Source organism: Microtetraspora niveoalba, from assembly GCF_001570405.1.
Classification (GTDB): Bacteria; Actinomycetota; Actinomycetes; order Streptosporangiales; family Streptosporangiaceae; genus Microtetraspora; species Microtetraspora niveoalba.
The window spans coordinates 55,167-112,439 of the sequence record NZ_BBYM01000024.1 but is presented as its reverse complement, the minus strand read 5'-3'; the positions used below and the strand labels follow the sequence as shown (position 1 = coordinate 112,439).

Genomic DNA, 57,273 nt, shown 5'->3' with positions numbered 1-57,273 from the left:
CGGCGCAGACCAGGATCCGGTACGGATCCTCCTGGATCTTCTCGGCGATCTGATTACTCGGGAAATCGTTTAGCGTTGCCTCCGTGACCTTATTCCCACCGTACTCGTGCTCTCCCGAGAAGGCGACGATGGCTCGATAGGGGCTCTTGCGTTCCACGAGGTAGTCGGAGATGGCGTGGTAGTACTCGATTGCACGAGCGATGCTGCTGGTCACGACCATCGATCTTGCGTTCCCGCCAATCTTCTTCAGGGCGATAACGTGTTCGTGGAAGTGGTCAACCATGATCTCGGCCTTGGCCCTGATCGCATACTCATGGTTTTCCACGTACTGTCGGAGCTTCTTCTCGGCCTTCTTACTGTCGAACTCCGGGTCGCCCTCCACGGTCTTCATCAGCTTGTAGAAGCTGGTGATGGGCATGTAGTTCTTTAGCACGTCGAGGATGAAGCCCTCTTCGATGGCCTGCTTCATGCTGTACGTGTGGAAGGCTCGCCGGCGGCCATCTGGCCCTGCCTGGCAGAAGAGCTCTAGCGTCTTGTTCTTCGGGGTGGCCGTGAACGCGAAGTAACTCGCGTTAGAGAGCATCCTCCGTGCTTCAATGATCTTGTTGATCTTGTCCTCAACCGTTTCCTCTTCGGCCTCCTCGCTGGAGGTGGGAGAGAAGGCGGTATTCACTGCTCCAGTGCTTTTACCACCCTGGCTGGAGTGGGCCTCGTCGATCACGATTGCAAAGTTCCGGTCCCGGTGGTTGTCACCGATGCCGTCGAGGATGAAGGGAAACTTCTGGACCGTGGTGATGATGATTTTCTTCCCGGCCTCGATCGCCCGACGCAGGTCCGCAGAGCTGTCCGCATGCGCGAGAATGGACTTCACCTGTGAGAACTGCTTGATCGTAGCGTGGATCTGACCATCCAGGATGCGTCGGTCGGTCACCACGATGATTGAGTCGAAGACCTTGGCGTTCTCCCGCTCAAGCGTCACCAACTGAAGCGCAAGCCAGGCGATGGAGTTGGACTTTCCACTACCCGCGGAGTGCTGGATCAGATACTTCTGCCCGACACCCTTCTTCGCGGCGTCCGCGAGAAGCCCACGGACCACGTCAAGCTGGTGATAGCGGGGGAAGATCTGCTTGTGGCTCTTCCTGTTGGTCCTGGGGTTTTTCTCCTCGATCCGAGAGGCGTAGTTCTCCACGATGTCTGTCAGGCTCGTCGGCGCGAGGATTGTCTGCCACAGGTAGGCAGTCTTGGTTCCTTCCGGATTCGGTGGGTTTCCCGCGCCATCCTTCCAGCCCTTGTCGAAGGGAAGGAACCAGGAGTGCCTGCCCTTCAGGTGGGTGCAGAATCGCACAACCTGGTCGTCTAGCGCGAAGTGAGCGACACAACGGCCGTGCTGAAAGAGGAGTTCTTTCGGGTTCCGGTCGCGCTTGTATTGCTGGATCGCGTCCTCGGCTGTCTGCTTGGTCAGGCTGTTCTTCAGCTCGAAGGTCGCGATCGGTAGCCCATTGATGAAGATAACCAGATCCAGGGCACGCTGCGTCTCGTCGAGGCTGTACCGCACCTGCCTCGCAACGGTGAACCGGTTGTGGGCAAACAGATCGGTGGCCTTCTTGTTGCCTTTCGACGGCGTCCCATAGAACAGGTCGATCTCGTGCTGACCGTCCTTGATTCCGTTGCGGAGGACGTTGACGACGCCGTGGGCCGTGATCTGCCCTTGCAGCCGTGCAAGGAATTTCCGGCGGGTCGGTGAGTCCGCATCGAGATCGAGAGCCTCGATGAGGTGCGGCTGCGTCGCGGCCAAGAAGGCAGACAGCTGAACAAGGTCTACTGCGTAGTCACGGTCGTAGTCGTGGCGGCTACCCTCGGTCCAGCCCCTAGCCACCATGTCACGGACAATGAGGGCCTCAAGCCCTTCCTCATTCAGTTGTGTACTCACTCTTCTGCCTCATCCTCCAGCGCAAGGTCCTCAATATCCTCTAGCGCCTCATCCGCCCCGAAAAGTTCCGCGTCATTTGGCAGTAAGGCTGCTGCTGCGCGCACATCCACCTTTCCCGTCACCACATCAGCGGTCAGACGGGTGCGGTATTCGCGGAGTAGCGCAATCTCGCGCTCCGCACGGCTGATGGCTGCATTGAGAGGCTGAGATGCGCGGTCGATATGCTCTACGATCTCTACCTGCTCCTCCCGAGGGCACCACAGAAGTGGCAGTGACGAGACCTGCCCCAGACGGAGATGCCCGACGGTGCTGCCGTTCGTGGTGAGATTGATGTATGTGCGCGCTACGGGGCCATAGATGCTATGGAGCAGGAAGCCGCTGTCCAAGAGATCACGTCGAGGTCGGAAGTACATCATCCTCTGCCCCATGCACAGGCCCGGAATGTCGGGGACGAGACACGCCTCTCCGGCGGGTGCTTCCCGCGTAAAGAACACGTCTCCGATTTGGGGAGCGCCTCGTCGTGTCCACTCGACATAATTCTTTAAGTCGGTGGGATAAGATCCAATCTTCGAGAACTCCCCGCCACGCACATTCGTGGTCCGGACAACTGTGTAGTCTCCGTCGGGCACCAGGTCGGGCGTCCTGTTCTTGCAGTCCACGATACGCTCGCAAACCTGCTTTACTCGCATAACTTCCCAATGTTGAGGGATGGCATCAACGCCAGGAATGCCGGACTCCTTCAGCGGTACGCTCGGATTCAGGCCGCGAGTGACAGCCTGATGTACGATCGCGCGCTTCTGCTCACGCAATAGATCGATGAAATTCAGTTTCGCGCGGATCGCCGCATTAACCTGGCGACTGACATACCCCAGGTAACTCACAATCGCGTGCTGTTCTTCGATGGGCGGGAGGATGATCGGCATCCGTTTCAGTTCGCCAAATTCGAGGTTCTGACGAAGGCCGGATCCCATTCCATAAAAGATCTTTAGCAGATCGTACGCTCGGAGCAGCTCGTAGGCATATTCGGGGAGTAATGCTGGACGGGCTTGAATACACAGGTAAGCTGAGGTAATTATCCCCCGGTTGCGCACAAGCCCGACCCGAAGGCTGGTCTTGTCATTTTGGAGATCGGTTGGCCGAATAATAATGTTTCCGGGGTCTGCGATCTGATACGTCTCGAATGAATCCGGAATGAGACCTCGAAGCTTCTCTTGAGGCTTGACAATAATTCGACCATAGCTCAGCGAGAGAACAGTTCCCTCTTTGAGCCCGATATTCTTCTCGCGCCTTAGCTGCAACCCGGAGTGTCCGGGAGCGACTGCCCAATGAGCGGGCACCCGCCCAATCCACTCGATACCTGAGTGTCGATAGGATGGGTAAGGGGTTGGCTCAGTGCTCACTACGCACCCCGCCCAGGAGATCTCCGAGAATGCCTTCGGTCTCCTGCTCCAGGGCAAGGATATCCGCACGGATTTCTTCGAGACTCCGGAGTTGCGGTGGCTTGTAGAAGTGCCGGGTGAAGCTGATCTCGTAGCCGATCTTGGTGGCATCCTGCTTGATCCAGGCGTCAGAGGCATAGGGTTGTACCTCGCGCCGAAAGAAGGCTTCGATGCCGCCTTCCTCCAGCAGTGGAACCTGCTCTGCGTCGCGCAGTTCGCCGTCCGGCTCGTACTCCACGATGACAGATTTGCCCTTGATCTGGTCTTCGTAAAGACCGTAGAGCGGGTTGGGTTCCACCGTCCCTGGCCTGTGACGCTTGGCGATTACAGGTGCCGCGCTCTCGTTCCGCCAGCTCAACCCGCGTAGCATGACCTTTCGTTCCGTGGCCGACAGCTTCTTCCCCAGACGACCCATGGCAAGGCCTGCCTGGAGCTCGAACTCGTTGTAGTCCATGAAGACTTCTTCGCCGAGTTCTTTCCAAAGCTCCATAGCGATCTCTGCTAGTCGACCGTCCCGATCCCAGGTCTTGGCGTCGAGCAGCTTCTTACGCGACCGGTCCGACACCTCAGGGGCATCGTCACCTTCTTCTGCTGTAGCCACCCACTCGTCCAGGTGAGCGCGGACTTCCCGCTGCACGCTCGTGAAGTTAGTGAAGAGCACTTCCCCAAACTCGTTGTGCAGCCGGGCCCGAAGCTCCACGTCACCGGAGGCAAACCGGAGCTGTTCGGCGGACTCACGCGTGAGTTGGCTCGCGAGCCGGAGTGGTCGCTCTACGAGAATCTTCCAGTAGCCAAACGCCTTGTTGGGGAAGATCTTCGACTGTTCCGTCTCCTCGAACGCCAGAAGCGTGTCTACGATCCGCTGGATGTCGGCTTCGGAGAGTTCGCAGTTCTTCTTGCCGAGGTTCTTTCGCAGCGGCACATACCAGCTGGTGGCATCGATGAGCTGCACCTTGCCTTTGCGGTGCTCGGGCTTGCGGTTGCTCAGCACCCAGATAAAGGTGGCGATGCCTGTGTTGTAGAACATGTTGAGCGGCAGCGCGACGACGGCTTCGAGCCAGTCGTTCGCGATGATCCAGCGCCGGATGTTGCTCTCGCCTTGGCCAGCGTCTCCGGTGAAGAGTGACGAGCCGTTGTGGACAGAAGCGATTCGGCTGCCCAGCTCGGTGCCCTGCTTCATCTTGGAGACCATGTTTGCCAGGAACAGCAGCTGGCCATCGTCGGAGCGCGTCACCAGGGAGTATTCAGGGTCACCGTCGTAGGAGATCACAAACCGGTGGTCCTGGATCTCCTTCTTTCCGCCCATCCGCTCCATGTCGCTTTTCCAGCTCTTACCGTACGGCGGATTGGAAAGCATGAAGTCGAACTGGAAGGAGGGGAAGGCATCGTTGGCAAGCGTGGAGTATTCGGGCCCCCCCTTGATGTTGTCGGCCTGCCTGCCATCGCCCTGGAGGAGCATGTCCGCCTTGCAGATGGCATACGTCTCGGCGTTGATCTCCTGCCCATATAGGTGAGTGGTCACCTGCTTGCCGTGCTCCTCGCCAAGCTGGCGCAGTGTCTCCTGCCCCACTGTGAGCATGCCTCCGGTGCCGCACGCCCCGTCATAGAGAAGGTACGTGGTGGACGAAACCTTGTCGGCCACGGGCTGAAAGACGAGGTTGGCCATGAGCTTGACTGCATCCCTGGGAGTCCAGTGCTCGCCGGCCTCCTCGTTGTTCTCCTCGTTGAACCGGCGGACCAGCTCCTCGAAGATCGTGCCCATCGTGTGGTTATCCATCCCCGGCTGACGGATCCGCCCGTCCGGGTCACGCACAGGATCAGGAGAGAGGTTGATGTCCGGATCCATGAGCTTCTCGATGAGCGGGCCCAGCGCGTTCGCCTTCGACAGGCGAGGGATTTGATTGCGGAACTCGAAATTGTTCAGGATCACCTGCACGTTGTCCGAGAACCCGTCCAGGTAGGCCTCGAAGTCGGCCTTGAGTTGCTGATGGTTGGAGCGGGAACGAAGGTCGCGTAGCGTGAAGGGCGAGGTGTTGAAGAACGCTTGCTTAGCCGCATCACAGAGGGCGCCCTCGTCCTTGACGATGCCAGCGTCTTCAAGTATCTGCTTCATCTCAAGGACGGCTGCTTTGGTGGGCTCCAGGACGGCATCCAGCCGCCGCAGCACGGTCATCGGGAGGATGACATCGCGATACTTCCCGCGAACGTAGAGATCGCGTAGAACATCGTCAGCGATGTTCCAGATGAAGTTCACGATCCGGCCGTACTGAGCGCTGTCCACCCTCGGATCCGATCCTTTCGATCTTCGTGTTCAATCCGCGTCAGGCCTGTGCCTTCAACAAGGAGCGTAACCGTACTCTTTACCTGAAGGTCATAGAACTTGGATCACGGTTCGAGGTCTGCGGCACGTTGCGTCGTCGAGTGCTTGGCCTCGGGTCCGGGCTCTCCTGCCCAGATGGCGGTCCATCTCGATGCCATGTACCTGGGCTGTATTGAGCGGTAGCGTCGCGGTGTGGCTACCAACGAGGAACAGACGCGCTGGATCGTGCACGGTGAGCGGCTGATCTACGACAACCGGTGGATCCGGTTGGGCCTGGTTGATGTCGAGATCCCTGATGGGGAGCGGTTCGAGCATCACGCGGTGCATCTGGACCGGGCGGCCATCGCGGTGGTGGTTGATGATCAGAACCGGGTGTTGATGATGTGGCGGCATCGGTTCCTGTTCGACCGTTGGGGCTGGGAACTCCCCGGCGGCCTGGTCGATGCCGGTGAGGATCCGATTGCGACGGCCGCTCGCGAGGTGGAAGAAGAGACCGGGTACCGGGTCAAGGAGATCGAGCACCTGGTCACCTATCAGCCCATGGCGGGCATGGTCGACTCCCAGCACGATTTGTTCCTCGCGCGGGGTGCCGAGTTCGTCAAGGAACCCACCGGTGAGATCGAGGCGGACCTGATCGAGTGGATTCCGATGAAGGAGATCCCCGACGTGATCGCCCGCGGTGACATCTGGACCTCGGGGACATTGGTCGGCCTGTATGCGGCGCGGGAGCGACTCAATGGAGAGCGCGCGTAACCAGTCGGGTGAGTTCGTCGATGCGCTTGCGCTGGCGGCGTGAGCCGGTCATGGTGGCGAGGTGCTGGGCGCGTTGGATGTGGGGTTGGGCGGCTTCCGGGTCGCCCAGGGCCAATAGGGCGTGTCCCAGGTCGCAGCGCAGCGCGGATTCCGCGCGGTTATAGGTGCCGTCCATCCCGGCGAGTGCTGAGCGGAGGTCCTCGACGGTGCCGGGGTCGCCGAAACGGACGAGGCAGTTACCGCGCCACCGGGCGAGGTGGTGAGCATCGATCGACAGGTACGGCGTGTCCGGGTCGCCGGGGCCGTCCGGTAGTAGAGCGGTGGCGTAATCGAGTGCGGCCCGGCAGGTGGCCTCGTCTCCGAGGATGGCGGCGGATTCGGCCTCGGCTGCGGACAGCCACGTGCGCAGCCGGTCGGGGATGCGGTCGCCATAGGTGGCGTGAATGTACTGGAGGAGTTCGGTCGCCTGCGCCGGCTGTCCCAAGTCCATGAGTACATAGGCCTGTTCGGCGGAGACATAGGCGAGTACGGCCGGGTCGTCGGCTTCGCGGGCGGCTGCCTTGGCGTTCTCGTAGTGGGTCCATGCGTCGTTTAAGGCGCCGGTGTTGATCGCCTGCCATCCGGCGAGTGATTCGGTTTCGGCGAGTACGTGAGCGAGTTGGGCGCGAATTCCGGGCCGTACGGCGTGGTGATGGGCGCGCTCTATTTGGGATATTTGGGCGCGCATTTTGTCGGCGATGGCTGCGCTGCCGAGTCGGCGATCAAGTAGCCGAAGGTTATTGGTGTCGGCGTTGAGGATCATCACCATTGTGGGGTCGATGGCGGCGGCGGCTGCGATTCGGGCGGTGAGTTCCTCGGTCTGCTCCTGGTGCTCATCGCCGTGGTCGCCGGTGGGTGAGGCGATGTCGCGCGGGGCCAGGCCGAGCAGCATCCGGGCGTGGTCGGGCAGGCTGAGGCCGGCGGCGATGCGCTCGTAGACCTCAAGGTCGGTGACCTGGCGCTGCCCGCGCATGTGCTGGCTGACGCGTCCCTGGGCGATGCCGGTTGCGGCGCTGATCCGGGTCTGGCTGGCTCCGGCGTACTTGACTGCGAGGTTGAACAGTCCGGGTATGTCGCGGTTTTTGAGGATTTCTCGGCTTTCGTCACGGTCCCATACCCGTGCGGGGATCTGGATCGGTTCGAAAGCGTTCCCGTGCATTCCGGCCTCCAGCGTTTCCCCTGGGCTCGTGGTGCATGGCTGTTGCTGGGAACTCTATATCTCCCGGTGATATATCCCGGTGGGATAGGAGCGGAATCTTCCGCGATCCATTCTTTCCGGCATGACAACTCCGGTTAAGTGCACCGCGTGCGACGGGCGCGGCTGGAAGATCGTCACCAGGCGCGGACAGGTGACGGCCACGATGCTCGGATACGAGACCTCCTCACGCGAGGACTGCCTGTACTGCGACGGCGGGCAAGTGCTCGTCGAGATGTTCGAGTGGGAAGTGTTCCTCACGGTCGACGGCGTCGACGAGATCGGCCCATGCGGCACCAGCGCGGGACAGGCCACCTCGATGGACGAGCTGCGCAAGGCGCTGCGCCGGATGGACGCGGCCGACAAGCCGTGGGGGCGGATCACGCACCGGGTCTACGACTTCGGCACGGTCCCGGACGACTGGTCCCGGCGCGTGATCTTCAAGGCGACGCTAGACGCTGCCGGACAGGTCCGCTTCGAACGGACTGGCAAGTGAGCACGACGAAGACGCGTACCGTCGCCCCGGTCACGTCCTGCGCCATGCCGCATCTCCCACCGATGCGGTCGGATGTCGAGCGGCTCGCCTGGCACGCCACCCGCCGGTTCGCCCGGTTCCGCGTGCTGGCGTGGACCTGTCACGAGCATCGCGCGACCTGGTACGAGCTGTGCCAGGGCAGCGGGGTGTGGTTCATCCAGCGAATGTCCGGTGATCCGCTGAAACCTAACGTTGCCCAGAGCCACGCGTGGCGGGAGGCTGAGGCGCGGCAGATGTGGGTGGCGCTGCTGTTCGGTGCGGTGAGATAGCCCTTCCCGCTGGCGGTGGAGGTCCTGACAGGTCCACGCTCAGCCGCTACTGTGCTTATGCAGACAAGTGGAAAAGTGATTGGGCGGTTAGCATGAGCATGGACTTCGCCCCTCCCAAGTACGCCCAGGTGATGACGGCGATTCAGCAGCGTATCCGGGATGGCGAGTACGCGCCGGGTGACATGCTGCCGTCTGAGACGCAGCTCGTCCGCGAGTTCGGCGTAGGCCGCACCACCGTGGTGCGGGCACTTCAAACTCTGGCGATGCAAGGGTGGATCGAGCGGGAGCACGGCCGCGGATCCTTCGTGAAGGGCCGACCCGAGACCCCCGTTGAGCGCGTACGGCCGGAACTTGCGGCGGCCGAGCAGGCAGAGAGCGCGGAGAACATCGTTAGCGTGTCCCGTGTGCCAGCTCCTCGGCACGTGGCCCGGCTACTCGGTGTTGACGAGCGGACCCCCGTGATCGCTCGCCAACGCGTGGCCAAGCAAGGGGACAAGGTGTCGGCGGCGGAAACCCTGTGGTTCCCCCTGGAGATCGCCGTAGGCACCGATCTGGACAAGCCTGACCCGCTGCGGCATGGGGTGCGTCAGCATCTCCAGGCGGTCAAGCATCTTCGGTTCGACCACGTCACGGAACGGCTGGCCGCGCGCAAGCCGACCAAGGAGGAAGCCGACCTTCTCGGGTCATCGGCTCCGGTACTGGGTGTACTGGCCGCCGTGCACGATCCGGCGGGAACCGTCCTCATGGTGGTTGGGCTGGCGCTGCCTGGTGATCTGCATGAGCTCGAAGATGTCTACCAGGTGAGTTAAGACTTACCCCGCTCGTTTCGCTCGGTTACTTGTGCGGACGAGTGGGGTAGCCTTAAAGTCAGCTTGAGCGGACAAGTGGACGACCGTCTGAGAGGTCGTCCTGAGAGAAGGGAGACATGTCATGGCTATCCAGGGACCCATTCCGATCAGCTTCGACCTGCTGTTCCCGCACGGCTGTTACGTCGTCGGCGAGATCAGCAGGGCCAAGGACTTCGACGCCAAGGGCGACGTTCAGGCCAGGGACAAGGCCACGGGCCTCCCGATCTGGCAGGTGCCCGTGATGGACGCCGACCCCTCGCTGAAGGCGGCGGCCAAGACCGTCACGGTCAAGCTCCTCGCCGAGACCGAGCCGACCATGCCGCCGTCCCTGCCGGGCCTGCCGTTCACCCCGGTCGAGTTCGACGGCATCCAGGTCAGGCCGTACGTGAACCAGTCCACGGGGCGGCTGGCCTACTCCATCACCGCGCGGGTGATGCGGGCTCCTCGTCCGGTGGCCGGCGGTAAGCAGAGCACCGCCGGTAAGGAGGCGGCGGCCTGATGGAGCGCGACCCGTACACCTACGTCACGATGTCGCTCAGTCCGGGCGGCCCCACCTATCTCGGGGTCTCGTTCCACTCCCCCGAACTGCGGGTGCGGGCCTCGGTGCTCACCACGGGGCGGCCCTACCTCGACATCAGCAGCAACACCGTCACGGTCACCGTCTCCACCACGGCGGCCGGGCCGGTCACCACCGCTGACCTCGACATCGCCCGACAGATCCACCGGGCCGCCGCGCGCTACCTGGCCGACTGCGAGCGCCTGCACCACGAGCAGTCGGCCAACTCCGGCGCCCCGGCCTGCGACGGTTCGGCGGCCTGACATGCAAGCGGGGCCGCTGGAAGCGGCAACTTCCGGCGGCCCCTCAGATCTCGCACACACGCGAATGCTTGAGAGGAAACCAAGCCTAATGCTGCGCAAGCTCCCCGGAGATGAGGCACGCAACCTCGTCTCCACCACCCCTGACACTGCTGTCGTCTTCCGTCCGGCCGTCGTCCGGACTCCCGCGTTCGTCACGATCGTGATCTGGCTGTCGCGGCTCGTCGCGGGCCTGGTCCGGCTGGTGTGGCGGCACCCGATCGCCTCGGCCGTCGCGCTCGCTCCCGTCGCGGTCACCCTCGCGTACGGCTGGCGCCCGGCCTCGGTGCTCGTCGGCCTTGTCGCCTTGGCGGGTCTGTCCTGGGGCTTACTGGGCCGGGCCTCGTTCCTGCGCCTGGTCGGCTGGCGGCTGCTCGCCTGGTGGCGACTGGTCTGGGTCTACCGCCGTCACTGGCAGCCCGTGATGATCGTCTCCGGTCTCGGACGGCACTTACGCGGCCGGGACTACCTGCCCCACCTACTCCGGGTCCACTGCGATGGCTGGGCCGACCGCGTCACCGTGAAGATGCTCAACGGGCAAGCCGTGAAGGACTGGACCGACCGGGCCGAGCATCTCGCCCACGGTTTTGGCTCCCGTGCCTGCCGCGTCTCCGTCGCTCGCGCCGGTCGTCTCGTGCTGACTTTCCCGCGTCGTGACCCGCTCGCCGTTCCTCTTCCAGCCGTCCCGATCCCGGACGTGGCGTCGGTCGGGCCGGTCGAGATCGGGGCGTGTGAGGACGGGCGTCCGCTGCGGCTCAAGGTCCACGGCACCCATGTTCTGATCGCTGGGGCGACCGGGGCCGGCAAGGGCTCCTATCTGTGGGGGACGATCCGCGGGCTGCTCCCTGCGATGCGGGCGGGCCTGGTCGAGATCTGGGCGCTGGACCCCAAGCGGATGGAACTGTCCTTCGGACGGGCTCTGTTCAGGGACCGGTACGCCGCCTCTCCTGCCGATTGCGCGGACCTGCTGGAGGCGGCTGTTGCGGTGATGCAGGAACGGGCGGACCGGTTTGGCGGCCTCCAGCGCTCCCACACGCCCACGGTGGCGGATCCGTTCGTCCTGGTGCTCGTCGACGAGGTCGCGTTCCTGACCGCCTACCAGTCCGACAAGGGCCTGAAGCTGCGGATGAGTGCCGCGCTCGCCACGCTCACCACTCAGGGGCGGGCGGTCGGCGTCGGGGTCATGGCGGCTCTCCAGGACCCGCGCAAGGAGGTCATGAACATCCGCAACCTGTTCCCGGACAAGATCGCGCTCCGGCTCGATGAGTCCGAGCAGGTGGACATGGTCCTCGGCGACGGCGCTCGCGACAGGGGCGCGCTCGCTGACCACATCTCGCCCGTTCCTGCTCTCGGGGCCGGAGTGGGATACGTCCGGCTGGAAACCTCACCCGACCCGGTGAGAGTGCGGGCCGCCTACGTCTCCGATGACGACATCCGCGCGATGGTCGCCGACTACTCGGTGCCCACGGACACCACGCCTGACATTCCGGTGCAGCGTTCGGACTCCCCATCGGTCACCGGCTCCGGGGCTCGCTCCGCTCCTGCCGCGGGGGCTGCATCGGCATCGCGTGAGGGGGCGCGGGCCAATGGTTGAGATCTCCCACCTGCTCGACGAACTGACCTGCGCCGCCTGCGGCACCACCAACGCGCTCTGGCTGTACCCGGTGCGAGGCGTGGTCGAGTGCCGCGAGTGCGGCGAAAAGGCGTCCGTCCTGCCGGAGTCTCTGAACGGCTGCGACTCCGTCGACGGAGCCGGCTCCCCCGACGCCTGCGGGGGTGACCGGTGACCAACACAACGGACAGGGCGACCCCTCGGGCGGTGCGGATGGCTCAACCGCTCGCCCGCGAGGTCGTCGAAGAGATCGCCAAGCAGTACGGCGTGTGCATCCGCCCGATCGCCCTGCGGCGACTCGACACCTACACAGGCAAGGTCGAAACCATCGACGTGCCGTGCGGGGCGACCTTGGACAGCAAGTGCCCGCCGTGTGCCAAGCGGAACCGGCAACTTCGGATGGCCCAATGCCGGGAGGGCTGGCACCTCGACCACGAGCCGGTCAACACGCCTGATGACGCCGACGAGTATCAGCGGTATCTCGTCAAACTCCGGGCCGACGCCCAGGCGTGGCGAGATGAGGCGGAAAAGGCCGGCGACGACACCACCGATCTGGACAAGGCGATAGGCGACCTGGACGACGAGATCAACCGGGCCGGGATGCGCGGCACCGTCCTTGGCCGTACCACCGGCAAGCGGTCGCGCTCGACTCGTCGGCGGCAGGATGCACCGGACCTTCCCAAGCGGACCATGAGCGCCACGACGCTTGGGCGGACCTTCACCGGTGCGGACGGCAAGACGTTCCGGCCGTCGATGTTCATCACGCTCACGCTTCCTTCCTATGGGCGGGTTAGGAAGAACGGCGCCCCCGTCGATCCGAGCACGTATGACTACGCGCGGGCGGCTCGGGACGCGCTGCACTTCTCCAAGCTGGTGGACCGCTTCGTGCAGAACCTCCGCCGCGTGGCCGGGTTCGATGTCCAGTACTTCGCGACGGTCGAACCGCAAAAGCGGCTCGCGCCGCACCTGCACATGGCCGTCCGGGGCCACCTGCCACGCGCGGAGATCAAGCAGATCGCGGCGGCCACGTACCACCAAGTGTGGTGGCCGTCCGTCGATCAAGCCGTGTTCGAGGGAGATCACCTGCCCGTGTGGGCGGACGGGGCCGGCTACCTCGACCCGGAAACCGGCGAGGTCCTGCCCACCTGGGATGAAGCCCTAGACCAGCTCGACCGGGACGACGAGGCCGAACCCCTGCACGTGCTCCGCTTCGGCCCCCAGCTCGACATTCAAGGCGTCCTGGCCGGGACCACCGACGCGGACACGTGCATCCGCTACCTGTCCAAGTACCTGACCAAGTCCATCGGCGATGCGATCGATCCGGAAGACAAGGATCAGCGGCTCCACGCGGAACGCCTTGGCGCGGCGCTCCGGTACGAGCCGTGCTCGCCGACCTGCCCGAACTGGCTCCGCTACGGCGTCCAGCCCAAGGGCGCCAGGCCGGGCATGATCCCGGGCCGGTGCCGGGGCAAGGCGCACAAGCCCGAACACCTCGGCTACGCCGGACGCCGCGTGCTCGTCTCCCGGAAGTGGTCGAACAAGACCCTGACCGAGCACAAGCACGACCGCCGTACCTGGGTGCTGGAAGCCCTCGGCCTGCCCGACGAGCCGGTAGATCCACACCGGTACGTCTGGCGGCCGGTCAAGCCCGGTGACCCCGGCCTCGACCCAATCGGCGTCCGGCTCCTGCGGTCGGTCCACGAACGCCAGCGATGGCGAAATCACCTGGCCCGGCTCCAGGCCCAAGCAGACGGACAAGACCTTTCGGCAACAGAAGGGAGGGCGGCATGAGGAAGAGCGACGAACTGATGACGATCCCCCAGATCCTCGACGAACTCGGGGGCGTCTCCCGCCGGACCTTCTACCGCTGGCGGGAAATCGGCAAGGCCCCGGAGGGCTTCAAGCTCCCCAACGGGGAGATCCGGATCTATCGCAGCGAGTTCCTCGCCTGGCTTGAGTCCCTCCGGGAGGCGGCGTGAACACCTCGTATGACGTGAAGTTCTGGGCGGTCATGCGGAACGAGTCGAGCAAGACGCCTTCCTTTGTCGCCCGTTGGAAGGTCGGCGGTCGGCAGAAGTCGAAGACGTTTCGAACCAAGGCGCTCGCCGAGAGCCTCTTGTCCGACCTTCGGCAGGCGGCCAAACGAGGTGAGCAGTTCGACATGGAGACGGGCTTCCCCCTCTCCATGCTCCAAGCGAAGAGCGCCCGGACAGTCTTCGACTTCGTCCGGGCCTATATCGAGATGAAGTGGCCTCATGCGGCGGCCAAGACCCGTGACAGCGTGTCCGACGCGCTCGCCACGGCGCTCCCTGCGCTCGTGAAAGACCGCCCTGGCCGCCCCGACGCCGAGTCACTCCGGACGGCGCTGCGAAAGTACGCGCTCCTGCCGGAGGGCAAGCGGCCCGACGCTCCCCCGGCCATGGCTCGGGCCATTCGGTGGCTGGAAGGCGCCTCGCTGGACCTGGCCGACCTCGGCGAGACGAAGACCGTACGGCTGGCGCTTGACGCGCTTGCGCTCCGCCTCGACGGCAAGGCGGCCGCCGCGAACACGGTCAGGCGTAAGCGGGCCGTCCTGCACGCAGTGTTGGAGTACGCGGTGGAGCTGGAAGAGCTTTCGGCAAATCCACTGCACCGGATCAAGTGGAAGCCGCCCAAGACGACCGAGACCGTAGACCCTCGGGTCGTGGTCAACCCTCGGCAGGCCGAGGAACTGCTGACCGCGGCGACCTACGTAGGCGGGCGGGGACGTGGCCGGCGACTCATGGCCCTATTCGCCTGCATGTATTACGCGGCGCTTCGCCCCGGTGAAGCCGTTGCCCTGCGCAAGGATGACTGCCACCTTCCGGCAAGCGGCTGGGGGCGTCTCCTCGTCGACGTGTCCCGCCCCGAGGTCAATACGCAGTGGACGGACACCGGCGACGCCCATGAGGAACGCGGCCTCAAGCATCGAGGTCGTGACGACGTGCGGCCGGTGCCCATTCCTCCAAGCTTGGTCAAGATCCTTCGGCAACACATCGCAGAGTTCGGCGTCGGCTCGGACGGTCGGATCTTCCGCAGCGAACGCGGCGGTGTGGTCGCCTCGACGGCCTACACGGAGGTCTGGCAGGAAGCCCGCAAGCTCGCCTTCACGCCTGCCCAGGTCGCCTCTCCCCTCGCTCGTCGGCCGTATGACCTACGGCACGCGGCGGTCTCCCTCTGGCTCAACGCGGGCGTCTCCGCTCCCGACGTGGCCGAGCGGGCCGGGCACAGCGTTGACGTCCTCTTGCGTGTCTACGCCAAGTGCCTCGACGGCCAGCAGGAGATCGCCAACCGGAGGATTGATGACGCCCTGGCGGCTTGACCACCTGAACCCGATCGCCCTTCGGCTGATTCTGTCAACCTCTCCCGCTGTCAGCAGAACGGCGATCCGGGTAGACAGTCATGGCGTGCCTCCGCTCCTTCGTAATGGAACGGAGGCACGCTGCGCATTTACCGTGAGCGCTGGACTCTCCAAGAGCGGCCGCAGGCCTGGCAGCCAAGGGCTCGGTCTATGTACTCGTCCGTGTCGATTCGCTTGACTTCGAGCGCCGCGTAAGACACGCATCTCGGACAGAGCTCATCCGGCCACTTCGGATCAAGGAGAAATATTTTGTCCATTTCCCGGTAGCACCTGCAACCCGGACGGCACTCACCCGGGAGCCGCTTGCACTGTTCTCCACGCATGGCACTTCGCTTCGATCCCTCCGTCGACATATCGAAATTCGGAGAGCCGGAAACCGCTGCTCCGGGGCGGAACAGTCGCTCAAGCGGGCGGATCTCGTGATTGTCGGAGACTTCTCCCCGACCCCCTTTCTCGCGACGATCGTGCCATAAGGAAGGCCCCTCGACCAGAGCTCGACGGAAAAGTAAGGCCATTCTCTCGCCGCAGAGAGACAGTCATCTAGCGCGTAAAGCCGGGAAAGAGACCTTCATTTAGCGCGTAAGGCCACGGAGAGGCATTCATCTACCGCGTGAAACAACGTGCGGGATAAACGCAACGTGTGGGATAAACATCAGCGGGGGCGGCTTCATGGAGCGACCGAGGGTAGAGGGTGGACCAAGACACAAGCGTGACCACGTCTCCAAGACTTACAGGGCACATCCGACTTCCGTTGTTCCCCCAACAGCAGGCAACGCCCTCGGCAACATCGCAACCCACGCCATGGAGGCCTGCTGCTCAGCCAACATGCGGCGTAGTCCTACCGGTCAGGTGGTGCCTGATACGCAGCGCCATCGAGCGGTCCATCGGCAGGGTCTGGACCTGGTCTCGGGGCACCCAGCGGACCTCTGTCGATTCGGTGCTCGGGGTCGGCTCGCCCGCGACGGCGCGAGCGGTGAGCATGATGGAGAACTCCTGCCGGGCCTCGCCGTTGCTGGTGTAGAGGATGACGTGCTTGGGGTCGGTGTAGATGCCGACGAGGCCAGTAATCTCGCACAGCACGCCGGTCTCTTCGCGTGTCTCTCTCACCGCGGCTTGCGGGAGGGACTCGCCGAGGTCGATCGCGCCGCCGGGGACGGCCCAGTTGCCGTTGTCACTCCGGCGGATCATGAGGATGTGGCCGGCCTCGTTAGTAACGACGACGTTGACGGACGGCACAAGGCTGTTCGGAGCGGGGGCGTCGGGGTCGTCGTAGAAGTCGATCCGTCGCGCCATGGTCACGACATTACCGATGCAGGGGCGCTCCCGCCCTGTAAGCCTGTCCAGGTAGAAGCCGATCGCGTCTCCGCCAGCCCATCCGTCAGCCTGGTGCGTGCTTGCTGTGAAACAGCCCGCGCGACCTGCGGGAACGCCCTCGAGATCATTGCGCGCATATTGCGCGATCATCGACATACGGCCGATCAGAGCGGCACATGGCTGCATGATCCGGAAAAGCAAAAGAGCCCCCGGAGGGGCTCTGAGCTGCCGTTATGGCTGGTGGCAGGTCCAGGGTTCGAACCTGGGTAGGCTGAGCCGACGGTTTTACAGACCGCTCCCTTTGGCCGCTCGGGCAACCTGCCTTGTCTCCCGCTTGTCGCGGCGACAGGTAGAAGAATAGCGGACTTCGGGCATGCATGTGACACCGGTTTGTCCCGGCCCCGGACCATACAGCCGGACGCCTACGGGGCCGTCGTGCTCGCGGGATGATGGACCAATGATCAGATGGGCTGACAAGGAAGATCTCGCCGGGCTGGTCGAGGTCGAGCTCGCGGCCGACCGGACGTTCGCCCCTCTGGGCATCGTCTTCCCGCCCGGCACGACGATGATCGAGGAGTGCGACGACCCGGGACGGGTGATCGTCGCGGGCCGGCCGCCGGTGGGGTTCGCCCTCCTCGGCCAGGTGGACGGCCTGACGCATCTGGACCAGCTCGCCGTACATCCGGACCAGCAGGGCCAGGGCGTCGGGACGCGGTTGATCGAGGCCGTCTGCGACGCGGCCGCGGCCACGAGCGACGCGGTCACTCTCACGACATTCCGTGATGTGCCGTGGAACGCCCCGTGGTACGCCCGGCGCGGCTTCGAGGTGCTGCCGCCGGAGAGCTGGGGACCGGAGCTGCGGGCCCTGGTGGAGCACGAGCGGGCGCTCGGCCTGGAAATCGCCCCCCGCGTCGTCATGCGCAAGGTCCTCTGAGTCCGCCACGTACGGGCGGAGCCGGCAGCGCCTTGCGGGTCGGGCCCCTGCCCCCCGGACGTTCGTCTCTCAGTGCCCCGAGCTTCCACGGCTCGGGACACTGCGTCATTCCAGGAGCGGATCTCCCCGGTGTCGGCCGACCATGACCGACCCGGCCGGGCAGGACCGGGCAGGACCGGGCATGGCCGGGGAGGACCGGGCATGGCCGGGGAGGGCCGGGCATGGCCGGGGAGGGCTGGGCAGGACCGGACGGCGCACCCGGCCTTTTCGACCGTCTCCGGCATCCCGAGCGCGACAGCGGTGCGTCCCGGTCCGTACGAGATCACCGGTGAACCCGACCAGTCCGGTAATGCTGCCGATATTCCGGACATGGAGTTGGGGACCGATGATCCAAGTGAGGAGGCCGGATGGGATCGGATCCCCACGGCCGGTTCGTGCAGATATACGAACATGCCTACCGCCCGATACTCGGGTACGTCCTGCGCCGCTGTGAGGACCCCGACGACGCGGCCGACGTGGTGGCCGAGGTCTTCGTCACCGCGTGGCGGCGCATCGACGAGATCCCGTCAGGCGACGAGGCACGGCTCTGGCTGTACGGCGTGGCACGCAGGACCCTCGCCAACCACCGGCGCGGCGAACGACGACATGAGCAGCGCACCGCCGCGCTGCGGGAGCAGCTCGCCGTCTCCCCGGCGCTGTCCGGTTCGCCACCGGGCGAGTACACGCAGCTCGGCCAGGCCTTCAGGATGCTGGGCGACGACGACAAGGAGCTGCTGTCGCTGGTCGCCTGGGAGAAGCTCGACACCGAGCAGGTGGCGCGGACGCTCGGGATCACGCGCAACGCCGTACGCGTCCGCCTGCACCGCGCGCGCAAGCGGTTCGCCCGCGCACTGGCTGCCTCCGGAATCGATCTTCCGCTCATGGAGAGGACCGCACCGTGAACCTGACCGATCTCGCCAGAGTGCACGACGACGACCTGGGCGGCGACCCGGCCGGGCAGGCGTCCGGCCCGGGGGCCCGGGCGCTGCTGGCCTCGATCACGGCCGAGCCGCCGGGGCAAGGAGGCAGGCCGCGCGCGAAGCGACTACGCGTGCCGGCGCCGTGGCTGGCGTCCGCGGTGGGCCTGGCCGCCGCCGTGACCCTGGTGGTCACCTTGGTGGCGGTGCCGGACGGGCAGATCCCGAAGCCACCGCAGGCCACGGCCTCGCCGGAAATCCAGCCGTCGGCACGCCAGGTCCTGCTCGCCGCCGCGACCGCCGCCATGAAGGCGCCCTCGTCGGGCGCGTACTGGCGTACCGTCACGATCAGCGGCATGGACGCGACCTCGCCCGATCGCGGCTACATCATCAGACGACGCTTCTCCAAAGAGGAGTGGCTGGCCCGACGGCCGGGAGGGCAGGGCTGGCGGATCAGGCAGTACCTCGGCGCGAAGCCGCCCACCGATGAGGACGAGACCGCCTGGCGTAAGGCCGGCTCGCCTACCCAGTGGAAGTACCCGCTCGATATGACCGGACTTGTCGGTGCCACCTCCTCGGAAGTGGTACGAGCCGCTGCGGAGGAGAAGATGGCCACGCAGTTGCCCCGCAGCAGGTGGAAGGGCGTGGGCGGGACGTTGACGGCGGACTCCATCACTTGGGACGAGATCCGCCGTATACCCAGCGGCGAGCGAGAGCTGCGCGCCTATCTCGAACAGCGCTTCGCCGACAAAAAGGCCAGGGGCGACTACGGGGACGATCCGAGATGGCATGAGGGCGCCCTGCAGGGGGCGTGTATGGAGATCGTGTTCGGTCTGCCGGTTTCCCCTGCCGTCCGCGCCTCCGCGTACCGCATCCTGGCCACCCTCCCCGGGATGACGGCTCTGGGCAGGGTGAAGGATCCGCTCGGCCGTACGGGCGAGGCTCTGGGCTACCGGGTGAATGGCAACCAGGAAGGGGAGGGGGACCACCAGATCGTGGAGGTGATCGACCCTGAGACGGGCCTGCCGCTCTCGCAGTCGTCAACGAGCACGGTCAAACTCGCCGACGGGCGTACCGCGAAGGTCGAGAACTTCACGGCCTACAAGCAGATGGGCTGGACCGACGAGAAGCCGTCCCTGCCCGCCAAGCGCGATTGACGGCGGAGGGGGCGAACGAGGAGGGGCGAATCCTGCCTGCACCCCAGCACCGGACGATGCTCGATAGGCTGATCGCTACGTGAAGCTGTCACGGGTCGGTCCCGTGGAAAGCCGCGCGCATCGTGGTGACACCTGTGTGGGCGCCTCCCGACGATGAGCCGGACCAACAGTGAGAGAGGTTTGTGCTTTGGCAGATTCGTCATTCGACGTGGTCAGCAAGATCGACCGCCAGGAGGTGGACAACGCACTGAACCAGACGGTCAAGGAGGTCGGGCACCGGTTCGACTTCAAGGGCACCGGCGCGAGCATCTCCTGGTCGGGCCAGAACGATGTCGAGATCAAGGCGAACAGCGAAGAGCGCGCGAACGCCGTTCTCGACGTGTTCAAGGACAAGATCGTCAAACGAGGTCTCTCGCTCAAGGTCCTGGAGGCGGGCGAGCCGAAGCTGTCCGGCAAGGAGTACCGCCTGATGGTCGCCCTCAAGGAGGGCATCGACCAGGAGCACGCGAAGAAGATCTCCAAGATCATCCGGGACGAGGGCCCGAAGGGCGTCAAGGCCCAGATCCAGGGCGAGGAGCTCCGCGTCAGCTCCAAGAAGAAGGACGACCTCCAGGAGATCATCGCCCTGCTCAAGGGCAAGGACCTCGACATCGCCCTGCAGTTCACGAACTACCGCTAGTGGCCTCTCACACGACCCTGACCAGATGATTCGCGGCTTCCGCCCGGCAGCCCTGGGAGCGAATCCGGGTCGAGGTTCGGAGAGGCCCCACCAGCCGGATGGGTGATCACAGCTCCGAGTCACGTGTTCGGGGCTTCGCCTGCCCGGAAGGGTGCTTCCGTCGCACACGGCCGAGGGCACTGTCCACCAGGGCACGTGCCCTCTTCGGCGTTCCGGGCCACTCCTCCGAGCGCGCCCCGCTCCTCCTGCAAGGCACTGCCACAACGTCTCACCCACGAAACACCCGGCTTCCCCCCTGAACGAGCCTTACCGGAATCACACCGACCCCGCGCTCGCGGCCCACCGTGCCCGGGCCCCCTCAACCAGCCCCCCCACGGCTGAGATCCCTGGTGGAACATCTCGCCCACGAAGGTCCCGGGTTCCTCCTGAACGAAATCACCCTGACACTGCGGTCGCGGCCCACCACGGTGCCCCCTACGGCTGAGTTCACCGCGAGCCGGTACGGGATCCATGTGCTTCTCCCGGGCCGACGCGCCGAGCGCCGATCGATCGACTTGTGACGGCGGAGCCCCCACGGAAGCCGCGCCGAACGGTGCGATTCGGGGGATGATCAACCACGTCCCGCCAAATCGGCAAGATTGGCATAATCTCGCTGAAGAACTCCACCACAGGGCACATCGAGGGCACGTGAGACCACGAGAACACCGAGAGCCACGGCCCCCGGCGACCGCGCTCACGGCTCGCCGGGCGCGACCCGCGTTCGGCGGGGCCGATCCCGGCCCCTTGGCGGAGCCCGTACGGCGACCGGCGCCACGTAGATCCACTGCTCCGATGTCCGCCGTACGAAGGCCGGATGCGCGGAAAGCCTGGGCGTCGGGAGCGTGCACTCCGTGGACTCCCGAGCCGCGCCCGCAGGTGATCTCGGCGACGTCAGCCGTATGGGACGCGAACGCGTCGAGTGCGGCGGTGTGCCCATGACCGCGCTGTCGGAGCAGGTCCGGGCGGCGATCGCCGGCAACGTCAGGCACGCCCGCCGTACGAGAGGGCTGAGCATCCGCGACCTGGCCGACCGGTGCGGGTTCAGCAAGGCGATGTTGTCGCAGATCGAGCGGGGCCTGGCCAACCCGACCGTGGAGGTCCTCTCCGGCATCGCCGAGGCCCTGGACCTGTCGTTCGCCGACATCACCAGGACCCCGCTGTACGAGCCGCAGGTGATGCGGCGGACCGCGGCCGACGCGGCGGCCCGAACCCTGCTCAGCTCGATGGACCGCCGCCGCTTCGAGATCTACGAGTCGCTGCTGCCGCCGGAGCACAGCCACGAGAGCGCTCCGCACGGCCGGGGCTCGGAGGAGTTCGCCTACGTCGTGTCCGGGGCGGTGACGCTCGAGATCGCGTCCTGGACGGTCCGGCTACGGGCCGGGGACGCGGTCCGGTTCTCGTCGGAGGCCGAGCACAGCTATCAGACCGGGGCACGGGCCAGCCGCCTGCTGACCATGGTGTCCATGCCCGCCGACTGACAGCCCCCCGCCCACGAGTCCCGCGCCCACAAGCCGGGGGACCGTCGGCACTGCCGGGCCAATGAGCCGCGCGGGGATGTCGCCGGTGAATCGCGCGCCGATGCCCGGCTCACCGCCCGGCGCCCCCGCATGACCAAGGCCCCCGCTCCCCTTCCCTGCACGGCCGCACGGGTTCCGCCTGCCCGTACGGCACGCCATGCCGACCCCAGGCGCCAGGTGACCACCATGACCTCCATGCCCCCTGAGGCACCCACGACGAGACCGGCCGAGCAGCAGACGCAGGCGAGAGCCGTACGGGTCGGCCTGCTGGGCAGGCTGAGGGCCCGCTCGGCCTCCGGGGACGCCCCGGTCGCCGAAGGCACCGGCGTGGTCGATCTGCTCGAACGCGGCGGGTCGATCATCCTGCCGATCGGCATCGCCCTGTACGCGCTGCTCTATCTGGGGATCCAGCAGGTCTACGGGGTGTTCAACATCAGTCCCGAGCAGGCGGGCATCGATCAGGCGACCATGTTCGGCCGGCTGGTGGGGACGCTGATCCTCCTGGTGATCGGCGGCACCCTGATCCTCGGTCCCCTGGTGGGGATCTGCTGGCTGGTGGACAAGGCCACCCTGGGCTGGGCCGCGTGGCTGGTCCGCGCCATACGGCGGCGCCCCTGGGCGATCGCCTCGCTGGGGGCGCTGTGGTGCGGCCTGAGCTACTGGGGATTCCTCGGTTACCTCGACCTGGACGAAGGCGCGACGATCGTCTCCATCGTGATCGTCGCGACGATCATCGGGGTCCTCGCCTTCCTGGTGCCGTTCCGGCTGCTGCGCAACCGGCCGGTGAGGCGCGCGGGCATGAAGATCGTGGTCGCCGCGTTCACCGGGATCGGGCTCGGGTTCGCGCTGATGGGCCAGATGGAGAGCGACGCGACCCAGCTCGCCGCCACCGGACGGTCCAGCATGTTGTTGTCCATGGTGGGGTTCCAGGACCAGTGGGCCGTCGCCGCGGACCGCGCGTCGGGCAAGCCGCTGCGCGACGGCGAGGAACTGCTGCTGCTGGGCGAGCGCGAGGGCTCCTACACCTTCTACGACTGCGCCAGGAAGGAGACGTTCCGCATCTCCATGGAGGCGACCGTCCTGCGCCAGATCGTGCTCGATCCGGAGCGCCCCGAGGGGTACCGGTGCGAGGCGCCGAAACCGACCCGCTGACGCCCCGCGCGGGTTCCCGGGCCGGCTCGGAGCCTGCCGCGTGACGGCTCCGAGCCGGCCTCGGCCGTAGCGGGTCAGGCGGCGCGCAGCACCACCATGCCGCGATAGCTGGGCGCGCCGTACCAGGCCAGCCGGTCCAGCGTCGCGGAGGGCAGGGGCAGGTCCAGGGCGTCGAGGTAGGTCTCGCCCAGGTCCGCGTCGGTCCACGGGTCGTTGGCGTAGAAGATGTCGCCGTCCACGCTGTGCACGGTGATCCAGTGCGGTGAGGGCTCGGCGTGCATCCCGAGCTGCTCGATCAGCACCAGGGCGATGGCGCCGTCGGCCAGGACCGCACGCAGCCGGTCGAGGTCGAACACTGTCGTCTCGACCGTGATGCCCCGTTCCGCCAGGTCGGCGCGGAAGCCCGACTGGATGAACCGTCGCAGATCGCGTTCCTCGTCGGTGGTGCACAGTTCCAGCAGGGTCGGCTGCTCGGTGGAGAGCAGCACCTCCGGAACCGCGCCCCGGTCCGCCGCCGCCAGGGCCAGCCCGAGCGGGTCGCAGCCGGCGACCGTGGTCGCCTGGCGCCACATGCGCATCTCCTCGCCCCGGTCCGGCTGGTCCTGCAGCCCGAGCCCGCACAGCGCGAGCTGCAGTGCCACAGGTCCGCACGTGAAGTCCGTGGTCTGTCGCATGTACGGCAGAGCCCGCTCGGGAGCCGCCCCCCGCCACCTCACCTGCCCGCACCCGGTGTCCGCGGGGTCGCTGGTGACCGGCGCCGCCCACACGGGAACCGGCACCTCCCGATAGCCGCGTTCCAGGGATCGCCGCCACGGCGACTTCCCACCCGGGACCGGCGACGCCAGGACGTCCCCACCCGCCGGAGCGGGGCCGTCCGCCTGGGCGTCGTCGGGGTCCTCGGCGGGGAACCGGCGCTTGACGGCGACGGCGCCCTCTCGCCACGCCCGCTCCTCGATCGTCTCGACCAGGACGTCGGCCACCCGCTCGTCCGGCGCCCACACGTCGACGATCTTCCGGTACGCGGTCAGCGGCCGGTGCACCTCGAAGGCGGCCCCGACCAGCACGCCGTCGGCACGGGCGGTGACCAGGGTGCGCACCTGGACGCCTCCGGCCAGCCGCCAGCGGCGCAGCATCTCTTCCGGCAGGTCCAGGACGCCCTCGGCCACCTGGCCGACATCCCCGTTCACCGGCAGGACGGCGATGTCGAGGGCCGCGAGGGCCGCGAGGGCCGATCCGGCCTCCGCGGCATCGTCCTGGACGACACCGGCCCGACCGGCGGCATGGGGCACAGGGACAACAGGTTCAGACATGTACGCGCAAACCTCTTAGTTCGCTTGGTCCGCCGCCGGGATCGAGGCCAGCAGCCGTTGGGTGTATTCGTGTGCCGGATCCCCCAGCACGGAGTCGACGGGCCCGGTCTCCACCACGCGTCCGTGGTGCATGACGTAGACGCGGTCGGCGATCTGCCGGGCGACCGCCAGGTCGTGGGTGATGAACAGCAGGGTCAGGCCGAGCCTGCGCCGCAGGTCGGCGAGCAGGTTGAGCACCTGCGCCTGGACGGACACGTCCAGCGCGGACACCGATTCGTCGCAGACGAGCAGGTCGGCGCGGGGCGCGAGGGCGCGGGCGATGGCGACCCGCTGGCGTTCCCCGCCCGAGAGCGCCCGCGGCCTGCGCCGGGCGTACGCCGCCGGAAGCCCCACCAGTTCGAGCAGCTCGCCCACCTCGGACTTCGGCCTCCCCGCGGCACGCAACGCCTCGGCGAGGGAGGTGCCGACGGTCAGCCCGGGGTTGAGCGCGGAGTACGGATCCTGGAAGACGATCTGCACCCGCCTGGCTCCCGTGGCGGCGCCGTGGAAGGTGATCCGGCCGTCGTCCGCCCGTTCCAGGCCGACGACGCACCGGGCGAGGGTGGTCTTGCCCGAGCCCGACTCCCCGACGACGGCGACCGCCTCCCCGGCGGCGATCTCCAGATCGACCCCGTCCAGAGCCGGTACGGCGGAGCCGGGGAACCGCTTGGCCAGCCCCTCCACGCTGAGCAGCGGCGGCGACGCCGCGCCATCCGCAGCCGCACCCGGCGGCGCGGCGTCCGCTTCGGGACCTATCGGTGCCGATGCCGCCGGAGCGCCCGATGCCGCCTGAGCGTCCTGCCCGCCATCGGCAGCCGCATCCTGCGGCGCCGCGTCCACTTCGCGACGTATCGGTGCCGCCGCGCCATCCGCAGCCGCCCCGTCCACTGGCGAGGCGGCGGTTTCGGGGCGCAGGCAGGCCGCGCGATGCCCCTCGGACACCTCCGCCAGCCGGGGCTCGGCCGTACGGCAGGCGTCGACCGCGAACGCGCACCGCGCCGCGAAGGCGCACTCGTCCGCGACGGACCACGGCCGCGGAACGGAGCCCGGGATCGTGGGCAGCGCCGGGAGCCGATGGGTGAGCGGCGGATCGCAGGCCGCGAGCCGCGCCGTGTACGGGTGCGCGGGGGCGTCCATCACCCGGGCGATCGGCCCCTCCTCGATCAGCCGGCCCGCGTACATCACCATGACGCGGTCGGCCCTGCTGCGGGCGAGGCGCAGGTCGTGGGTGATCAGGATGAGACCCATGTCGCGTTCGCACTGGAGGCGGGCGATCAGTTCCAGGACCTCGTGCTGCGTGGTGACGTCGAGTGCCGTGGTGGGCTCGTCGGCGATCAGCAGATCGGGGTCGGCGGCCAGCCCGGCGGCGATCGCCACCCGCTGGCGCATCCCTCCGGAGAGCTGGAACGGGTACTTGCCCGCGACGTCGGCGGGCAGCCCGACCTCGGCCAGCAGCCGCGCGACACGCTCTGCCCGGCCCGGCCCCGAGATCGCCCAGCCGATCTGCTCACCGCAGCGGTGCACCGGGGACAACGACGTGAAGGGGTCCTGCAGCAGCAGCGCGACGCGTGAGCCGCGCACCTCCCGCCACGCGCCCCCTGGGGCGGCCAGGTCGATCTCCAGGCTGTGGCCGGACGCGCGGCCGGGGAGCTCCATCCGTCCCGCGGCGCGCACTCCCTCGGGGAGCAGCCCGGTCAGCGCCTTGACGGTCATCGACTTGCCGGAGCCGGACTCCCCCACGATCGCGACCGTCTCGCCGGGGGCGACGGTGAGATCGAGCCCGGCGACGATGGCGCCGGAGGCCGAGGTCACCCGGAGGTCGCGTACGGCCAGCATCGGAGCCCGTCCCACCGCGCGGTCGGAGGCGGTCGCCGGTGTCGTCATCGGGCCACCACCCGTCGGTCGAGCAGGTCGGAGAGCCAGTCGCCGAGCAGGTTCACGGCTGTGGCGGTCAGGATGATCAGTACGCCGGGCACGACCGCGGCGAGCGGGTTGTCCCCGAGAAGCTGCCGGCCGTCGGCGAGCTGGCGTCCCCAGTCGGGCGCGCCGGGCGGCACACCGAGCCCGAGGTACGACAACGACGACAGCGCCACGAGCGCGAAGGCGACGTTCAGCAGCAGGTTCGCCACGACGATCGGCACGATGTTGGGCGCGATGTGCCGGAACATGATCCGCGACGGGCGTATGCCGAGCACTCGCGCCGACTCGATGTACGGCCGCGGCGTTTGCTCGATGACCGCGCCGCGCACCAGCCGCACGTCCGACGGCGAGAACAGCACGATCAGCACGGCGACGGTGACCCAGTAGCCCCTGCCGACCAGCCCGGCGACGACGATGGCCAGCAGTACGGCGGGCAGCGCGAGCAGCAGGTCGGCGTAGCGGCCGGCCAGCATGTCGACGACCCCGCCCCGGTAGCCGGCGTACGTGCCGAGGAGGAACCCGATGAGCATCGACCCGAGGGCGACCACCAGCGGGCCGGCCAGCGCGGACCGCGCGCCCGCGAGCGAGAGCTGGAGGATGTCGCGGCCGAGCTGGTCGGTCCCGAACAGGTGGCCTTCGACGCCGCCGCCGACCACTCCGAGGTAGATGTCCTGTTCCAGCGCCTTCGGCGCGATGATCTCCTGGGCGAGGGCGCAGATCGCCACGAACGCCAGCAGCACCGCCGAGAGGATCGCGACGACCGGGATGCGCCTCCGGCGCCGGTCCGGGGAGCCGCTCATCGTCCTGCCTCCCCGGATCCGGCCCGGCTCCGTACGCGCAGGGCGGGCCCGGCGGCCCCACCCTCGGACACGGAAGCGATCATGTTCATCGGCGCACCGTCCTGGCTCGTACGCGCGGGTCGATGAGCAGGTACGACAGGTCCACCAGGAACGCGGTCACGGAGACCACGAGGGCGACGGCGAGCGTCAGCGCCTGCACCACCGGGACGTCCTTGAACAGCACCGACTCCTCCATCAGCGCCCCGAGGCCGGGCAGGGCGAAGGTGACCTCGATGAGCACGGTGCCGCCGAACAGGTAGGCGACCATCAGGCCCAGGCTGGTGACGATCGGGATGGCGGCGTTGCGCAGGACGACGCGCAGCGTGGCGGCCTCCGACAACCCGCGCCCCCGGGCGAAGGTCACGTAGTCCTGGTCGAGTTCGCGGATGACGGCGGCCCGGGTCAGCTTGACGACGAACGCGCCGAGCCCCAGGGCCAGCGCGATCGCGGGCAGCGCGAGATGCCACAGGCCGTCGAGGAACCCCTCGCCGGTCCCGTAGATCGGGAACCAGCCCAGGCCGAGCGCGAAGACGTACAGCAGCAGGAGGCCGATCGCGAAGCCGGGCGCGCTGACCCCGACGACGGAGGCGGTGACCAGCACCCGGTCGAGCCAGCGGCCGCGGCGCACGGCGGTCACGATGCCGGCCGGGATCCCGACGAGGACCGACAGCAGGAACGCCAGCCCGGCGGTGGCCGCGGTGATCCCGGTCTTCTCCAGCATCAGCGGCCCGATCGGGCGTCCGGTGCGGATGGAGGTGCCGAAGTCGCCGGTGACGGCGTGGGTCAGCCATCGCCAGTACTGCTGGAGGAACGGCTCGTCCAGGTGATATCGGGCGCGGATCTCGGCCAGGGCCTCGGGGGTGACGTTCCGGGTGCCCAGCAGGTTGCGGGCGACGTCGCCGGGGGCGAGGTACAACAACCCGAACACCAGCAGGGAGAGGGCGAGCAGCAACAACACCGTCGCCCCCGCCCTGCGCAGGACGAAGGCCGGCACGGGCCCGGCCACCAGCCCTTTCACGGTCTCTTCACCGGCCTGTCCACCCGCCCCTTCACCGGTTTCCTCACCGGCCGGCCCGCCGCCCGCTCCTCACGCGGGTCCGCGGACCGCCGCACGCGTCCGTCCACCGGCTCGCTCACCGAACGGTCACTTGGCCGCGTAGAGGTGTTCCGGCCAGTCGGTCAGCAGCGTGTAGGACGTGTAGTCCCGCACGCCGACCGCGCTGCTCAGCGCGATCGCCGACTGCCCCCACCACAGCGGGAGGTACGCCGCGTCGGCCGCCTGGGCGGTCTGCGCCTCGATGAGCAGGGCGGCCCGCCTGGCCGGGTCGGACTCGGATCCGGCTTTCGCGAGGGTGTCCGTGATGCCGTCGTTCGCATACTTCGCCGGGTTGCCCTCGCCGAGGAACCAGTTCGCCAGCTCGCCCGGGTCGCCGGTCGTGTTGAAGTACCACATGTAGCTCAGCGGCGGGAAGGTGTTCAGCTCGGCCAGCCACTGCTCGATCGGCAGTTCCTTGACGTCGAGGGTGATGCCGATCTTCTTCAGGTCCGCGGCGAAGGCGAGCGCGGCGGTGCCCAGGTGCGGCCCCGTGTTGGGGTACGACAACGACGCGGTGAAGCCGTTCGGCACCGACGACTGGGCGAGCTCCTTCTTCGCCTGCTCCAGGTCGTACGCGTACTGCGGGATCGCGGCCAGTTCCTTGGCGGCCTGCTCGGGGGTCCACAGGCCGCCGAACTGCTCGGGCGTGGACAGCGCGGTGGCGACCTGGCCGCGGCCGTGCAGGATGTTCTTGACGATCGCGTCGCGGTTCACCGCGTGCGCGATGGCCTTGCGCACGCGGACGTCGTCGAACGGCTTGGCGGTCACGTTGAAGGTCAGTCCCGCGTACGACCGGTCGGCCGCGTAGACGACGCGGGTGCCGGGGGCGGCCTCCCACTGCCGCGCCTGGGCGAGCGGCACGTTGAGCGACATGTCGGCCTTGTTCGCCTTCCAGGCCAGCAGCCGGGTGTTGTCGTCGGCGATGAACTCGAAACGGATCTTGGCGACCTTGGGCCGGGCGCCCCGCCAGGTGTCCACCCGGGCGAGTTCGACGTGCGAGTCCGGGGCGAACTCGGTCACCTTGTACGGCCCGGAGCCGACCAGCGGCGACTGCGCGGTGCCGATCTGGTTCTTCGCCTTCTCCCAGGCGGTCTTGGGCGCGATCCACAGGGCGTCGACGTTCGACGGGATCCAGCCGAACGCCTCGTCGGCCGTCTTGCTGGTCAGCGTGATCTCGTTCACGCCCGACTTGGCCGCCTCGTCGAGGTTGGCCCAGTAACTGGCGGTGCTCGGGGACACCTTGGCGTCCCTGGCCATCTCGATCGAGTGGAGGATGTCGTCTGCGGTGACGGGGCTGCCGTCGTGGAACTTCGCGTCGTCGCGGATCGTGTAGACGTACGTCGTCGGCGACGTGCGCTCGACCTTCGAGGCGAGCGCCGGGACGATCGCGCCGGAGCTGTCGACGCCGACCAGGCCCTCCATGCAGATCGCGGCGACGTAGTAGTTCAGGATGCCGGACTCCTGGCCGGGATACAGGTTCGACAACGACCCGGGCAGCGCGACGCGGAGCAGCTCGATGTCCTTGCCGGTGTCCTGGCCGGTCTCCGCGCTGCCGCCCGACGCGGACGACTTCGGCGCGGGGGCGGCGCCGCACGCCTCCAGCAGCGTGGCCGCGGACAGGATGGTCACACCCGTGACGGCCGCCTTGAGCAGCCCGCGACGGCTGAACGCGCCGCGCTTGTCGATATCCGCCATGCCACACCTTCCCGGCACCGTGATCTGTCTACCAAAACACCCCAAATGGCTAGAAGCAGTAAACACCATCCATATGCGGATCTTCCACCTATTTCCCTACTTGAACAGTCGGGAAACGGCGTGACATTCGACACACCGTGGCCGATTCGTAACGCAACCTTTCGCCGACCTTCCGCATCTATCAGGTGACGAAAGGAGCAAGCGATGACAAGGAAACCGGCGATCCTCGCCGCCGCCGTCGCCGCGACGATCTCCGCCCTGGCGGCCCCCGCCGCCTCCGCCCAGGCGCGTACAGGTGCCGGCGCCGCCACGGAGACGAGAACGGGAGCCGCCTCCGCCGGCAAGGCCGAGATCCGCTACGCCTGGGTGAAGTCGTGCCCGCAGAAGAAGAGGGACTACGACGTCCCCTGCGGGCCGTGGAAGCTCGTCATGCGCGACGGCTCGACCCGTACGCTCGGCGACGCGCGGGTCCACCCCCGGACGAGCGACGGCAAGGTCGACAAGGAGCTGACGGCCCCCCTCTCGGTCAGCGGCGACGGGCGGCACGTGGCGTACTTCCGCGAGTCGGACGGCAAGCTGGTGGTCCGCGACGTCGCCGCGAACCGGGTGCGGGTGCTGCCCGGCGCCGCCGCCCGCCCGCCCAAGGGCATCGGCATGAACGACGTCGACATCACGATCTCCGACGACGGCGGGCGCGTCGTGCTCGACTACGAGGACGCGCGCATGAAGCTCTCCACCCTGCTCGTCGACCTGGGCACCGGCAAGATCAGCAAGGTCTCGCCGAAGCTCAGCATCCAGGGCTTCAGCCACGACGGCGGCCACATCCTCGCCACCCGCTACACGGGCGAGAACACGACCGAGCTCAGCGTCCTGGACGAGAACGGCGCCACGACCGGCCGCCGGGTCGTGCCCCAGGTGATCGCGAACAACATGCCGCAGGCGCTGGCGGACGACGGGAACACCGTCGCGGTGCTGATCACCACCTCGTCCGGCCGGCAGCGGCTGCGCGTCTACGACCTGGACGCCGACAACGTCGGCGCGGCCGTCGACGTGAAGGTGCCGAAGAACGAGTCCCCCCACGATCTCGCCTGGGACGACTCCGGCGCGCTGACCCTGTGGGAGCTGCGCAGCGACAACGACGGCAACACGACGGGCGCGGTGCGCCGCTCCCTCGACCCCGCCTCGGGCGCCACGCGCACGCTCGACGCGTTCAAGGTCGGCGGCAAGATCTACGTGTGGTGGCTGCCGGGCGAGTGACCCCGGCCGCCGGCACGGCCCCCTGTACGCACGGGCCCCTGTACGGACGACAGACCGGTCGCGCGCACCCTCGCCTCGACGTGACCGGTCTGCTCACCCGAAGCTCAGCGGCGGTAGCCGGCCATCCGCTCCAGCCGGGCGACCCGCTCGGCGGTCGGCGGATGGGTGGAGAACAGCTTGCCGACGCCGGCCCCGCGGAACGGGTTGGCGATCATCATGTGGCTCGCCGAGGCCAGCCGGCCGTTCTCCGGAAGGGGAAGCCGCCGGGCCCCCATCTCGATCTTGCGGAGGGCCGAGGCCAGCGCCAGCGGATCACCGGTGAGCCGGGCACTGGACTCGTCGGCGGCGAACTCGCGCGACCGCGAGATCGCCATCTGGATCATCGACGCGGCCACCGGGCCGAGGATCATCATGAGCAGCGCGCCGAGGAAGCCCGGACCGTCGTCGTCGTCGGACCCGAAGAACATCCCGATGTATCCGAAATACGTGATCATCGTGGCGAGCGCCCCCGCGACCGACGAGATCAGGATGTCGCGGTTGTAGACGTGGGACAGCTCGTGCCCGATCACTCCCCTGAGCTCCCGCTCGTCCAGCATCACGAGGATGCCGTGGGTGACGCAGACGGCGGCGTTGCGCGGGTTCCGCCCGGTCGCGAACGCGTTGGGCTGCATGGTCGGGGAGACGTAGAGCCGGGGCATCGGCTGCCGGGCGTCGTAGGACAGCTCGCGGACGATGCGGTAGAGGACCGGCTGCTCCACCTCGCTGACGGGACGCGCCCGCATCGCGGAGAGGGCGATCCGGTCGGAGAAGAAGTACGCGACGCCGTTGGTCACGAGCGCGATCACCAGGGCCAGCCGCACACCGGAGCCGCCTCCGAGCCAGGCCCCCACCACGAGGATCAGCGCGGAGAGAGCCCCCAGAAGGATCGCGGTACGCAGGCCGTTGTGGTGCACGCCCCCTCCTCACGAGCTCACGATTTGGTGCGTTCACCCTTACCAACGTGAGTGGCCAGGCAGAACGTTCCCACCGGGAAGGTTCAGCCCGAGGCGGAGAGCACGAGCTGCGGGGCGACCGAGAACGCCAGCGTCACCAGGACGGCCAATCCCACGGCGACCGAGGCGGACACCGGCATGGGCGCCGCCGGGACCCGGCCCGGCCCCGAGGGCGCTGGGGCGAACAGCCGGGCCGTCCAGGAGATGTAGTAGTAGAGCCCGATCACGGTGTTGACCGCCATGACGACCGCGAGCCAGCCGAGCCCGCCCTCGACGATCTGGCGGAACACCACGACCTTGGCGAACAGCCCGGCGAGCCCCGGCGGCAGGCCGGCGAGGCAGACGAGGAAGAACGCGAGCGCCACGGCGGCGACCGGCCGGCGTGAGGCGAGCCCCCGGTAGTCGTCCAGCTCGTTCCGCGCGGCCGTACGGGAGACCGGCATCACCACGGCGAACGCGCCGAGGTTCATCGCCGCGTAGATGACGAGGTACGCCACGGAGGCGGCGAAGGCGTTCCCTCCGACCACGGCGAGCGGGGCGAGGATGTAGCCGGACTGGGCGACCGACGACCAGGCGAGCAGCCGCAGCGCGGCGCGCTGGCGCAGGGCGAGGACGTTCCCCGCGGTCATGGTCAGCGCGGACACGACCGCGATCACGGGTCCCCACAACGCCGCCTGTTCGCGCAGCCCCGTCGTCAGGATGAGGATCAACCCGGCGAACCCCGCGGCCTTGGAGACGACCGAGAGCAGCGCCGCCACGGGTACGGGCGCGCCCTGGTAGACGTCGCCGGCCCAGAAGTGGAACGGCACCGCCGCCACCTTGAACGCGAACCCGGCCAGGACCAGCACGACGGCCACGGCGACCACGCCGGAAGCGCCGGGAACCGCCGAGAGCGCCGCCGAGAGCCGGTCCAGGTGGAGCGTCCCGGTCAGCCCGTACAGCAGGGAGACGCCGAACAGCATGACCGCCGTCGAGACCACGGACACGAGGAACAGCTTGAGCGCCGCCTCCGAGGCCCGGCCGTCGTACCGTTTCAGCGCGGTCAGCGCGAACACCGGCAGCGAGACGAGTTCGAGTGCCACGACGAGCGTGGCCAGGTCGCGCGCGGCGGGCAGCAGGACCGCTCCGGTCAGCGCGCACAGCAGCAGGAAGTACCACTCGCCGGGCGGGATGCGGCGCTCGGCCAGCTCGGTCATGGACAGTAGCACGACCACGACCCCGGCGCCGAGCACCAGCCCGGACAACACGAGCGTGAACCCGTCCACCACGAAGGAGCACCCGTCGCCCGGGCCCGCCCCCGAAGCGGGCACGCAGAACGTACGCCGCTCCCCGCCGCCGGCCGCCTGAGCGGCGACGAGGCCGCCCGCGACGAGGACCCCGGCCAGCGCGACCAGCCCGAGCGCCCCCGGCGTACGGCGGGGCAGGAAGACGTCGAGCAGCAGCACCAGCCCGGCCGCCGACGCGAGCGCCAGCGGCGCCCCGATCGCGACGTAGTCGATGGACTGGATCACGAGCCCACCCCCGAGAGGATCGCCTGCACGGCGGGTGTGGTGATCGCGAGCAGCGATTTGGGCCACAGGCCGAACAGCAGCGTCAGCACGACCAGCGGCACCCAGGCGGCCAGCTCGTACGCGGTCACGTCGCGCAGCGCGGCCCGCCCACCGACCGGTTCCGCCGGCGGCGCCAGGACGGCGGCGGACTCCTCGGCCACGGCGGCGGTCACCGCCGTCCCGGCGGCGACCGGCTCCACCGGCCCCTCGTCGCCGAGGATCTCGCGGATCTCCTCCGCCGACGTGACCGGCGGCCCCTCCGGCACCGCCGGGCTGCCGTGCGTCACCCGGGACAACATCCGCAGGAAGTACGCGGCGGTCAGGACGGTGCCCAGCCCGCCGATCGCCATGAACACCAGGAACAGCGGCCGGGACAGCGCGGCTGCGGGCCGGAACGCCCCGAACAGCGCGAGCATCTCCCCCCAGAACCCGGCCAGCCCCGGCAGCCCGAGCGACGCGACGCAGGCGAAGGTCAGCAGCGACCCGATGTACGGCAGGCGGCGCAACATCCCGCCGCCCAGCCGTTCCATGTCGGCCGTGCCGTACCGGTCCTTGACCGCCCCGGCGAGGAAGAAGAGCAGCCCGGTGATCAGGCCGTGCGCGACGTTGCCGAAGAGGGCGGCGTTCACGCCGACCGGGGTCAGCGTCGCGAAGCCGAGCAGCACGAACCCCATGTGCCCGACCGACGAGTAGGCGATCATCCGTTTGAGGTCGCGCTGCGCGAGACAGGCCAGCGAGCCGTACACGATGCCGACCACCGCGAGCGCCCCGAGCCAGGGCGCGACCGCCGCCGCGCCCTCCGGCAGGATCGGGATCGCGATGCGCGCGAAGCCGTACGTGCCCATCTTGAGCAGCACCCCGGCGAGCAGCACCGAGCCCACGGTCGGCGCCTCGGTGTGCGCGTCGGGCAGCCAGGTGTGCAGCGGCCACATCGGCGCCTTGACCGCCAGCCCGACGCCGATCGCCAGGAACGCCGCGATCTGCGCCGAACGCGCGATGCCGGCGCCGCCGCCCCGCGCGAGCGCCACCATGTCGAGCGTCCCGGCCTGGGCCCAGACGACCAGCAGCCCCAGCAGCAGTACGGCGGACCCGAGCAGCGTGTAGAGGATGAACTTGACCGCCGCCGCCCGGCGCCCGGGCCCGCCCCAGATCGCGATCACGAAGTACATCGGGACGAGGACGACCTCGAAGAACACGAAGAACAGCAGCAGGTCGAGCGCCAGAAATGTGCCGATTATGCCGGTTTCGAGGACCAGCAGCGTGAACACGAGCGCCCGGGGCCTGTGCGGCGGACGCCCCGCCAGATGGACGAAGCACAGGAACGTCAGCAACGCGGTCAGCACGACCAGCGGCAGCGAGACGCCGTCCACGCCCAGGTGGAACCGCAGGGCCAGCCCCGGGATCCAGGGCAGGTCCGTCGCGAACTGGGTCCTGGCCGCGTCGCCGTAGTCGAAGGCGGCCACGAGCACGACGGCGAGGGCCAGCGTCACGCCCGACACGGCGAGGCCGTACCGGTGGGACGGGCCTCCGGCGAACCGCGGGAGGAGCAGCGCCGCCGCGCCGAGCAGCGGCACGGCGAGCATCGCGATCGGGATCCAGCTCACGGGCGGCGCACCTCCGTCATCCCAGCACCACCACCGCCACCGCGATCAGCAACACCCCGGCGAGCAGGCCGGTGACGTAGAGCTGGGCGTTGCCGTTCTGCGCGAGGCGCAGCACCCCGGACAGGCCGACCGCCGCCCGCCCCGACCCGCGTACCGCCCCGTCGACGACCCGCTCGTCGGCCCGCACGACGCCGCGCGCCAGCCGCAGGACCGGCCGGGTGACCAGCCGGTCGTAGACGGTGTCCAGATAGAAGGCCCGCTCGCAGGGCGCCCGGAAGGGGCCGAGCACCCTCGCCGGGTCCTGCTCCGGCGCGGCGCGCCACAGCGCGTAGACGACGCCCGCGCCGAGCAGCGCGATCACCACGCTGGTCGCCGCGGACTCCCAGTCGAGCTCGCGGACCCCGGCGAAGCCGAGCGCCAGGGCCGGTACGGCGAGCAGCGCGACCGGCCACAACATGGACCGCGGCACCGGATGCCCGCCGTGCCCTCCGCGCCTGTCGGGCGCGCCGGTGCGGCGGGAGCCGAAGAAGGTGCGCAGCCAGGCGCGGGCCGCGTACGCGCCGGTCACCCCCACGGTGACGAGCGCGCAGCCGTACAGGAAGGGTTGCGCGGGGCCGTGCGAACGCTCGATGGCCGCGATCACGGCGTCCTTGCTGAAGAAACCGCTGGCCGGCGGCAGCCCGGCGAGCGCGGCGAACCCGATCGTCATCGCCCAGAACGTCACAGGAAGGGCCGTGCGGAGCCCGCCCATGTGGCTGATCAGGTTCGACCCGACGTGGTGGATCACCACGCCCGCGCACAGGAACAGCAGCGCCTTGAACGCGCCGTGCGTCACCAGATGGAAGATCGCCGCGTGCTCCGACCCGGCGGCCAGCGCCCCCGCCATGAGCGCGAGCTGGCTGATCGTCGAGTACGCGAGCACCCGCTTGAGATCGTCCTGCGCCAGGGCGGCCAGCGCCGCGCCCAGCATGCCCACGGCGGCGAGCACGGCGAGCACGTCCAGCGTGGGCTGGGCGGCGAGGAAGGCCGGATAGAGCCGGGCCACGACGAAGACGCCCGCCGCGACCATCGTGGCCGCGTGGATGAGCGCGCTGATCGGGGTCGGGCCCGCCATGGCGTCCGGCAACCACGTGTGCAGCGGCACCTGGGCGCTCTTGCCGGCGACCCCCGCGAGGAGCAGCATCGTCGCGGCGACGAGCGTGCCCCTCGGCAGGTCGGCGGAGAGGACGTCGTCGATCCGGAAACTCCCCGCCGACAGGCCGAGGGTGAATATCCCGAAGAGGAACCCGACGTCGCCGAGCCGGGTGACGAGGAACGCCTTGACCGCCGCTCGCGAGTTGGCCCGGTCCTCCCACCAGTGCCCGATCAGCAGGTAGGAGCACAGGCCCATGATCTCCCAGCCCACGTACAGCACGATCAGGTCGCCCGCGTAGACCACCAGCAGCATCGCGCTGGTGAACAGGCTGATGAACGCGCTGTACGACGGGTAGCGCGGATCGTCCCGCATGTATCCGACCGAGTACACCTGGACCGCCAGCGCCACCACGGTGACGAGGACGCCGACGAGGGCCGACAACCCGCCCACCTGGAGCCCCACCGAGACGGGAACCGACCCGGTCTCGATCTCGGCCAGCGTTCCCGCGATCTCGCCGCCGCCGATCGCCTGCCGTGCCGCCATCCACGACGCCGCCACCGCGGAGATCGCGACCGGGAGGACGGCGAACCACGCCGCCCGTCGCCGTGCCGTACGGGCGGAGGTGCGGCCGCGGGGGACGCGCGACCCGAGCAGTCCCGCTGCGGCGCCCGCGAACGGCAGCAGGACGGCGAGCACGGCCAGGGTGATCATCCGGCCTCCGAACGGTCGATCCCACCGGGAGAGCCCCCGCCGGCCGTGGCGGCGGGCCCGGCCTCCGGTGTGGACGGCCCTGCGGCCCCGCCCGCGCTTCCGGAACCGGACGACGCGAGGCCGGGGGCGGTGAGCCCGCGCTCGGTCAGGTCACGGAGCCGGTCGACGTCGACGGTCCCGCGGTTCCTGAAGACCGAGAGCACGATGGCGAGGCCCAGCCCCACTTCGGCCGCCGCGATCACGATGACGAACAGGGTGAGCACCTGGCCGCCGTGCAACCGGTCGCGTAACCAGACGTCGAAGACGACGAGATTGAGGTTGACGGCGTTGAGCATGAGCTCGACCGACATGAGCACGAGGATCGCGTTCCGCCGTGCGAGCACGCCGTAGACACCGATGGAGAACAGCAGCGCGGAGACGATCACGGGATAGACGACGTGCACGTCAACCGCCGTCCCGTGGGACCCGGCCGGAGCCGGTCTCACCAGGAGGTACGCCGGGGTTGTTCGGACCGTCCGGACCGTCCGGGTCCGGGGCCGTGCCCGTGTCCGGAGCGGGCGAGTCGGGGGCGGGAAGGGTGGTGTCGGGGCCGCCCGAGTCGGATACGGGAAGCGCGGTGCCGGTGCCGGCCGGGTCGGTGCCGGGCGGGTCGGGCGTGCGGGCGGCGGCGCCGATGTCGGTGCGGGAGAGGACGATCGCGCCGATCAGCGCGGCCAGCAGGAGCACGGACAGCGCCTCGAAGGGGAGCACCCATGTCCGGAAGAGGCTCGCCCCGAGCGTGGCCGCCGCGCCGCCGCCGGCCTCCAGCGGCGTATAGGCCGTCGCGAAGCCCTGGACGACCACGGTCACCAGGACGGCCGCCGTCGCCGCCGCCACCGCGGCGGCCGCCACCCGGTTGCCCGAGTCGAGATCGGCGCTGCGGCCGATGGGCGCGCGGGTCAGCATGATGCCGAACAGCAGCAGGACGACGATCGCACCGACGTAGATGAGCACCTGGACCCAGGCGACGAACTCGGCGGTCAGCACGAGATAGCCACCGGCCAGCGCGCCGAAGCAGACCACCAGCCAGAGTGCGGCGTGGACGAGTTGTCTGGTCGTCACCACCAGCAGGGCGGACCCGAGAGCGACGACGCCGAGCAGCAGGAAGACGACTTCCTGCGCGCTCGGCGGCCACAGGTCCGGCACCTGCGATGTCACCCTTCGCCTCCCCGGTCAGGTGGCGCGTCCTTCTTCGGGAGGGACCCGGGTGGCCGGATCGAGCGGACGTTCCGCAGCGCGCGCGGCGGCTCTCGTCGAGCCGGCCCCTCCCCCGGGACCTCGTCACCGGGAGAGCCGGCCGCGGACGGAGGGGGTGGGGCGGGACTTTCCGCCCCCGCCGCAGCGTCCCCTACGGCCTTATCGCCAGGGGAGCCGGCCGCCGGACGCGGTGGGGCAGGACTGTCCGCCCCCGCCGCGGCGTCCCCTGCGGCCTCATCACCCGGCGAGGCGGCGGCAGGCCTGATGTCCGGGGACTCGTCGCCGGTGGAGGAGGTGTCCCGGCGCTCCGTCCCTGAGAAACCGGGCCGCGCGGCTCCCCCCGACGTCTCCGAGGCGCCGGGCGTCTCAGGCGGCGTCTCAGATGGCGGGGCGGGCGTCGCGGAGGCCGGTGGGCGCTTCGGCAACGCGCCCGGCGGGCGGATCGCCCGGATCGCGGCCCGGCTGCCGGGGGCTTCGCGGCGGGCCGTCTTCTCGGCCGGTCCGCGCTCACCCTGGTCCTCTGCCTGTGAACGCCCGGAAGGCCCGACGGAAGGCCCGGCCTGCCCGGCCTGCTCTGCCGGCTCGGCCGCCGGACGCCCCGCGCCCGCGCGTGCGGGTTCATCACCGGTACGGCCGGCCGGCCCGCGAGCGGGACGGGACGCGGCGACGGCCTCCTTGGGCGGTTCCGCGCCGACTTCGTGCGGCGGCGGGGGCGGCACGCTGCCCACCCACTCGCCCAGCCGGTCCTTTTCATGAAGGAGGTCGCGGATGTCGTATTCGGCGTACTCGAACTCGGGGGCCCAGAACAGCGCGTCGAACGGGCACACCTCCACGCAGATGCCGCAGTACATGCACAGCGAGAAGTCGATCGCGAACCGGTCGAGCACGTTCCGCGCGCGTGGACGCCCGCCCTCCGGGGCCGGGAGCGTCTCCTTGTGCGAATCGATATAGATGCACCAGTCAGGACACTCACGGGCGCAGAGCATGCAGACCGTGCAGTTCTCCTCGACCAGGGCGATGACGCCCCTGCTGCGAGGAGGCAGGTCAGGCTGGACCTCGGGGTACTGCTGGGTCACCGATTTGCGCACCATGTGCTTGAACGTGACCGCCAGCCCCTTGGCCAGCCCTTCTCCTGGTATGCGCGCCACAATTCCCCATCATCGCGCACGATGGGCGACACGTGAATGCGGCGATCCACCCCTCTGTGTTTTCCACAGTTTCCACAGGCTTCTCCACTGTCTGTCCACAAGTGGAGCGGTGGAAAGGGCTTATTCTCCAGGTATGCGGCCCCCACACCCCGGTCTTCCTCCACAGCCGCCGTACGGGCAGGCGCCGTACGGACCGGCACCGCACGGGCAGGCATCCGGGATGCCGCCCGGCTCTCCGCAGCGGCCTCCCCAGCCGGCGCAGGCACCCCGGGGAGAGAACCCGTACGACACGGTGCCACACCGGCTCCCGCCGCAGGTACGGCCGCAGGCACAGCCGCGACAGGCTCACATGCCGCAGGGCCAGGCTCCCGTGGTGCCGTCCGCGCCTTCCGCGCCGCCCCGGCCCCCGGTGTACGGCCCCGTCCCGCAGGGGCCCGTGCCGTACCGCCAGATGCCCGGGATGCCGCCCCCCGCCGCTCCGCGCCCGCCCGGCGGCCGGACGTTCCTCAGCGTTCTGTGGTCGCTGGTGCCGTTGGGGACCATGGGGACGCTCACCCCGGTCTCCTTCCTCTACGCCGCGCTCAAGCTCCGCACGCAGATGGCCTGGGCCGCGCTCACGCTCTATCTGGTCGGCACCGTGACCATGATCGCCACCAGCGGTCCGACGGGCCCGGCGGGCGACGCGCTGTTCGTCGCGAGCATGCTGCTCAACACCCTCGGCGGCACCGTGCACGCCTTCACGATCCGCCGCCGCGTGTTCCCCCGCCCCGACCCCGTGGCGTACGGGAACGACCAGGCGATCCAGTTCGCGCAGCATCGCCGCGAGCTGCGCCAGGAGGCGCGCGAGCTGGCCGAACAGGACCCGGGCCTCGCCATGGAGCTGCGCATCGGGCGGCCCGACCTGCCGCGACGCTACGACGACGGCGGCCTGGTCGACCTGAACCACGCGCCCGCCGCGGTGATCGCCACCCTGCCGGGGATGACTCCGGAGCTGGTCGAGCAGATCCTGGAGGCCCGCCAGGTGGTGGGCACCTTCAGCTCGGCCGTCGAGGTGTGCGTCACGGCGAACCTCCCCGCCGATCTGACCAGCCCGCTCACGGAGTACACCATCTACCTGCCCTGAGGGGGCGTGGCCGCCCGAACGAGCTCTCGGCCACGCCCCTCAGATTCTGATCACCCCGACGCCGGGCATGTCGTCGTAGTCGGCAACCTGGGTGACGAGCGGGACACCGGAAGCGATCGCGGTCGCCGCGATCCAGCTGTCGTTGATGGGACACCCCATTCGAAATCGGCGAACCGCTCGGCGTCGAAACGCTTCGATCCGGCACGGGGAACGCTGTGGCTCGATGGCGGTGGAAACCTCTGTGACCTGCGCTTCAACTGATCCACTAGTGAGCGCCGTTATCCTCCGGGACCGTCCTTCCCTGAAGTATGGGACGCATGAGGCGTCCCACGACAGACCGAGGAATCGCATGAAGCGCACTCTGGCTTTCGGTGGCGCCGTAGCCGCCTCGGGCCTCCTCGCGGCCGGGCTGATCGTCCCCGCGAGCGCCGCCCCCAAGGACCAGGCCCCCAGTGTCATCCTCGCCAACACGAACCTGGCCGCTCGGCAGATCGCCGCGTTCTGGTTCGGTCAGCGCGCGGCGAACTTGATCGCCGCCACGCCGTACAACGTCGAGACCAAGGTCGTCGCCAAGCACGTCTCCAAGGGCGGCCCGGCCGCCGACAGCAAGCCCGGCGTCGTCCCGGCGATCGGCGACGAGAAGAAGACGACCGCCAAGTCCAAGAACATCAACCTGCCAAGGACTACGGGCAAGGTGTTCTTCATCGGCGCCGACCGCAAGCCGCACTGGTGCTCGGCCACCTCTGTCCAGGCCGCGTACCGCAACCTGGTCGCCACCGCCGGCCACTGCGTCTACGACACCGAGTCCAACAAGGCCACCCTCGACAAGTGGGTCTTCATCCCCGGCTACTACGAGGGCAAGACTCCGTGGGGCATCTACGTCGGCAAGCAGGCCTTCACCCACTACGACTACGACGTGTTCGAGGACGGCGACCGCGACTACGCGTTCGTGACCGTCTACGACGGCGTCCTGCCGACGAAGGTCACCAAGGGCGGCACCTATGAGAAGGTCTGGGAGACCAAGGCCGAAGCCCAGGCGGACGCCTCCAGGCTGGAGAACGACCCCGCGTACTCGAACGTCCAGTACGAGAAGGTCTACACCCGCGATCTCGCGCATTCGACCCAGGCCGAAGAGAACTGGGTGCACGATCACACCCGTGACGAAATCAAGCGACTGACCGGATTCTCCGATCTGGAGCTGGGCGACAAGCCCGCCGGCGCGTTTCCCGCCAACGTCACCGTGTACCCCCGCGTTGTCCAGGCCAAGTTCTTCGAGGATGCCAAGGCCACGCCGGGCCCCGACGGCGGTGAGGGCACCAACGGCGGACGGGACAACTGGGCCTGGACCCAGGACGAGAAGAATCTCGTCTCCAAGCGAGGAGACACCTACACGTGGCGCTCCTTCCACACGGAGTACGACCTGGACTTCAAGGTCACCGCCACCACGAAGCGCGGACTCACCATCGAGCTGAAGAGCGTCGGCCGTCTCGGTGACAACGTCGGCGGCCAGGGCCTGGCCTACAACCAGAAGCTCGGCTCCCCGGTCTTCGTGTTCGGCTACCCCAGCGGGGCGCACCCGGACGGCAACCACGCCTTCACCGGCAAGACCCTCAAGTGGGCCTACGGCAAGACCTTCGCGGTCCAGGCCCCGGCCGTCAAGGGCGAGGAGCTCCAGGGCATGAAGTCGTCCTTCACGGGCGAGGGCGCCATCGGCTCCTCCTGGCTGCTGAAGTACAACAACGGCCGCCGTCTCGGCTACCTGAACGGTGTCACCATCGGCGTCTCCGACACCGACGGCAACAACCGCTACGACACCAGCATCTCCCCGTACTTCGACGGCGAGACCTACGGCGTCTACAAGGCCGCCGCCAACGTCTGGTCAGGCAAGATCGTCTGAGTCTTCGCGGACGGGCCGCCTCGCCATGGGCTCGATCGTGGCCCGACCGGCGTCTCCGCTCCGGTCGGGCCACGATCGCAGGGCCTCGACCCCTTGAAGGGTCGGGGCCCTGTCGGCCTTTCCGTCTGCCGGCCTGCTTCCTTCACGAGGCTCGTCAGGCGGCGATGAGCTTGACGACGCCGGTCAGGGCGAGCTGGAGGAGGGCGAGCGGCACCAGGCCGACCCAGGCGAGCTTCTGGAGCTGGTCCTCCCGCAGACGCGGATAGCTCACCCGCACCCAGATCACCACGAACGCCAGCGCGAGCACCTTCAGAAGCGTCCACACCGGGCCGGGCAGCAGCGGCCCGTGCCAGCCGCCCAGGAACAACACCGTCGTCAGCGCCGACAACACCACGATCCCGGCGTACTCGGCGAGCATGAACAGGGCGAACCGGAGGCCGGTGTACTCCGTCATCGGCCCCATGATGATCTCGGACTCGGCGATCGGCATGTCGAACGGCGGCCTGCGCAGCTCGGCGAGCCCGGCGACGAAGAACACCACGGCGCCGACGGCCTGCCAGGGCAGCCACCACCACCGCCACTGCTCGACGATGCCGTTCAGCGACAGCGTGCCCGCCGCCATCGCCACGCTGGAGGCCGCGAGCACCAGCGGCAGCTCGTACGACACGAGCTGGGCCGCCGCGCGCATCCCGCCCAGCACGCTGTACTTGTTGCCCGACGCCCACCCGGCCATGATCGCGCCGAGCACGCCGACGCCCATGACGGCGAGGACGAAGAACAGCCCGGCGTCGAGGTCCACCCCGAACAGGCCCGGCCCCACCGGGATCACGACCAGCACGACGAGGTACGGCACGAGCGCCACGGCCGGGGCGAGGGCGAAGACCCGCCGGTCGGCGGCGGCCGGGATGACGTCCTCCTTCTGGACGAACTTCACACCGTCGGCGATGAGCTGGGCCCAGCCGTGGAACCCGCCGGCGTACATGGGGCCGAGGCGCGACTGCATGTGCGCCATCGCCTTGTGCTCCATCTGCCCCACGACGAGCGGCAACGCGAGGAACACGACCACGATCACGATCAGACGGAGCGCGACGTCGAGTACCTCAGCCACCACGTTCCTCCTGGCTCAGTCCGTCCCGGCTCCCGTACCCCAGCCGGGCGGCACGCCCGGCGGGAGCATCTTGCGGCGGCTCGGCGACCCGTGTCCGGACTCGCCGGGCTCCTTGGCGCCCGGCCACGCCTTGGCGACCCGGGCGGCCAGCACGAAGTCCTTGCGCAGCGGATGCCCCTCGAACCCGTCGGGCAGCAGGAGCGGCCGCAGGTCGGGGTGCCCGTCGAAGACGACGCCGAACATCTCGTACGTCTCCCGCTCGTGCCAGTCCGCGCCGCGGAAGACGCCGGTGGCGGTGGGCAGCCGGGGGTCCTCCCTCGGCACCCGGGTGCGTACGAGCAGGTGCGCCCTGGCCGCCGGGTCGAAGACGTGCGCGACGACGGCGAAGGCGTCCGGGGGCTCGTCCACGCCGGTCAGCCAGTCGAAGAACACGTACCCCTCGGCCTTGGCGAACTCCAGCAGGTCGACCCAGTCCTCCGGCGCCACGTCGGCGACCGGCTGGCCGAAGGAGTCGGACAGCCGGACGCGCGAGCCGTACCTGGAGGCGACGGCCTCCAGGGCGCCCGCGCCGGTCACGCCTCACCGCCCGGGTAGCGGTCGCCGAGCGACTCGGCGGCGATCTTCTCCTGGAGCTTCATGATCCCGTGGAGCAGCGCCTCGGGCCGGGGCGGGCAGCCGGGGACGTAGACGTCGACCGGGATGATCTGGTCCACGCCCTTTGTCACGCAGTAGGAGTCCCAGTACGGCCCGCCGCAGTTGGAGCACGCGCCGAAGGAGATGACGTACTTGGGGTCGGGCATCTGCTCGTAGAGCCGCTTGACGGCGGGGGCCATCTTGTCGGTGACGGTGCCCGAGACGATCATGAGGTCGGCCTGGCGCGGGCCGTTGGCGAACGGGATGACCCCGAACCGGATGAAGTCGTGCCTGCTCATCGAGGTCGCGATGAACTCGATCGCGCAGCAGGCCAGCCCGAAGTTGAACACCCACAGGGAGTAACGCCGGCCCCAGTTGAGCACGAACTTCATCGGCTTGGGGGCCAGCCGGGAGGCCGGGCCGACCGTCGGCATCGGAAGGTTCACCGCCATACGCGCCATTCTCCCCCTGTCGCCGCCGCCGGTACAGCCGCCGGCCTGGGGTCGCCCCCGGCGGCCCCTCGACGGCCGGGCTCACTCGTAGAGCGCGGCCTGCGCCCGGTCGACGATCTCGCGCGCGACGCGGTCGCCGGTCCGCTCCAGCTCGGCCTGGACGCGGTCCATCTCCTCGTCGGTCGTGGCGATCGCGGCCGTGCCGTACGTCCGGGAGACGGCGAACGCCTTGCGCAGGTGGGTCGGCGGATGGGTGGCGTCCACGCGCGCCCCCTCCAGCCGGGCCAGCCTGCGCAGCCGCTCCTCCTCGGACTCCGGGAAACCGTCCAGGTACCGCCGCAGGCCCTCCCACAGGTCCCCGGTGCGGTGCGCCGCCGACTCCAGGTGCCGGCGCACGGCGGGCGCCCGGGTGATGAGCTTGTCCATCAACCCGGCGACCGCGACCGGTGACGCGATCCTGGCCGCCCGGTCGTCCGCGGCGTACTCGGCGAGCTGCGACTCCCGGTACGTCAGCGACTCCAGGACCATGATCAGTCCGACGACGACCAGCCGGACCAGCCCCGTGAGGACGTTGACCGCGATCGCGGTGACGAGGGCGCGGAGGCCGCCGCCGACGCGCACCCGGGCGGCCGCGTGGTGGATCTCGTACAGCGTGGTGATCGCGCTGCCGACGTACGACATCCGGCGGGCGTCGCCGTTGCTGGAGTGGCCCATCTCGTGGGCGAGCAGCGCGACACGCTCCTGCGGCTCCAGGGCCAGCCACAGCGGCAGCCCGATCGTCAGCACGTTGGTACGGCGCAGCCCGACCGTCCCGAACGAGGCGTTGACGTCGCCGTCCACGAGGACGACGTCGACGGGCGGCGCTCCCGCCTCGCGCGCGACGCGGTCGAGCAGGTCGTACAGGACCGGCGCCTCCTGCCGGGTGAGGGCGTGTTGCACGTCGCGGTCGAGGCGTCCCAGCCGGGGGCGGGCCAGATAGGCGAAGCCGACGCCCGCGACCCCGAAGACGATGCCGAACGGGTTCGGCCAGGACGCGACCAGCAGCCACACCCCGCCCACGAGCGCGGTCAGCGCGAACAGGTGGACGAGCGTGGCGAGCGTGTACGCCGCGATCCGGCCGGGGTCGCGGGACGGCGTGCCCACCCCGGAGCCGAGCACCTGCCGGTGGAGGTCGGCGGCGAACCGGGCGTCGAGGCGCTTCCGGAGCCGGGCGAGCGGGCCGGGGCGGCCGGTCGGCGCGTCCCGGCCGGAGTCCGGCCGGCGCAGGTTCCACTCGCACTCGGGGCACCAGGGAACGAACCGGTCGTCCGCGGCGATGGAGGCCGAGCACTGGGGGCATTCCCGAACGATCGCTGAGGGGGTCATGGAGGGTGGAGCGTGCCACAACGGGACGATCACGTCCAGATCCCGAAGCACGCGCGGCTCCCGGGCCGGGAACCGGGCGCGGGAGGGCCAGGCCAGGTCAGGTCAGGTCACGTCCAGGTCAGTACGCGCTTGCGCCAGGCGTACAGGATGCCCAGGGCGATGAAGATCAGGAAGACGAACATCTCGACGAGCGTGGTGACGCCGAACCCGGGCGCGGCGAAGACCGTCGCCCACGGGAAGAGGAAGACCGCGTCCACCGCGAAGACCACGTAGAGATACGTGAAGACGTAGTAGCGGACCTGGGACTGGGCCCAGCCCTCGCCGACCGGGTCGACGCCGCACTCGTACGTCAGCAGCTTCTCCGGGGTGGGCCGGTGGGGGCGCAGCAGCCGGTTGACGAGCAGCGCTCCGGCCACGATGGCCAGCCCTGTCCCGAGCAGGATGGCGACGACCAGATAGGAACCGAAATAACCGCTCATGCTCGCCTCCGGACCGGTACGGCTTGCACCCACGATCATAACCGCGTTACCCCTTTGTCACCGTTCGCAGCCAAAAGATGCGCGGTGATCACACAAAGGGCCAGTAAAACCGACTTTTCCACTCATACCCTCCAGTCATGCCCCCACTTGGTTTGACCGGCGCCGTCGCGTTGCTGGTCGTCGCCCTGGCGAGCTGCGGTCTTCCGCTGTTCGACGGGCACAAGGACAGGAACGTCGACGTCGAGTCGGAGCCGACGGTGCTCACCTTCGCCGACCCTGCCAAGGTCGCGGGGCTCTCGGTGGCGACGATCTCCAGCGGCACGGCGAAGCCGCACGTGCACGTCAGCTACCCCACGCTCGCCGACGCGCCCGCGCTCAACAAGCGCCTCAAGGAGGAGCTGGAGGCCAAGGCGCGACGCTTCACCGAGAAGACCGCGCCCCGGGAGGGGCAGCCCGTCCCCGAGTACAACGTGGACTGGGAGCTCACCGCAGCCTCACGCGACGCCGTCGGCGTGCGGCTGCGGGAGAGCCGGTTCACCGGCCGCACCTGGGTCGACTCCTACCGCACCCTCTGGTACGACCGCGGCGGCGAGAAGGTGGTCGACTCCACCAGCCTGGTCGCGAACATCAAGCAGCTCTCGGCGGCGGTCCGCAAGCACCTGCCCGGCAACTCGCCGGTCCACGCCCAGAGCGTGATCGTGGACCCGGACCTCTTCGACTCGCTCAACTTCAACGCGCGGGGCGACCTCGTCGTGGAGTTCGACGGCCAGGAGTCCACCCCCGGGTCGGTCGGCCGGGTGGCCGTGGCGATCCCCCGCAAGGAGGCCGACAGGTTGCTGACGCCCTTCGGCCGACAGGTGCGCACGGCGGTCTCCGACACCGCCACCCGCCCGCTGTCGGAGACCATGGACGACAACCCCGCCGCCGTCAGCGTGAAGAACGGCTCCGTCGACTGCGCGGTGGCGCGCTGCGTGGCCCTCGCGTTCCAGGGCGGGCCGGGGCCGTACACCGAGCGGCTGCTGTCGGCGCTGTCCGCGCGGGGCGCCCGGGCGACGTTCTTCATGGTCGGCTCGCACGCGGCGGCGACGCCAGGGGTGCTGCGCCTGATGCGCGAGCAGGGCGACCTCGTCGCCAACCAGACATGGGCCCACCGCGACCTCACGCTGCTGTCCACGAGCATGGTGTACGACCAGATCCGGCGCGCCCAGCACGTCATCGGCATGGCGAGCGGCCAGAGCCCGTCCCTGCTCATGGCGCCGTACGGGGCCACGGACGGCAGGGTGGCCGACGTCGCGCGCGGGCTCGGCCTGTCCATCGTGCGGGGCGACGTGGACGCGGGCGACGTGGACGGCGCGGACCCGAAGGCGGTCGCCGAGCGCGTCGTCTCCGCGGCCCGGCGCGGGTCCGTCATCGTGATGCGCGACGTCGGCGAGGTCGCCGCGGCCGCGCTTCCCCGGGTGCTCGATGAGCTGAGCGGACGCGGGTTCGTCTTCGTGACCGTGCCCGAGCTGTACGGCTCCGCCCGCATGACGCCGGGCCGCGTCTACTCCTCCCCCATCGTGCCGAGCGGTGTCGTGTCTACCGACGGCTCGCCGAGTCGGCAGGTACCGTGAAAGGCACGGGGACATATAGTTGGACCTCGTGACCCGCAACATCCTCTTCGCCCGCTTGCACGTTGATCTGTGCCGGCTTGCGGCGGGGCTGTGTCGCACGAAGCGTCGTCCACGATCGTGACAGTGCCGTCGATGCGGCGGCCATGGAATTTCCGAGTGATACGCGCGTCGGGAGCGGGCGGAGTCCGCCCGCCGGCCGATGCGACGTAGGTCACACCTTGGCGACGAAGGGTTCGCGCGACAATCGAAGGCGTGCACCCGGTGACTTCTTTGCGCCCCGCAGAGAGCGCCTTCTCGCTTCCCCCGGTGGAGGTGGGCGACGGCCAAGCCTGACCGCTTCGAGCACACGGACCATGACGGGAAGCGATTCGGCCCGCCGGGTAAAGCCGGCGGCCGTCGCTGGAGATGATGGATCTAGCATGGATAGAACAACGTGCCACGAGCTAAGACGCCCTGGCGCGGCGAGGAGGACTGAGCAGCTGTGACCAAGCAGGTTCAGCAACTCGATCGCGTGATCATCCGGTTCGCCGGAGACTCCGGTGACGGCATGCAGCTGACCGGCGACCGATTCACCGCGGAGACGGCGAAGTTCGGCAACGACCTCTCGACTCTGCCCAACTTCCCGGCGGAGATCCGCGCCCCCGCGGGGACCCTGCCCGGCGTGTCGAGCTTCCAGCTCCACTTCGCCGACCACGACATCCTCACCCCCGGCGACGCCCCCAACGTGCTCGTCGCGATGAACCCGGCGGCGCTCAAGGCGAACCTCGGCGACCTGCCCCGCGGCGCCGACATCATCGCCAACACCGACGAGTTCACCAAGCGCAACCTGCAGAAGGTGGGCTACGCCGCCAACCCGCTCGAGGACGACTCGCTGGCCGAGTGGCGCCTCCACTCGGTGCCGCTCACGTCGCTGACCGTCAAGGCGCTCGAAGGCTTCGAGATCTCCAAGAAGGACGCCGAGCGGGCCAAGAACATGTTCGCGCTCGGGCTGCTCTCGTGGCTGTACCACCGGCCGACCGAGGCGACGATCAAGTTCCTCGAGGCGAAGTTCGCCAAGAAGCCCGACATCGCCAAGGCCAACGTCGCCGCCTTCCAGGCCGGCTGGAACTACGGCGAGACCACCGAGTCCTTCTCGGTCTCCTACGAGATCAAGCCCGCCACGCTGGCCCCCGGCGTCTACCGGAACATCTCCGGCAACCAGGCGCTCGCGTACGGCCTGATCGCGGCGTCGGTGCAGTCGGGGCTGCCGCTGTTCCTCGGCTCCTACCCGATCACCCCGGCGTCCGACATCCTGCACGAGCTGTCCAAGCACAAGCGGTTCGGCATCAGGACGTTCCAGGCCGAGGACGAGATCGCCGGTGTGGGCGCGGCCGTGGGCGCGGCGTTCGGCGGCGCGCTCGGCGTGACCACCACCTCCGGCCCGGGCGTGGCCCTGAAGGCCGAGACCGTGGGTCTGGCCGTGGCGACCGAGTTGCCGCTGGTCGTGGTGGACGTGCAACGGGCCGGCCCCTCCACCGGCATGCCGACCAAGACCGAGCAGACCGACCTGCTGATGGCGATGTTCGGCCGCAACGGCGAGTCGCCGGTCCCGATCGTCGCCCCCGCCACGCCGTCGGACTGCTTCGACGCCGCGATCGAGGCGGCGCGCATCGCGCTGAAGTACCGCACGCCGGTCATGCTGCTGTCCGACGGCTACCTCGCGAACGGCTCCGAGCCGTGGCGGGTGCCGGAGGTGTCGGAGCTGCCGGACATCTCGGTCGAGTTCACCACCGAGCCCAACGGCGAGGACGGCACGACCTTCCTCCCGTTCAAGCGCGACCCGGAGACGCTGGCGCGTGCATGGGCCGTCCCCGGGACGCCCGGGCTGGAGCACCGCATCGGCGGCATCGAGAAGGCCGACGGCACCGGCAACATCTCCTACGACCCGAACAACCACGACCGCATGGTCCGGCTCCGCCAGGCCAAGATCGACGGCATCGACGTCCCGCCGCTGGAGGTGGACGACCCCGACGGCGACGCCCGGGTCCTCGTCCTCGGCTGGGGGTCGACGTACGGGCCGATCGCGGCGGCGGTGCGGCGGGTGCGCAAGGAAGGCGGCAAGGTCGCCCAGGCCCACCTGCGCCACCTCAACCCGCTGCCGGCCAACACCGGCGACGTGCTGCGCTCCTACGACAAGGTGCTGCTGCCGGAGATCAACCTCGGCCAGCTCGCGCTGCTCCTGCGGGCACGCTTCCTCGTCGACGTGATCAGCTACAACCGCGTGCGCGGGCTTCCGTTCAAGGCCGAGGAACTGGCCGGAGTCATCCAGGACGTGATCAACAGTGACTGAGAGCCTCAACGGCAAGGGCCTGGCGCTGGTGCCCAGGGCCGAGGGCAAGCAGACCCTCAAGGACTTCAAGTCCGACCAGGAGGTGCGCTGGTGCCCCGGCTGCGGTGACTACGCCATCCTCGCGGCCGTCCAGAGCTTCCTGCCCGAGCTGGGCCTGCGCCGGGAGAACATCGTGTTCGTCTCCGGCATCGGCTGCTCGTCCCGGTTCCCGTACTACATGAACACCTACGGGTTCCACTCGATCCACGGGCGGGCTCCGGCGATCGCGACCGGGCTCGCTGCGTCCCGTCCCGACCTGTCGGTGTGGGTGATCACCGGTGACGGCGACGCGCTGTCCATCGGCGGCAACCACCTGATCCACGCGCTGCGCCGCAACGTCAACCTGAACATCCTGCTGTTCAACAACAGGATCTACGGCCTGACCAAGGGGCAGTACTCGCCGACCTCCGAGGTCGGGAAGATCACCAAGTCGACGCCGATGGGGTCGCTGGACAAGCCGTTCAACCCGATCTCGCTGGCGATCGGGGCCGAGGCCGGGTTCGTCGCCCGGACCATCGACTCCGACCGCAAGCACCTGCAGAGCGTGCTGCGTGAGGCCGCCGCGCACCGGGGCACGTCGCTGGTGGAGATCTACCAGAACTGCAACATCTTCAACGACGGCGCCTTCGACGCCCTGAAGGAGCCGGAGACCCGCGACGACATCACGATCCGGCTGGAGCACGGGCAGCCGATCGTGTTCGGCGCCGGCGAGAACGAGCGGGCCGTACGGCCGGCGCCGCAGGGCGGGGTCGAGGTCGTCCGGCGTTCCGAGGTGGCCGACGACGAGATCCTCGTCCACGACGCGCACCGGCCCGACCCGTCCCTGGCGTTCGCGCTGTCGCGCCTGGACGAGCCGGCGTTCGCGCACGTGCCGATCGGCATCTTCCGGTCGGTGGACCGCCCGGCGTACGACGTCCTGATGAGCGAGCAGTTGGAGCAGGCCACCGCCGACAAGGGCAAGGGGCAGCTCTCCGACCTCCTCCTGGGCGGCGACACCTGGCGGATCAACTAGGGAGTGCTCAGCGGTTCCCCGCCCCCCGGCTCCGGGCCGTGGCGGGGACCGATGAGCGGGAGCACGTCCGTTCGAGGGCGGTCACTCCGGTCGGGCTCCGGCCCGGACCGGGTGGCCGCCCTCGTCCGCTGTGGTGGACGGGCTCGGTCAGTCGTACTCGAAGTCGGGAAGCGGCGACGGCGGCTCGGGGCTGCGCCACACCACGACGTAGTCGTCCGCCGCCGCCTCGACAGCCGAGTCGAGCCGGTCGAAGTCGAAGTCGGGCAGGTATCTCAGCCGGGCGAGGAAAGTGGCGTCCGTCGCCGAGTGGGGGACGACGCAGCCCTCGCCGTCGCGCGACAGCAGGACGATCAGGACGTCGGCGCGCCCGTCATCGTGCTGGTCCCGGTGCTGGTCCACATGCGGGTCCCCTTGGGGGCTTCCGTGCCCGTCGCCGGAACGGTCGGTCCGCTGGTCGCCGAGGCCGCCCACCCGCACCTCGACGACGTCCTCCCATGCGAGGGCTTCGACGCTGCCGTCGGCGTAGTGACGGGTCACTCCCTCTTCCGTGACGTACACGTAGGACTCCGGCACTGCGTTGGCGTGCATGGGCGGATTGTGACTACATCCCCCCACTCCGTGCAAGAGCACGGTCAACACCCCTGGTCAGGCGGCCGTGCGCGCCCGGCGCGGCGGGGTCACGCTCCGCGCCAGTGGAGGTGCTCGCTGACCGCACGCCGCGCCGCGTCCTCGGGGCCGCGCGCGATCGTCTCCAGCAGGTCGCGGTGCTCCGCCACCAGTTCGTCCCGCTCCGGGTAGACGTCGCGGAGCCGGACCAGGCCGAGTCGGGTCTCGGCGGCGAGCACGCCGTAGAGACGTTCCAGGCGGGGGCTGCCCGCGGCCACGACCAGCGCCTCGTGCAGCGCCATGTGCTCCGCCACCACCGCCGCCCAGGGAGCGTCGGGGGGCAGGTTCCCCATCCGTTCGAGCGCGGCCTCGGCCGCCTCGACCCTGCGGCCGGCGACCGCCTGGGCCATCAGGTCCTCAAGGGGACGTCGCACGTACATCAGGTCGGCGAGGTCCTCCGGGGTGACCTCCGGCACGTACGCGCTGCGGTTGCGCTCGCGCCGGAGCAGCCCTTCATGGACGAGGACGGCGAGGGCCTCGCGCACGGTGGGCCGGGCCACGCCGTACCGCGCGGAGAGCTCCTGCTCGGGCAGGAACGCGCCGGGGCGGATGTCGCCGGAGAGCACACGCTCGCGGAGCGCGGCGGCCAGCGCCTGCACGGTGGAGACGGGGCGGAGGGACGTCACGGCGACGAGCTTAGGGCCGGCACGGCGACGATCTCAGGGTCGGCACGGCGATCCACCGCATCACGTGGTGGGGTCGGGCGCCGTCGCGGGAACCCGAGGTGCCGGGTCCGGCCCCGCCCGGCCCGGCGTCTCCCCGATCGACGCGTCGCGGGGCGCGGGCTTCCGGCCGGGGAGCGCCACGACGACCAGGCTCGCGGCCAGCAGCACGAGCCCTCCCCAGGAGAGGGCCGACAGGTGCTCGCGCAGCACGACGAGCCCGAGGATCGCGGCCACCGCCGGCTCGGCCAGGGCCAGCGTGGCGGCGGTCGCGACGGGGGTCGTGCGCAGGCCCCTGCCGTACAGGACGTAGGCCAGGGCGGTGGCGGCGCAGCCCAGGTAGAGCGCGGCGAGCAGGCCGCGCGGCTCCGCCAGCCAGCCGGTGCCGCCGGCGACGAGCACGGGCAGCATGATCAGGCCGGCCGCCCCGAAGAGCACTCCCATGACCGTGTCCGACCCCATGCCCGCGCCGATCGCCCGCGCCGCCGTGACCGCGTAGAACGCGTAGAGCAGGCCGCCGACGAGGGCGAGCGCGATGCCGCCCGCGTCCGCTCCCCCGGCTCCTCCTCCGGTTGTCAGTACGGCGCAGCCCGCGATGGCGGCGGACGTCGCGACCGCCCACCGGCCGCTCGGCCGGGTCCGGTCGAGGAGCCACGACAGCAGCCCGGTGAAGACCGGCCCGCTGCCGATGGCGACGACGGTGCCGATCGCGACCCCGGTCCTGGCGACGGCGGCGAAGAAGCAGAGCTGGTACGCCGCGACCGCGAGCCCTCCGGCCGCGAGCAACGTCCTGGGGACGCGCCGGGCGGCCCTTCCCGGGACGCTCGGCGTCGCCTGCCCGGCCGCTGGGCCGACGCGGCCGACGCGGGTGGCGCGGGCGGCGCGGGCCGCGACGGCGGCGAGGACGGCTCCGCCGATCACCAGGCGGGCGGCGGCGAGCGGGACGGATCCGGCGGGCGCGAGCGCTCCCACCGTGCCCGCCGTACCCCACAGGACGGCCGCGGCGACGACGGTCAGAGAGCCCGAGCGCGGAGTCATAACTGCGATTGTCTGACAACTAGACAAAGATGTCCACCGGCGCGGCTCCACGGCTCTGACCTGGGTGATCGCTAGCCTGGCCGGCATGACGCAGTCAAGGGTCGCGGGACAGTTCATCAAGGCGCCGACCGGAATGGGGGTCGCGGCGGCGATCAGGAAGGCCAGGCTCCGCGGAGCCACCCCGCACGTGCTGGACGGGGCGGGCGCACAGAGCTCGGCCGCCATGCTGGAGCTGATCGCCCGCACTCTCGACTTCCCCGAGGACTTCGGGCACAACTTCGACGCCCTCTACGACTGCCTCACCGACCTGTCCTGGCTGCCCGCGGGCGAGCACGTGCTCATCTGGGCCAAGCCCTCGGCGCTGCGGCGGGCCGATCCCACCGCATACGACGCGCTCGGCAGCGTGTTGTCGGACGCGGTCGGCGACGGGGCGTCGGGCAAGGTCACCCTGTCCGTGACGATGCTCGCGAACTGACGCCCGCACCCGTCGGATGACGTCCCACGGGGACGTCCGGCGCGCCACACCATCGAACCCGGGCGACCTTCGCCGCCGCCCGCGGACCGGGCCGGCGGGAAAGCTGCTCTTTCGTTAGGGATCGCCGCTGGTAACCACGACTCACCCATTGCTAATGTTTCGCCCCAATCAACACAGGCGTTCATTTGGGCGAGGTCATATGGCAGGGCGTAGGCGTTCGATTCGCGCCAAGATCTTCGCCATCATCCTGGTCCCGGTGACCGCGCTGCTGGCGGTCTACGCGTACGGCTCGGTGATCACCGTACAGAGCGGCCTGGAGCTTCTCAAGATCCGCTCCGTCTACAACGATGTCGTCCTCCCGGTGCAGGACGTCATCGACGAGCTGCAGGCGGAGCGCTCCCTGTCCGCCGGGTTCCTGGGCGGCGGAGCGACGACGCCCTACCCGGAGCTGCAGAAGCAGCGGCGGGAGACCGACGCCGCCGTCGTGCGCCTGGAGCAGATGTCCCTTTCGGCGAAGGACGACACCCCCGACGCGATGTGGAGCCGGCTCCAGGAGCTGGTCACGTACGCCCGCGGCCTGGGCGCCGTGCGCAAGCAGGTGGACGAGCGCGTGCTGACGGCGGCGGAGTCCGTCGAGCACTACAGCTCCATCGGCGAGGTGGGGTTCCAGGTCTACGACCGGCTGATGATCGCGGCCGACCTCGACATCATCCAGCAGGTCAAGGCGGTCATCCTGGTCAGCCGCGCCCGCGAGGTGATGAGCCAGCAGTCCGCCCTGCTCACCGGAGCGCTCGCGGCGAACCGCATGACCAAGGCCGAGTACGACGCGTTCGGGAAGATGGCCGGCAAGCGCAAGCTCCTGTACGAGCTCGGCGTCGGCCAGCTCGACGCCGAGCTGGCGGCGCCGTTCCTGACGCTCAACACGTCGGCCACCTACCGGGCGTTCAGCTCGATGGAGAACGAGGTCACCGACCAGGTCGCCCCCGGCCGGGCGCTCGTCCCCGGCGCGCTCGCCTGGCGTACGTCGAGCGAGGCCATGACCGTCGCCCTCGGCGAGCTGCTCGGCGAGGCGAGCCAGACGATCGCCGACCGTACGGTTCCCCTCGCCGAGAGGGCGCTGTGGCGCATGGGGATCGCCGCCGGCGTGGGGCTGCTCATCGTGGCGTTCAGCGTCTTCTTCTCGATCAGGGTCGGCCGCCGGCTGACCGCCGAGATGGTCGGGCTGGAGGAGGCCGCGATCGAGCTGGCCGACCGGCGGCTGCCGTCCGTCGTCACCCGGCTGCGGCGCGGCGAGGACGTCGACGTGTCCGCCGAGACGCCGCCGGTGACGATCCCCGGGAAGACGACGGAGGTGGACCACGTCGCCAACGCGTTCACCTCGGTGCAGCGCACCGCCATCGAGGCCGCGGTCGACCAGGCGCGGATGCGCGAGGGGGTCAACAAGGTCTTCCTCAACCTGGCCCGGCGCAACCAGTCGCTGCTGCACCGTCAGCTGTCCATGCTGGACGGGCTGGAGCAGCAGGTCACCGACCCGGACGTGCTGGAGAAGCTGTTCGGCATCGACCACCTGACCACCCGCATGCGCCGCCATGCCGAGGGCCTGATCATCCTGTCCGGCGCCGCGCCGGGGCGGGGGTGGCGGTCCCCGGTCGCCCTGTTCGACGTCGTACGCGCGGCGGTCGAGCAGGTCGAGGACTATCTCCGGGTCGACATCACGGTGCCGCACGGCCCGGCGCTGCTCGGCCCGGCGGTGACCGACATGATCCACCTGGTCGCCGAGCTGGTGGAGAACGCGACGATCTTCTCTCCGCCGCACACCCAGGTGTTCGTCAACGGAGAGGTGGCGGCGAAGGGGTTCGCGCTGGAGATCGAGGACCGCGGCCTCGGCATCGGCGCCGAGGAGATGGCGCAGCTCAACGCCAGGCTGTCCGAGCCGCCCGAGTTCGACCTGGCCGACAGCGAGCGTCTCGGCCTGTTCGTCGTCGGGCGGCTGGCGCGGCGGCACGGCGTCCGGGTCTCCCTGCGCTCCTCGCCGTACGGGGGGACGTCGGCGATCGTGCTCATCCCCGCGAGCCTGATGGCCGAGGACGCCACCCCGGAGCGCGCCCTCGCGCTCACGCTGGCACCGCCTCCCGACGATCTCCCCAGGCGGGTACGGCAGGCTAACCTGGCATCGCCGTTGCGTCCCCGCCGAGAGCAGCCGCAGGAGGAGTCGTGACCGAGCAGGAGTACGGCCCGCTGCTACGGCCCTACACCATCACGCGCGGCCGGACCCGCCCGACCGGTCCGGAGTTCGACCTGATGACGATCATCAGGACCGCGCCGTCGGCGCCAGACCGGGCGGCCGGGCTGTCGCCCGAGCACCTGCGCATCCTCGCCGTCTGCCAGTCCCCCACCACGCTGGTGGACCTGGCCTCCGAGACCGGGTTCTCGGTCAACGTGCTGCGGATCCTCCTCGGGGATCTCCGGGACCGGGGCGTGATCACCGCGCGCCCTCCGGCGGCGGTCGGCCACCTGCCGGAGGAGCGGATCCTGCTTGAGGTGATCCAGGGGCTCCAGGCGCTCTGACCTCGGGACGCCGGGCCGGGTCAGTCGCGGCCCCCGTGTCCCTTGAAGCTGTATCCCTTGAAGCGCTTGTAGCTCTTGTAGAAGGCGTAGCACTCCACCTCCGCGCGCCGGTAGGTGAGGCCGCCCCGCACTGACTCCCGTACGCACCGCTTCTGCCCGGGGCTGAGCGTGAGCTTGCCGCACACGGTGACGCTGGAGTACGTCCGGCAGTCGAGGTCGGGGTTCGTGGCCCCGATGGTGTAGGTCCGCCGGACCTCCGCGCGGCACTCCCGCCGGGCGGCCTTCGTGGCGGCGTACCTGCACTGGTTGAGCAGGATCCGGTATTGAGCGCGGCTGACCTGTTCCTTGCCCTCGACGCCC

At 69.2% G+C, this 57,273-nt stretch carries 52 protein-coding genes, 1 tRNA gene and 1 pseudogene (2 of these 54 running past the window's edge); 26 read left to right on the top strand and 28 right to left on the bottom strand.

Annotation, left to right across the window (positions count from 1 at the left end):
- The 3 genes in view from AWQ70_RS24015 to AWQ70_RS24005 are tightly spaced (at most 52 nt apart) and all read right to left on the bottom strand, a layout consistent with a single transcriptional unit that may run on beyond the window.
- Positions 1-1,930, bottom strand: the 5' portion of a protein-coding gene (locus AWQ70_RS24015) for a type I restriction endonuclease subunit R (RefSeq protein ID WP_067179919.1). 1,007 nt of this gene lie to the left of the window's left edge; 1,930 of the gene's 2,937 nt are visible here — the first part of the coding sequence; the start codon lies at positions 1,928-1,930; its stop codon lies beyond the left edge, outside the window.
- Positions 1,927-3,267, bottom strand: coding sequence for a restriction endonuclease subunit S (locus tag AWQ70_RS37925; protein WP_169808729.1), 1,341 nt, complete (start codon positions 3,265-3,267; stop codon positions 1,927-1,929). Before AWQ70_RS37925 ends, AWQ70_RS24015 begins: the two co-directional genes overlap by 4 nt.
- 52 nt (positions 3,268-3,319) lie before the next feature.
- On the bottom strand, positions 3,320-5,650 hold the full coding sequence (locus AWQ70_RS24005; protein ID WP_067179914.1) for a type I restriction-modification system subunit M: 2,331 nt from the start codon (positions 5,648-5,650) through the stop codon (positions 3,320-3,322).
- Positions 5,651-5,881: 231 nt separating this feature from the next.
- Between AWQ70_RS24005 and AWQ70_RS24000 the strand changes: the two genes are divergently transcribed.
- Positions 5,882-6,442, top strand: a complete 561-nt coding sequence (locus AWQ70_RS24000; RefSeq protein WP_067179911.1) for an NUDIX hydrolase — start codon at positions 5,882-5,884, stop codon at positions 6,440-6,442.
- Here AWQ70_RS24000 and AWQ70_RS23995 read toward each other — a convergent pair.
- Positions 6,423-7,640 (bottom strand): NsdA family TPR-like regulatory protein, encoded by a 1,218-nt coding sequence (locus AWQ70_RS23995; protein ID WP_067179909.1) that lies wholly within the window; start codon positions 7,638-7,640, stop codon positions 6,423-6,425. The genes AWQ70_RS24000 and AWQ70_RS23995 overlap by 20 nt on opposite strands.
- A gap of 121 nt (positions 7,641-7,761) precedes the next feature.
- On the opposite strand from AWQ70_RS23995, the gene AWQ70_RS23990 reads away from it, so the two are divergent.
- From AWQ70_RS23990 to AWQ70_RS23945, 10 genes are all read left to right on the top strand, one after another.
- The gene (locus AWQ70_RS23990; protein ID WP_245647124.1) at positions 7,762-8,172 is read left to right on the top strand and encodes a hypothetical protein; all 411 of its coding nucleotides are present in this window, start codon (positions 7,762-7,764) and stop codon (positions 8,170-8,172) included.
- On the top strand, positions 8,169-8,480 hold the full coding sequence (locus AWQ70_RS23985) for a hypothetical protein (protein ID WP_067179905.1): 312 nt from the start codon (positions 8,169-8,171) through the stop codon (positions 8,478-8,480). The genes AWQ70_RS23990 and AWQ70_RS23985 overlap by 4 nt, the downstream gene beginning before the upstream one ends.
- A 92-nt stretch (positions 8,481-8,572) precedes the next feature.
- On the top strand, positions 8,573-9,289 hold the full coding sequence (locus AWQ70_RS23980; protein WP_067179903.1) for a GntR family transcriptional regulator: 717 nt from the start codon (positions 8,573-8,575) through the stop codon (positions 9,287-9,289).
- A gap of 121 nt (positions 9,290-9,410) precedes the next feature.
- Positions 9,411-9,827 carry a plasmid replication, integration and excision activator gene (locus tag AWQ70_RS23975; protein ID WP_067179901.1) on the top strand — a complete coding sequence of 139 codons (417 nt, stop codon included), beginning with the start codon at positions 9,411-9,413 and terminating at the stop codon, positions 9,825-9,827.
- The gene (locus AWQ70_RS23970; protein WP_067179899.1) at positions 9,827-10,147 is read left to right on the top strand and encodes a hypothetical protein; all 321 of its coding nucleotides are present in this window, start codon (positions 9,827-9,829) and stop codon (positions 10,145-10,147) included. The genes AWQ70_RS23975 and AWQ70_RS23970 overlap by 1 nt, the downstream gene beginning before the upstream one ends.
- Positions 10,148-10,235: 88 nt before the next feature.
- Complete coding sequence (locus AWQ70_RS23965; RefSeq protein WP_084517738.1) at positions 10,236-11,777, top strand: FtsK/SpoIIIE domain-containing protein; 1,542 nt, start codon at positions 10,236-10,238, stop codon at positions 11,775-11,777.
- Complete coding sequence (locus AWQ70_RS23960; RefSeq protein ID WP_067179897.1) at positions 11,770-11,970, top strand: hypothetical protein; 201 nt, start codon at positions 11,770-11,772, stop codon at positions 11,968-11,970. The genes AWQ70_RS23965 and AWQ70_RS23960 overlap by 8 nt, the downstream gene beginning before the upstream one ends.
- A 38-nt stretch (positions 11,971-12,008) precedes the next feature.
- Positions 12,009-13,586 (top strand): replication initiator, encoded by a 1,578-nt coding sequence (locus AWQ70_RS23955; protein WP_067179895.1) that lies wholly within the window; start codon positions 12,009-12,011, stop codon positions 13,584-13,586.
- A complete protein-coding gene (locus tag AWQ70_RS23950; protein WP_067179892.1) occupies positions 13,583-13,774 on the top strand; it encodes a helix-turn-helix transcriptional regulator in 192 nt (63 codons plus the stop codon). Before AWQ70_RS23955 ends, AWQ70_RS23950 begins: the two co-directional genes overlap by 4 nt.
- Positions 13,771-15,135, top strand: coding sequence for a tyrosine-type recombinase/integrase (locus AWQ70_RS23945; RefSeq protein WP_174552413.1), 1,365 nt, complete (start codon positions 13,771-13,773; stop codon positions 15,133-15,135). Before AWQ70_RS23950 ends, AWQ70_RS23945 begins: the two co-directional genes overlap by 4 nt.
- Before the next feature lie 855 nt (positions 15,136-15,990).
- On the opposite strand, the gene AWQ70_RS23940 is transcribed toward AWQ70_RS23945, so the two are convergent.
- Together AWQ70_RS23940 and AWQ70_RS23935 are read right to left on the bottom strand one after the other, a co-directional pair.
- Positions 15,991-16,467, bottom strand: coding sequence for an NUDIX hydrolase (locus tag AWQ70_RS23940; protein WP_067180048.1), 477 nt, complete (start codon positions 16,465-16,467; stop codon positions 15,991-15,993).
- Between the two features lie 259 nt (positions 16,468-16,726).
- Positions 16,727-16,811: transfer RNA gene (locus AWQ70_RS23935), tRNA-Tyr, on the bottom strand.
- Between the two features lie 134 nt (positions 16,812-16,945).
- Here AWQ70_RS23935 and AWQ70_RS23930 point away from each other — a divergent pair.
- The 6 genes from AWQ70_RS23930 to AWQ70_RS23905 all read left to right on the top strand — a co-directional run bounded on the left by AWQ70_RS23930 (position 16,946) and on the right by AWQ70_RS23905 (position 22,922).
- A complete protein-coding gene (locus AWQ70_RS23930) occupies positions 16,946-17,422 on the top strand; it encodes a GNAT family N-acetyltransferase (RefSeq protein ID WP_067179889.1) in 477 nt (158 codons plus the stop codon).
- Between the two features lie 407 nt (positions 17,423-17,829).
- The gene (locus AWQ70_RS23925) at positions 17,830-18,363 is read left to right on the top strand and encodes an RNA polymerase sigma factor (RefSeq protein ID WP_067179886.1); all 534 of its coding nucleotides are present in this window, start codon (positions 17,830-17,832) and stop codon (positions 18,361-18,363) included.
- Entirely contained in the window at positions 18,360-19,535 is a 1,176-nt protein-coding gene (locus tag AWQ70_RS23920; RefSeq protein WP_067179883.1) for a CU044_5270 family protein, read from the top strand. Before AWQ70_RS23925 ends, AWQ70_RS23920 begins: the two co-directional genes overlap by 4 nt.
- 187 nt (positions 19,536-19,722) lie before the next feature.
- A complete protein-coding gene (locus AWQ70_RS23915; RefSeq protein ID WP_067179881.1) occupies positions 19,723-20,214 on the top strand; it encodes a YajQ family cyclic di-GMP-binding protein in 492 nt (163 codons plus the stop codon).
- Positions 20,215-21,104: 890 nt separating this feature from the next.
- Positions 21,105-21,731 (top strand): helix-turn-helix domain-containing protein, encoded by a 627-nt coding sequence (locus AWQ70_RS23910; RefSeq protein ID WP_157530315.1) that lies wholly within the window; start codon positions 21,105-21,107, stop codon positions 21,729-21,731.
- Positions 21,732-21,965: 234 nt separating this feature from the next.
- Entirely contained in the window at positions 21,966-22,922 is a 957-nt protein-coding gene (locus tag AWQ70_RS23905; RefSeq protein ID WP_245647123.1) for a hypothetical protein, read from the top strand.
- 74 nt (positions 22,923-22,996) lie between these two features.
- Here AWQ70_RS23905 and AWQ70_RS23900 read toward each other — a convergent pair whose 3' ends face one another.
- The 5 genes from AWQ70_RS23900 to AWQ70_RS23880 form a co-directional block, all read right to left on the bottom strand.
- Positions 22,997-24,232 carry a peptidase C39 family protein gene (locus AWQ70_RS23900; RefSeq protein ID WP_084517733.1) on the bottom strand — a complete coding sequence of 412 codons (1,236 nt, stop codon included), beginning with the start codon at positions 24,230-24,232 and terminating at the stop codon, positions 22,997-22,999.
- Between the two features lie 15 nt (positions 24,233-24,247).
- Positions 24,248-26,155, bottom strand: coding sequence for a dipeptide ABC transporter ATP-binding protein (locus tag AWQ70_RS41445; protein ID WP_067179875.1), 1,908 nt, complete (start codon positions 26,153-26,155; stop codon positions 24,248-24,250).
- Positions 26,152-26,991, bottom strand: coding sequence for an ABC transporter permease (locus AWQ70_RS23890; protein WP_067179873.1), 840 nt, complete (start codon positions 26,989-26,991; stop codon positions 26,152-26,154). The genes AWQ70_RS41445 and AWQ70_RS23890 overlap by 4 nt, the downstream gene beginning before the upstream one ends.
- An 85-nt stretch (positions 26,992-27,076) precedes the next feature.
- Positions 27,077-28,048 carry an ABC transporter permease gene (locus tag AWQ70_RS23885; RefSeq protein ID WP_084517731.1) on the bottom strand — a complete coding sequence of 324 codons (972 nt, stop codon included), beginning with the start codon at positions 28,046-28,048 and terminating at the stop codon, positions 27,077-27,079.
- A 126-nt stretch (positions 28,049-28,174) separates the two neighbouring features.
- The gene (locus AWQ70_RS23880) at positions 28,175-29,821 is read right to left on the bottom strand and encodes an ABC transporter substrate-binding protein (protein WP_067179870.1); all 1,647 of its coding nucleotides are present in this window, start codon (positions 29,819-29,821) and stop codon (positions 28,175-28,177) included.
- A 204-nt stretch (positions 29,822-30,025) separates the two neighbouring features.
- Between AWQ70_RS23880 and AWQ70_RS23875 the strand changes: the two genes are divergently transcribed.
- A complete protein-coding gene (locus AWQ70_RS23875) occupies positions 30,026-31,078 on the top strand; it encodes a hypothetical protein (RefSeq protein WP_067179867.1) in 1,053 nt (350 codons plus the stop codon).
- 104 nt (positions 31,079-31,182) lie between these two features.
- Here the strand turns inward: AWQ70_RS23875 and htpX are convergent, their stop codons facing one another.
- The 8 genes and pseudogenes from htpX to AWQ70_RS39200 all read right to left on the bottom strand — a co-directional run bounded on the left by htpX (position 31,183) and on the right by AWQ70_RS39200 (position 40,009).
- Positions 31,183-32,031 (bottom strand): zinc metalloprotease HtpX, encoded by an 849-nt coding sequence (gene htpX, locus AWQ70_RS23870; protein WP_067179864.1) that lies wholly within the window; start codon positions 32,029-32,031, stop codon positions 31,183-31,185.
- Between the two features lie 83 nt (positions 32,032-32,114).
- A complete protein-coding gene (locus AWQ70_RS23865; protein ID WP_084517729.1) occupies positions 32,115-33,581 on the bottom strand; it encodes an NADH-quinone oxidoreductase subunit N in 1,467 nt (488 codons plus the stop codon).
- The gene (locus tag AWQ70_RS23860) at positions 33,578-35,203 is read right to left on the bottom strand and encodes a complex I subunit 4 family protein (RefSeq protein ID WP_067180035.1); all 1,626 of its coding nucleotides are present in this window, start codon (positions 35,201-35,203) and stop codon (positions 33,578-33,580) included. The genes AWQ70_RS23865 and AWQ70_RS23860 overlap by 4 nt, the downstream gene beginning before the upstream one ends.
- Positions 35,204-35,240: 37 nt before the next feature.
- On the bottom strand, positions 35,241-37,070 hold the full coding sequence (locus AWQ70_RS23855) for an NADH-quinone oxidoreductase subunit 5 family protein (RefSeq protein WP_067179861.1): 1,830 nt from the start codon (positions 37,068-37,070) through the stop codon (positions 35,241-35,243).
- A gap of 161 nt (positions 37,071-37,231) precedes the next feature.
- Positions 37,232-37,513 (bottom strand): annotated as a pseudogene (gene nuoK / locus AWQ70_RS42075) (NADH-quinone oxidoreductase subunit NuoK); the annotation flags it as partial.
- A 1-nt stretch (position 37,514) separates the two neighbouring features.
- A complete protein-coding gene (locus AWQ70_RS23845) occupies positions 37,515-38,267 on the bottom strand; it encodes an NADH-quinone oxidoreductase subunit J family protein (protein WP_084517727.1) in 753 nt (250 codons plus the stop codon).
- A complete protein-coding gene (locus AWQ70_RS41435; protein WP_245647122.1) occupies positions 38,264-39,454 on the bottom strand; it encodes a NuoI/complex I 23 kDa subunit family protein in 1,191 nt (396 codons plus the stop codon). The genes AWQ70_RS23845 and AWQ70_RS41435 overlap by 4 nt, the downstream gene beginning before the upstream one ends.
- 345 nt (positions 39,455-39,799) lie before the next feature.
- Positions 39,800-40,009 carry a hypothetical protein gene (locus AWQ70_RS39200; RefSeq protein WP_157530313.1) on the bottom strand — a complete coding sequence of 70 codons (210 nt, stop codon included), beginning with the start codon at positions 40,007-40,009 and terminating at the stop codon, positions 39,800-39,802.
- Between AWQ70_RS39200 and AWQ70_RS23835 the strand changes: the two genes are divergently transcribed.
- Positions 39,996-40,577, top strand: coding sequence for a helix-hairpin-helix domain-containing protein (locus tag AWQ70_RS23835; RefSeq protein WP_157530311.1), 582 nt, complete (start codon positions 39,996-39,998; stop codon positions 40,575-40,577). The two genes, AWQ70_RS39200 and AWQ70_RS23835, sit on opposite strands and share 14 nt — an antisense overlap.
- Positions 40,578-40,926: 349 nt before the next feature.
- The gene (locus AWQ70_RS23830) at positions 40,927-42,474 is read left to right on the top strand and encodes a trypsin-like serine peptidase (protein WP_067179854.1); all 1,548 of its coding nucleotides are present in this window, start codon (positions 40,927-40,929) and stop codon (positions 42,472-42,474) included.
- A gap of 154 nt (positions 42,475-42,628) precedes the next feature.
- On the opposite strand, the gene nuoH is transcribed toward AWQ70_RS23830, so the two are convergent.
- The 5 genes from nuoH to AWQ70_RS23805 form a co-directional block, all read right to left on the bottom strand.
- On the bottom strand, positions 42,629-43,582 hold the full coding sequence (gene nuoH, locus AWQ70_RS23825) for an NADH-quinone oxidoreductase subunit NuoH (protein ID WP_067179851.1): 954 nt from the start codon (positions 43,580-43,582) through the stop codon (positions 42,629-42,631).
- 15 nt (positions 43,583-43,597) lie between these two features.
- Complete coding sequence (locus tag AWQ70_RS23820) at positions 43,598-44,158, bottom strand: NADH-quinone oxidoreductase subunit C (protein WP_084517722.1); 561 nt, start codon at positions 44,156-44,158, stop codon at positions 43,598-43,600.
- Positions 44,155-44,667 carry an NADH-quinone oxidoreductase subunit B gene (locus AWQ70_RS23815; RefSeq protein WP_067179848.1) on the bottom strand — a complete coding sequence of 171 codons (513 nt, stop codon included), beginning with the start codon at positions 44,665-44,667 and terminating at the stop codon, positions 44,155-44,157. The genes AWQ70_RS23820 and AWQ70_RS23815 overlap by 4 nt, the downstream gene beginning before the upstream one ends.
- An 81-nt stretch (positions 44,668-44,748) precedes the next feature.
- Positions 44,749-46,083 carry a M48 family metallopeptidase gene (locus AWQ70_RS23810; RefSeq protein WP_157530309.1) on the bottom strand — a complete coding sequence of 445 codons (1,335 nt, stop codon included), beginning with the start codon at positions 46,081-46,083 and terminating at the stop codon, positions 44,749-44,751.
- A gap of 56 nt (positions 46,084-46,139) precedes the next feature.
- The gene (locus AWQ70_RS23805; protein ID WP_067179841.1) at positions 46,140-46,511 is read right to left on the bottom strand and encodes an NADH-quinone oxidoreductase subunit A; all 372 of its coding nucleotides are present in this window, start codon (positions 46,509-46,511) and stop codon (positions 46,140-46,142) included.
- A 137-nt stretch (positions 46,512-46,648) separates the two neighbouring features.
- Here AWQ70_RS23805 and AWQ70_RS23800 point away from each other — a divergent pair, with 137 nt between their 5' ends.
- The 3 genes from AWQ70_RS23800 to AWQ70_RS23790 all read left to right on the top strand — a co-directional run bounded on the left by AWQ70_RS23800 (position 46,649) and on the right by AWQ70_RS23790 (position 51,504).
- The gene (locus AWQ70_RS23800; protein WP_084517720.1) at positions 46,649-48,124 is read left to right on the top strand and encodes a polysaccharide deacetylase family protein; all 1,476 of its coding nucleotides are present in this window, start codon (positions 46,649-46,651) and stop codon (positions 48,122-48,124) included.
- A 481-nt stretch (positions 48,125-48,605) separates the two neighbouring features.
- Complete coding sequence (locus AWQ70_RS23795) at positions 48,606-50,453, top strand: 2-oxoacid:acceptor oxidoreductase subunit alpha (protein ID WP_067179835.1); 1,848 nt, start codon at positions 48,606-48,608, stop codon at positions 50,451-50,453.
- Complete coding sequence (locus tag AWQ70_RS23790) at positions 50,446-51,504, top strand: 2-oxoacid:ferredoxin oxidoreductase subunit beta (RefSeq protein ID WP_067179832.1); 1,059 nt, start codon at positions 50,446-50,448, stop codon at positions 51,502-51,504. Before AWQ70_RS23795 ends, AWQ70_RS23790 begins: the two co-directional genes overlap by 8 nt.
- A 147-nt stretch (positions 51,505-51,651) precedes the next feature.
- Here AWQ70_RS23790 and AWQ70_RS41430 read toward each other — a convergent pair whose 3' ends face one another.
- The 3 genes from AWQ70_RS41430 to AWQ70_RS23775 all read right to left on the bottom strand — a co-directional run bounded on the left by AWQ70_RS41430 (position 51,652) and on the right by AWQ70_RS23775 (position 53,870).
- Positions 51,652-52,092: a hypothetical protein gene (locus AWQ70_RS41430; RefSeq protein ID WP_245647121.1), complete on the bottom strand. Its 441-nt coding sequence runs from the start codon at positions 52,090-52,092 to the stop codon at positions 51,652-51,654.
- Positions 52,093-52,181: 89 nt separating this feature from the next.
- Complete coding sequence (locus AWQ70_RS23780; protein ID WP_067179829.1) at positions 52,182-52,796, bottom strand: GntR family transcriptional regulator; 615 nt, start codon at positions 52,794-52,796, stop codon at positions 52,182-52,184.
- A gap of 60 nt (positions 52,797-52,856) precedes the next feature.
- On the bottom strand, positions 52,857-53,870 hold the full coding sequence (locus AWQ70_RS23775; RefSeq protein WP_067179826.1) for a DMT family transporter: 1,014 nt from the start codon (positions 53,868-53,870) through the stop codon (positions 52,857-52,859).
- 85 nt (positions 53,871-53,955) lie between these two features.
- Between AWQ70_RS23775 and AWQ70_RS23770 the strand changes: the two genes are divergently transcribed.
- From AWQ70_RS23770 to AWQ70_RS23760, 3 genes are all read left to right on the top strand, one after another.
- Positions 53,956-54,345, top strand: coding sequence for a barstar family protein (locus tag AWQ70_RS23770; RefSeq protein WP_218004632.1), 390 nt, complete (start codon positions 53,956-53,958; stop codon positions 54,343-54,345).
- Between the two features lie 199 nt (positions 54,346-54,544).
- Entirely contained in the window at positions 54,545-56,563 is a 2,019-nt protein-coding gene (locus AWQ70_RS23765) for a sensor histidine kinase (RefSeq protein WP_067179821.1), read from the top strand.
- Positions 56,560-56,913 (top strand): DUF742 domain-containing protein, encoded by a 354-nt coding sequence (locus AWQ70_RS23760; RefSeq protein ID WP_084517716.1) that lies wholly within the window; start codon positions 56,560-56,562, stop codon positions 56,911-56,913. The genes AWQ70_RS23765 and AWQ70_RS23760 overlap by 4 nt, the downstream gene beginning before the upstream one ends.
- A gap of 20 nt (positions 56,914-56,933) precedes the next feature.
- On the opposite strand, the gene AWQ70_RS23755 is transcribed toward AWQ70_RS23760, so the two are convergent.
- On the bottom strand, positions 56,934-57,273 hold the 3' portion of the coding sequence (locus tag AWQ70_RS23755; RefSeq protein WP_067179815.1) for a hypothetical protein. Its footprint extends 119 nt past the window's final position; only the last 340 of its 459 coding nucleotides appear in the window; its start codon lies off the right edge, out of view — the gene reads right to left on this strand; the stop codon is at positions 56,934-56,936.

Excerpts from the sequence above, each read along its gene's own strand:
- AWQ70_RS23995 (WP_067179909.1), bottom strand. The coding sequence starts at position 7,640 with ATGCACGGGAACGCTTTCGAACCGATCCAGATCCCCGCACGGGTATGG.
- AWQ70_RS23990 (WP_245647124.1), top strand. The coding sequence starts at position 7,762 with ATGACAACTCCGGTTAAGTGCACCGCGTGCGACGGGCGCGGCTGGAAG.
- AWQ70_RS23980 (WP_067179903.1), top strand. The coding sequence starts at position 8,573 with ATGAGCATGGACTTCGCCCCTCCCAAGTACGCCCAGGTGATGACGGCG.
- AWQ70_RS23975 (WP_067179901.1), top strand. The coding sequence starts at position 9,411 with ATGGCTATCCAGGGACCCATTCCGATCAGCTTCGACCTGCTGTTCCCG.
- AWQ70_RS23970 (WP_067179899.1), top strand. The coding sequence starts at position 9,827 with ATGGAGCGCGACCCGTACACCTACGTCACGATGTCGCTCAGTCCGGGC.
- AWQ70_RS23965 (WP_084517738.1), top strand. The coding sequence starts at position 10,236 with ATGCTGCGCAAGCTCCCCGGAGATGAGGCACGCAACCTCGTCTCCACC.
- AWQ70_RS23960 (WP_067179897.1), top strand. The coding sequence starts at position 11,770 with ATGGTTGAGATCTCCCACCTGCTCGACGAACTGACCTGCGCCGCCTGC.
- AWQ70_RS23955 (WP_067179895.1), top strand. The coding sequence starts at position 12,009 with ATGGCTCAACCGCTCGCCCGCGAGGTCGTCGAAGAGATCGCCAAGCAG.
- AWQ70_RS23950 (WP_067179892.1), top strand. The coding sequence starts at position 13,583 with ATGAGGAAGAGCGACGAACTGATGACGATCCCCCAGATCCTCGACGAA.
- AWQ70_RS23940 (WP_067180048.1), bottom strand. The coding sequence starts at position 16,467 with ATGGCGCGACGGATCGACTTCTACGACGACCCCGACGCCCCCGCTCCG.
- AWQ70_RS23930 (WP_067179889.1), top strand. The coding sequence starts at position 16,946 with ATGATCAGATGGGCTGACAAGGAAGATCTCGCCGGGCTGGTCGAGGTC.
- AWQ70_RS23925 (WP_067179886.1), top strand. The coding sequence starts at position 17,830 with ATGGGATCGGATCCCCACGGCCGGTTCGTGCAGATATACGAACATGCC.
- AWQ70_RS23905 (WP_245647123.1), top strand. The coding sequence starts at position 21,966 with ATGCCCCCTGAGGCACCCACGACGAGACCGGCCGAGCAGCAGACGCAG.
- AWQ70_RS23900 (WP_084517733.1), bottom strand. The coding sequence starts at position 24,232 with ATGTCTGAACCTGTTGTCCCTGTGCCCCATGCCGCCGGTCGGGCCGGT.
- AWQ70_RS41445 (WP_067179875.1), bottom strand. The coding sequence starts at position 26,155 with ATGACGACACCGGCGACCGCCTCCGACCGCGCGGTGGGACGGGCTCCG.
- AWQ70_RS23890 (WP_067179873.1), bottom strand. The coding sequence starts at position 26,991 with ATGAGCGGCTCCCCGGACCGGCGCCGGAGGCGCATCCCGGTCGTCGCG.
- AWQ70_RS23880 (WP_067179870.1), bottom strand. The coding sequence starts at position 29,821 with ATGGCGGATATCGACAAGCGCGGCGCGTTCAGCCGTCGCGGGCTGCTC.
- AWQ70_RS23875 (WP_067179867.1), top strand. The coding sequence starts at position 30,026 with ATGACAAGGAAACCGGCGATCCTCGCCGCCGCCGTCGCCGCGACGATC.
- AWQ70_RS23860 (WP_067180035.1), bottom strand. The coding sequence starts at position 35,203 with ATGCTCGCCGTGCCGCTGCTCGGCGCGGCGGCGCTGCTCCTCCCGCGG.
- AWQ70_RS23855 (WP_067179861.1), bottom strand. The coding sequence starts at position 37,070 with ATGATCACCCTGGCCGTGCTCGCCGTCCTGCTGCCGTTCGCGGGCGCC.
- AWQ70_RS23835 (WP_157530311.1), top strand. The coding sequence starts at position 39,996 with ATGGGGACGCTCACCCCGGTCTCCTTCCTCTACGCCGCGCTCAAGCTC.
- AWQ70_RS23830 (WP_067179854.1), top strand. The coding sequence starts at position 40,927 with ATGAAGCGCACTCTGGCTTTCGGTGGCGCCGTAGCCGCCTCGGGCCTC.
- AWQ70_RS23815 (WP_067179848.1), bottom strand. The coding sequence starts at position 44,667 with ATGGCGGTGAACCTTCCGATGCCGACGGTCGGCCCGGCCTCCCGGCTG.
- AWQ70_RS23805 (WP_067179841.1), bottom strand. The coding sequence starts at position 46,511 with ATGAGCGGTTATTTCGGTTCCTATCTGGTCGTCGCCATCCTGCTCGGG.
- AWQ70_RS23800 (WP_084517720.1), top strand. The coding sequence starts at position 46,649 with ATGCCCCCACTTGGTTTGACCGGCGCCGTCGCGTTGCTGGTCGTCGCC.
- AWQ70_RS41430 (WP_245647121.1), bottom strand. The coding sequence starts at position 52,092 with ATGCACGCCAACGCAGTGCCGGAGTCCTACGTGTACGTCACGGAAGAG.
- AWQ70_RS23775 (WP_067179826.1), bottom strand. The coding sequence starts at position 53,870 with ATGACTCCGCGCTCGGGCTCTCTGACCGTCGTCGCCGCGGCCGTCCTG.
- AWQ70_RS23770 (WP_218004632.1), top strand. The coding sequence starts at position 53,956 with ATGACGCAGTCAAGGGTCGCGGGACAGTTCATCAAGGCGCCGACCGGA.
- AWQ70_RS23765 (WP_067179821.1), top strand. The coding sequence starts at position 54,545 with ATGGCAGGGCGTAGGCGTTCGATTCGCGCCAAGATCTTCGCCATCATC.